The 50,628-nt window shown below is 73.7% G+C and carries 44 protein-coding genes and 2 pseudogenes; 25 read left to right on the plus strand and 21 right to left on the minus strand.

The window, feature by feature from the left end; translation table 11 throughout:
* The 3 genes from ACFXGI_RS33840 to ACFXGI_RS33850 all read left to right on the plus strand — a co-directional run.
* The coding region (locus ACFXGI_RS33840; RefSeq protein WP_384715247.1) for a peptidase C39 family protein at positions 1-1,331 on the plus strand (1,331 nt) is incomplete at its 5' end.
* 96 nt (positions 1,332-1,427) lie between these two features.
* On the plus strand, positions 1,428-1,850 hold the full coding sequence (locus ACFXGI_RS33845) for an SPW repeat protein (protein WP_384715250.1): 423 nt from the start codon (positions 1,428-1,430) through the stop codon (positions 1,848-1,850).
* A 146-nt stretch (positions 1,851-1,996) separates the two neighbouring features.
* On the plus strand, positions 1,997-2,149 hold the full coding sequence (locus ACFXGI_RS33850) for an SCO1431 family membrane protein (protein ID WP_384715253.1): 153 nt from the start codon (positions 1,997-1,999) through the stop codon (positions 2,147-2,149).
* A 55-nt stretch (positions 2,150-2,204) separates the two neighbouring features.
* On the opposite strand, the gene ACFXGI_RS33855 is transcribed toward ACFXGI_RS33850, so the two are convergent.
* From ACFXGI_RS33855 to ACFXGI_RS33870, 4 genes and pseudogenes are all read right to left on the minus strand, one after another.
* Entirely contained in the window at positions 2,205-2,498 is a 294-nt protein-coding gene (locus ACFXGI_RS33855) for a hypothetical protein (protein ID WP_384715256.1), read from the minus strand.
* Between the two features lie 355 nt (positions 2,499-2,853).
* Positions 2,854-3,156, minus strand: a pseudogene (locus ACFXGI_RS33860) (DUF6114 domain-containing protein); the annotation flags it as partial.
* Positions 3,147-3,560: a DUF6230 family protein gene (locus ACFXGI_RS33865; RefSeq protein WP_384715348.1), complete on the minus strand. Its 414-nt coding sequence runs from the start codon at positions 3,558-3,560 to the stop codon at positions 3,147-3,149. The gene ACFXGI_RS33865 and the pseudogene ACFXGI_RS33860, both read right to left, overlap by 10 nt.
* 1 nt (position 3,561) lies before the next feature.
* Positions 3,562-3,798, minus strand: a complete 237-nt coding sequence (locus tag ACFXGI_RS33870) for a hypothetical protein (protein WP_384715259.1) — start codon at positions 3,796-3,798, stop codon at positions 3,562-3,564.
* 100 nt (positions 3,799-3,898) lie between these two features.
* Between ACFXGI_RS33870 and ACFXGI_RS33875 the strand changes: the two genes are divergently transcribed.
* From ACFXGI_RS33875 to ACFXGI_RS33885, 3 genes are all read left to right on the plus strand, one after another.
* Positions 3,899-4,633, plus strand: coding sequence for a TetR/AcrR family transcriptional regulator (locus ACFXGI_RS33875; protein ID WP_384715262.1), 735 nt, complete (start codon positions 3,899-3,901; stop codon positions 4,631-4,633).
* A 149-nt stretch (positions 4,634-4,782) separates the two neighbouring features.
* A complete protein-coding gene (locus ACFXGI_RS33880) occupies positions 4,783-5,955 on the plus strand; it encodes an acyl-CoA dehydrogenase family protein (protein ID WP_384715265.1) in 1,173 nt (390 codons plus the stop codon).
* Positions 5,952-6,377: a GNAT family N-acetyltransferase gene (locus ACFXGI_RS33885; RefSeq protein ID WP_384715268.1), complete on the plus strand. Its 426-nt coding sequence runs from the start codon at positions 5,952-5,954 to the stop codon at positions 6,375-6,377. Before ACFXGI_RS33880 ends, ACFXGI_RS33885 begins: the two co-directional genes overlap by 4 nt.
* A 9-nt stretch (positions 6,378-6,386) precedes the next feature.
* On the opposite strand, the gene ACFXGI_RS33890 is transcribed toward ACFXGI_RS33885, so the two are convergent.
* Entirely contained in the window at positions 6,387-7,247 is an 861-nt protein-coding gene (locus tag ACFXGI_RS33890; RefSeq protein WP_384715271.1) for a phytanoyl-CoA dioxygenase family protein, read from the minus strand.
* 603 nt (positions 7,248-7,850) lie between these two features.
* Between ACFXGI_RS33890 and ACFXGI_RS33895 the strand changes: the two genes are divergently transcribed.
* The gene (locus tag ACFXGI_RS33895) at positions 7,851-8,984 is read left to right on the plus strand and encodes a hypothetical protein (protein WP_384715273.1); all 1,134 of its coding nucleotides are present in this window, start codon (positions 7,851-7,853) and stop codon (positions 8,982-8,984) included.
* 88 nt (positions 8,985-9,072) lie between these two features.
* On the plus strand, positions 9,073-10,173 hold the full coding sequence (locus ACFXGI_RS33900) for a phosphotransferase family protein (protein ID WP_384715276.1): 1,101 nt from the start codon (positions 9,073-9,075) through the stop codon (positions 10,171-10,173).
* Positions 10,174-10,200: 27 nt separating this feature from the next.
* Here the strand turns inward: ACFXGI_RS33900 and ACFXGI_RS33905 are convergent.
* Positions 10,201-10,643, minus strand: a pseudogene (locus ACFXGI_RS33905) (hypothetical protein).
* A gap of 217 nt (positions 10,644-10,860) precedes the next feature.
* Between ACFXGI_RS33905 and ACFXGI_RS33910 the strand changes: the two are divergent.
* From ACFXGI_RS33910 to fxsA, 4 genes are all read left to right on the plus strand, one after another.
* A complete protein-coding gene (locus ACFXGI_RS33910) occupies positions 10,861-11,301 on the plus strand; it encodes an Lrp/AsnC family transcriptional regulator (RefSeq protein ID WP_030162595.1) in 441 nt (146 codons plus the stop codon).
* A gap of 66 nt (positions 11,302-11,367) precedes the next feature.
* The gene (locus ACFXGI_RS33915; protein ID WP_384715279.1) at positions 11,368-13,002 is read left to right on the plus strand and encodes an amidohydrolase; all 1,635 of its coding nucleotides are present in this window, start codon (positions 11,368-11,370) and stop codon (positions 13,000-13,002) included.
* Between the two features lie 325 nt (positions 13,003-13,327).
* Complete coding sequence (locus ACFXGI_RS33920) at positions 13,328-14,137, plus strand: polyprenol monophosphomannose synthase (RefSeq protein WP_384715282.1); 810 nt, start codon at positions 13,328-13,330, stop codon at positions 14,135-14,137.
* Between the two features lie 60 nt (positions 14,138-14,197).
* Complete coding sequence (fxsA, locus tag ACFXGI_RS33925) at positions 14,198-14,785, plus strand: FxsA family membrane protein (RefSeq protein WP_384715285.1); 588 nt, start codon at positions 14,198-14,200, stop codon at positions 14,783-14,785.
* 80 nt (positions 14,786-14,865) lie between these two features.
* Here the strand turns inward: fxsA and ACFXGI_RS33930 are convergent, their stop codons facing one another.
* The 3 genes from ACFXGI_RS33930 to ACFXGI_RS33940 all read right to left on the minus strand — a co-directional run bounded on the left by ACFXGI_RS33930 (position 14,866) and on the right by ACFXGI_RS33940 (position 17,783).
* Positions 14,866-15,240, minus strand: a complete 375-nt coding sequence (locus ACFXGI_RS33930; RefSeq protein WP_007262928.1) for an RNA polymerase-binding protein RbpA — start codon at positions 15,238-15,240, stop codon at positions 14,866-14,868.
* Between the two features lie 335 nt (positions 15,241-15,575).
* Positions 15,576-16,955, minus strand: a complete 1,380-nt coding sequence (locus ACFXGI_RS33935; RefSeq protein ID WP_384715288.1) for an MFS transporter — start codon at positions 16,953-16,955, stop codon at positions 15,576-15,578.
* A gap of 57 nt (positions 16,956-17,012) precedes the next feature.
* A complete protein-coding gene (locus tag ACFXGI_RS33940) occupies positions 17,013-17,783 on the minus strand; it encodes a glycerophosphodiester phosphodiesterase family protein (protein WP_384715291.1) in 771 nt (256 codons plus the stop codon).
* Between the two features lie 194 nt (positions 17,784-17,977).
* Here ACFXGI_RS33940 and ACFXGI_RS33945 point away from each other — a divergent pair, with 194 nt between their 5' ends.
* Positions 17,978-19,480, plus strand: coding sequence for a PLP-dependent aminotransferase family protein (locus tag ACFXGI_RS33945; RefSeq protein WP_384715294.1), 1,503 nt, complete (start codon positions 17,978-17,980; stop codon positions 19,478-19,480).
* Between the two features lie 3 nt (positions 19,481-19,483).
* On the opposite strand, the gene ACFXGI_RS33950 is transcribed toward ACFXGI_RS33945, so the two are convergent.
* Both ACFXGI_RS33950 and ACFXGI_RS33955 read right to left on the minus strand, forming a co-directional pair.
* A complete protein-coding gene (locus ACFXGI_RS33950; protein WP_384715297.1) occupies positions 19,484-21,178 on the minus strand; it encodes a hypothetical protein in 1,695 nt (564 codons plus the stop codon).
* 131 nt (positions 21,179-21,309) lie between these two features.
* The gene (locus ACFXGI_RS33955) at positions 21,310-21,504 is read right to left on the minus strand and encodes a hypothetical protein (protein ID WP_030162614.1); all 195 of its coding nucleotides are present in this window, start codon (positions 21,502-21,504) and stop codon (positions 21,310-21,312) included.
* A 304-nt stretch (positions 21,505-21,808) separates the two neighbouring features.
* Here ACFXGI_RS33955 and ACFXGI_RS33960 point away from each other — a divergent pair, with 304 nt between their 5' ends.
* Both ACFXGI_RS33960 and ACFXGI_RS33965 read left to right on the plus strand, forming a co-directional pair.
* The gene (locus tag ACFXGI_RS33960) at positions 21,809-22,231 is read left to right on the plus strand and encodes an ankyrin repeat domain-containing protein (protein WP_384715300.1); all 423 of its coding nucleotides are present in this window, start codon (positions 21,809-21,811) and stop codon (positions 22,229-22,231) included.
* Between the two features lie 344 nt (positions 22,232-22,575).
* On the plus strand, positions 22,576-23,973 hold the full coding sequence (locus ACFXGI_RS33965) for a HEAT repeat domain-containing protein (protein ID WP_384715303.1): 1,398 nt from the start codon (positions 22,576-22,578) through the stop codon (positions 23,971-23,973).
* A gap of 173 nt (positions 23,974-24,146) precedes the next feature.
* On the opposite strand, the gene ACFXGI_RS33970 is transcribed toward ACFXGI_RS33965, so the two are convergent.
* Genes ACFXGI_RS33970 through ACFXGI_RS33980 form a run of 3 tightly spaced genes read right to left on the minus strand, consistent with a single transcriptional unit; the run spans position 24,147 to position 26,388 of the window.
* Complete coding sequence (locus ACFXGI_RS33970) at positions 24,147-25,019, minus strand: biotin-dependent carboxyltransferase family protein (RefSeq protein WP_384715306.1); 873 nt, start codon at positions 25,017-25,019, stop codon at positions 24,147-24,149.
* A complete protein-coding gene (locus ACFXGI_RS33975; RefSeq protein WP_384715309.1) occupies positions 25,016-25,633 on the minus strand; it encodes an allophanate hydrolase subunit 1 in 618 nt (205 codons plus the stop codon). Before ACFXGI_RS33975 ends, ACFXGI_RS33970 begins: the two co-directional genes overlap by 4 nt.
* Positions 25,630-26,388, minus strand: coding sequence for a LamB/YcsF family protein (locus ACFXGI_RS33980; RefSeq protein WP_384715351.1), 759 nt, complete (start codon positions 26,386-26,388; stop codon positions 25,630-25,632). Before ACFXGI_RS33980 ends, ACFXGI_RS33975 begins: the two co-directional genes overlap by 4 nt.
* Positions 26,389-26,537: 149 nt before the next feature.
* Here ACFXGI_RS33980 and ACFXGI_RS33985 point away from each other — a divergent pair, with 149 nt between their 5' ends.
* The 3 genes from ACFXGI_RS33985 to ACFXGI_RS33995 all read left to right on the plus strand — a co-directional run bounded on the left by ACFXGI_RS33985 (position 26,538) and on the right by ACFXGI_RS33995 (position 33,879).
* Positions 26,538-28,043, plus strand: a complete 1,506-nt coding sequence (locus ACFXGI_RS33985) for a hypothetical protein (RefSeq protein WP_384715312.1) — start codon at positions 26,538-26,540, stop codon at positions 28,041-28,043.
* 133 nt (positions 28,044-28,176) lie between these two features.
* Positions 28,177-29,094, plus strand: a complete 918-nt coding sequence (locus ACFXGI_RS33990; RefSeq protein WP_384715315.1) for a hypothetical protein — start codon at positions 28,177-28,179, stop codon at positions 29,092-29,094.
* 63 nt (positions 29,095-29,157) lie between these two features.
* Positions 29,158-33,879: a hypothetical protein gene (locus tag ACFXGI_RS33995; RefSeq protein WP_384715318.1), complete on the plus strand. Its 4,722-nt coding sequence runs from the start codon at positions 29,158-29,160 to the stop codon at positions 33,877-33,879.
* A 79-nt stretch (positions 33,880-33,958) separates the two neighbouring features.
* On the opposite strand, the gene ACFXGI_RS34000 is transcribed toward ACFXGI_RS33995, so the two are convergent.
* Entirely contained in the window at positions 33,959-34,450 is a 492-nt protein-coding gene (locus ACFXGI_RS34000) for a hypothetical protein (protein WP_384715321.1), read from the minus strand.
* Positions 34,451-34,833: 383 nt separating this feature from the next.
* On the opposite strand from ACFXGI_RS34000, the gene ACFXGI_RS34005 reads away from it, so the two are divergent.
* The 4 genes from ACFXGI_RS34005 to ACFXGI_RS34020 are packed head-to-tail and all read left to right on the plus strand — an operon-like array spanning position 34,834 to position 39,046.
* Positions 34,834-37,557, plus strand: a complete 2,724-nt coding sequence (locus tag ACFXGI_RS34005) for a nitrate- and nitrite sensing domain-containing protein (protein ID WP_384715324.1) — start codon at positions 34,834-34,836, stop codon at positions 37,555-37,557.
* Positions 37,554-37,991, plus strand: coding sequence for a roadblock/LC7 domain-containing protein (locus tag ACFXGI_RS34010; RefSeq protein WP_384715327.1), 438 nt, complete (start codon positions 37,554-37,556; stop codon positions 37,989-37,991). Before ACFXGI_RS34005 ends, ACFXGI_RS34010 begins: the two co-directional genes overlap by 4 nt.
* Before the next feature lie 10 nt (positions 37,992-38,001).
* A complete protein-coding gene (locus ACFXGI_RS34015; protein WP_030871927.1) occupies positions 38,002-38,439 on the plus strand; it encodes a DUF742 domain-containing protein in 438 nt (145 codons plus the stop codon).
* A complete protein-coding gene (locus ACFXGI_RS34020; RefSeq protein WP_030871931.1) occupies positions 38,420-39,046 on the plus strand; it encodes an ATP/GTP-binding protein in 627 nt (208 codons plus the stop codon). Before ACFXGI_RS34015 ends, ACFXGI_RS34020 begins: the two co-directional genes overlap by 20 nt.
* A gap of 244 nt (positions 39,047-39,290) precedes the next feature.
* On the opposite strand, the gene ACFXGI_RS34025 is transcribed toward ACFXGI_RS34020, so the two are convergent.
* The 3 genes from ACFXGI_RS34025 to ACFXGI_RS34035 are packed head-to-tail and all read right to left on the minus strand — an operon-like array spanning position 39,291 to position 41,351.
* Positions 39,291-40,481: a lipid-transfer protein gene (locus tag ACFXGI_RS34025; protein WP_384715330.1), complete on the minus strand. Its 1,191-nt coding sequence runs from the start codon at positions 40,479-40,481 to the stop codon at positions 39,291-39,293.
* Entirely contained in the window at positions 40,478-40,942 is a 465-nt protein-coding gene (locus ACFXGI_RS34030) for a Zn-ribbon domain-containing OB-fold protein (RefSeq protein ID WP_384715332.1), read from the minus strand. Before ACFXGI_RS34030 ends, ACFXGI_RS34025 begins: the two co-directional genes overlap by 4 nt.
* A gap of 40 nt (positions 40,943-40,982) precedes the next feature.
* Positions 40,983-41,351, minus strand: coding sequence for an Mpo1-like protein (locus tag ACFXGI_RS34035; protein WP_384715334.1), 369 nt, complete (start codon positions 41,349-41,351; stop codon positions 40,983-40,985).
* Between the two features lie 106 nt (positions 41,352-41,457).
* On the opposite strand from ACFXGI_RS34035, the gene ACFXGI_RS34040 reads away from it, so the two are divergent.
* The gene (locus ACFXGI_RS34040) at positions 41,458-41,970 is read left to right on the plus strand and encodes an NUDIX domain-containing protein (protein WP_384715336.1); all 513 of its coding nucleotides are present in this window, start codon (positions 41,458-41,460) and stop codon (positions 41,968-41,970) included.
* Positions 41,971-42,054: 84 nt separating this feature from the next.
* Here the strand turns inward: ACFXGI_RS34040 and ACFXGI_RS34045 are convergent, their stop codons facing one another.
* Entirely contained in the window at positions 42,055-44,472 is a 2,418-nt protein-coding gene (locus ACFXGI_RS34045; protein WP_384715338.1) for a glycoside hydrolase family 31 protein, read from the minus strand.
* Positions 44,473-44,680: 208 nt separating this feature from the next.
* Between ACFXGI_RS34045 and ACFXGI_RS34050 the strand changes: the two genes are divergently transcribed.
* Both ACFXGI_RS34050 and ACFXGI_RS34055 read left to right on the plus strand, forming a co-directional pair.
* Positions 44,681-46,663 carry an acetoacetate--CoA ligase gene (locus tag ACFXGI_RS34050; protein WP_384715340.1) on the plus strand — a complete coding sequence of 661 codons (1,983 nt, stop codon included), beginning with the start codon at positions 44,681-44,683 and terminating at the stop codon, positions 46,661-46,663.
* Positions 46,664-46,726: 63 nt separating this feature from the next.
* Positions 46,727-47,659: a hypothetical protein gene (locus ACFXGI_RS34055; RefSeq protein ID WP_384715342.1), complete on the plus strand. Its 933-nt coding sequence runs from the start codon at positions 46,727-46,729 to the stop codon at positions 47,657-47,659.
* Positions 47,660-47,754: 95 nt separating this feature from the next.
* Here ACFXGI_RS34055 and ptsP read toward each other — a convergent pair whose 3' ends face one another.
* Positions 47,755-49,425, minus strand: coding sequence for a phosphoenolpyruvate--protein phosphotransferase (ptsP, locus tag ACFXGI_RS34060; RefSeq protein WP_384715344.1), 1,671 nt, complete (start codon positions 49,423-49,425; stop codon positions 47,755-47,757).
* 75 nt (positions 49,426-49,500) lie between these two features.
* Complete coding sequence (locus ACFXGI_RS34065) at positions 49,501-49,950, minus strand: PTS glucose transporter subunit IIA (protein WP_384715346.1); 450 nt, start codon at positions 49,948-49,950, stop codon at positions 49,501-49,503.
* Positions 49,951-50,628 lie beyond the last annotated feature (678 nt).

Raw genomic sequence — 50,628 nt, forward strand, 5'->3', positions numbered from 1 at the left:
GCCGCGCCTCGGCCGCGGGCGCGACGCCCCCGGCCCGCCCCGGCCCGGCCGGGGCGCGGGAAGCGGAAGCCGCGGCGGCGGCGGCCGCTGCCCGGACCATCGACAACCGGTTCTGGTACTCGTACGGGCACTGGCGGGCCGGCACCCACCAAGGCACCGCCGCCCTCGCCGGCGCCCGCCCCGGTCTGGTGATCGACACGCCGGCCGGCCACACCGAGTACACCGACCCGCACACCGCGAAGAAGGGCACCTGGGAGTACGCGGTCTGGACCTCCCCGGTGCACCGCTCCGGCGTGCCCGGCACCGAGGCCATCGCTTCCTGGAACGCTCACACCCCGGCCGGCACCTGGATCCAGATCGAGCTGCGCGCCACGTACGGCGGCGGCGCCACCACCCCCTGGTACGTGATGGGCCGCTGGGCCTCCGGCGACGGCGACATCCGCCGCACCTCCGTGGACGGCCAGACCGACGGCAGTACCACCGTGTGGACCGACACCCTGGCCGTCGACGCCCCCGCGAAGGCGAACGGGGTGCGGATCGCGCAGTGGCAGCTGCGCCTGACCCTCCACCGCAAGCCCGGCGCCGCCCAGGGCCCGACGGTGTGGCTGGCCGGAGCCATGGTCTCCGACGTCCCGGACCGGTTCACCGTTCCCGCGTCCGTCCCCTCGCGCACGGCCCACGAGCTGACGGTCCCCCGCTACTCGCAGGAGGTCCACAAGGGCCGCTACCCCCAGTACGACAACGGCGGCGAGGCCTGGTGCAGCCCCACCTCCTCCCAGATGGCCATCGAGTACTGGGGCCGCAAACCCGCCGCCGGGGACCTGGCCTGGGTCGATTCCCGCTACCCCGACCCGCAGGTCTGCCACGCGGCCCGGTCCACCTACGACAGCGCGTACAAGGGCTGTGGCAACTGGCCCTTCAACGCCGCGTACGCCGCCACGTACGCCGGCCTCGCCGGGGTCGTGACCCGGCTCCGCTCCCTCGCCGACCTGGAGGCCCTGGTCCGTTCGGGCATCCCGGTGATCACCTCGCAGTCCTTCCGGACGGAGGAACTGACGGGTGCGGGCTACGGCACCGCGGGCCACCTGATGATCGTCGTCGGCTTCACCGCCGCCGGGGACGTGGTCGCCAACGACCCGAACTCGCCCGACAACACGGCGGTCCGCCGCGTGTACAAGCGCCGGGAGTGGGAGAACGCCTGGCTGCGGACGAAGCGCCACAACTCTGCCGCCAAGGTGGTGTCCGGCTCCGGGGGCGTCTGCTACCTGTACGCTCCGGCCCGCCCGAGCGCCATCCAGCTCGCGGCCCTGCGGGCGGTCGGGGTGCTGTGAGCGGATTGCCGGAAATTTCCGTTGACCGCTGAGGTAGATAAGCGCAACATAAGGTCGTAAAGGGCACATAAAGGCTTCTACAGGAGGCGGCCCGCCATGACCACCCACAGCATCGAACACCACCCCGACCTCGCCGAGATGCGCTCCCGGTTCGAGCGGGTCACCAGCACCCCCGCCGCCCAGGCCGTCGAGGCGCTGGCCCTCATCACGGGCCTGTACCTGGCGGCTTCGCCCTGGATCGCCGGGTTCAGCGGACTCGGCTCGCTGGCGATCAACAACCTGATCGCCGGCGTGGCGTACTGCCTGTGCATGAGCGGACTCGGCTCCGCTTACGAGCGCACCCACGCGATGGCCTGGACGGCGGTCGCCATCGGAGCCTGGACGATCGTGGCTCCGTGGGTCATCGCCGGTGACGTCAGCACCACCCGCAGCGTGGTCAGCAACGTCATCACCGGCGGCGTCGCCCTGTTGCTCGCGCTCTCCATGGCGGGCATGGCGGGCCGCGACCGCGCCACCTGACCCCCGTACGCGCCGGGCCCCGACCGCGAGCCGGCCGGGGCCCGGCGGCATGCCGGGGTACGGAGGCATGCCGGGGCGCGTGATGCGTGCCACGCGTGACGATCGTCTCTGCCGCGAAAGCCGCGAACGCTGTCACATTGGATGGCATGACCGAATACAGCCCCTCCCTCACCGCCCGCGCCCGGAACCTCGTCCGGACCGGTGGCCCCAAGGACCACTCCAAGTGGCTTGAGCACGTGCTCGGCTGGACGCTGGTGGTCGTCGTCGCCATGTTCGTCACGCAGGTGGGCTGGCTCTGACCTGCGGGTCCGCGCACTTTCAGGCCTGCGGGCGGGGATGCGGGCGTGCCCGCGCCTACGAGGCCTCCAGCCGCAGGCCGTCCGTGACGATCAGGTCCGAGGTGACCAGCGCCTGCTCCGCGCTGACCCGGGTCATGAAGACGAACGGCGGGATCACCGGGGGAGCGGGCAGCCCGTCGGGGCTGAAGGTGACGCACAGCAGCCCTTCGATGCAGCCGCTGAACTTCGTCAGGTACAAGGTCACATTGCCCCGTAGTTCGAGGGACGTGGCGGCCAGCCCGTACTCCTCGCGCCCGTCGCGGGTGCGCAGCCGGTAGTCGGCCAGCGAGGCCGCGCGCATCCTCAGCACCAGTACCCTCAGCGGCCCGTCGGCCGTTGCGACCTCGGCGACCCCCGCGAAGGCGAAGCCCTGCGGGGCGAACAGCGAGGTGGTGACGGTCGGGGGGGGTCCGGGTGGCCGTCGGCGGCCCGTCGGGCCGCCCCGCCGCCCTGGCCGGCGGGGCCCCGGTCGCCAGTGCGGCCGCCAGCAGGACCGGCAGTACGGCGGCGAGCGCCCGCGGACCGGTGCCGTGCGGCTTGCGTTCGCACGGGTCCTGCGCGCCGGCGGCCCCGGGTGCCGCGTCGTACGGGAGCGGCGTCCTCCCGAAGGCCGGCGCGCTCCCGGCGATCCCGAGCAGCATGCCGACCAGGAACCCGCCCAGGTTGGTCGCCAGGAACGACAGCACCGACAGCAGGAGGGCGTGGACGGAGACGTACGCCCGGGCCTGCGGCAGGAACCACAGGAACAGGCCCGCCACGACGAGCGCGGCCCCGATCCCGATCGCCGCGATCCCGCCGAGGCCCAGGCTCACCAGCACGGTCAGCGGGGAGAGCGGGACCAGCAGCAGCTCGGCCCCGCCCAGGACGACCAGCAGCCCGCCCCAGAAGGGCCGGGTCCGGCGCCAGGTGCGCAGCCGCCGTCGCTGCCGCGGCAGTGGCAGCGGCAGCCGAGGGGGCTTCAGAAGCACTTCTCGCCGTCCATGGCGACGCTCACCCGCATGCCCTTGAGGCGGAAGTTCCCGCCGGTCGCGGACCAGGCGTGCGATTTCACCCCGACGACCTCGATGTCCCCGGCCTGGAGGCCGAACTTCCCGGGCTTCCCCTTGACCCCGTCCACCCGGTCGGGGGTCGAGGCGTCCCGGCCGATCTGCGCCGTGCCGAAGGTCGCGTCGCCGTCGAGGTCCTCGCCGTCGATGACGAGGTTGCTCGCCGTGACCTCACCCGCCGGACCGCCGGCGGTCAGCTTGAAGACCACCGTGCCCAGAGGGGTGTCCACCTCGGCGGCCTGGCAGATGCCGGTGAGCGTGGCCTCGCCGATGCCGAGCAGCGCGACCGGATGCCCCTTGCCGTCGACGGAGCGGTCCGTCTGCAGGTTACGAGGCCAGGACCTTGCTGCTCAGCTTCGAGGAGGAGACCTGGAAACTCGTCCCCGAGACGGCGAACGACGCGGCGAGCGCGCCCTGCGCCACGACCACGGCCATCGCCCCGACCGCGAGGACCGCGGGCACCGCCACGGCGGCCGACCTCCGCCGGCGGACCCGCCCTTCGCGCTCGCGGGCCGCGTCCGTGACGCCGCCCGTACCTTCGTCCGTGCCCCTGTCCGTGCTCATGGAAGTGCCTCCCGTACGTCGTCCGTGCGCAGGGGAAGTGCAGTGAGACAGGTCTGCCATACTGCGGGCATCCTGTGGCAGTTCGAGGCTGGGGCCGAAATTGAATAATAGTCAACAGCGGGGTGCGAGCGGGCGTTCGCAGGTCCGCAGGGCCGAACTCATCGCGACCGGGCGCAAGTTGTTCGCCGACACCTCGTACGACGCGCTCTCCATGGACGACATCGCCAAACAGGCCGGCGTCGCCAAGGGATTGATCTACTACTACTTCAAGAGCAAGCGCGGCTACTACCTCGCCATCGTCGAGGACTCGGTGGCCGAGCTCGTCGTCCGCGCCGCCGGGGAACCGGACCTGCCCAAGGTCGAGCGGGTGCGCCGCACCATCGACGGCTACCTCCACTACGCCGAGCACCACCAGGCCGCCTACCGCACCATCGTCACCGGGGGAGTGGGATCGGACGCCGAGGTGCTCGCCATCCGCGACGCGGTGCGCGAGGAGCTGGTGGCCACCATCGCCGAGGGCGCGTACGGGCGCCGTGCCGTCCCCCCGCTCGCCCGGCTCGCGCTGGTGGGCTGGCTGTCCGGGGTCGAGGGGACCACGCTGGAGTGGATCGGCGCCCGGGCGGCAGACGCCGAGGCGGGGACGGGTGCGGACGGCGATGCGGAATCCGCCGCGCGACAGCCCGACCGGGACCGGCTCGGCGCCCTCCTCGTACGCCAGCTGCGCGCCACGCTGACCGTGATCGGGGAGTTCGTCCCCGAGTGTCCGCCCCCACCGCTGCCCGAAGACGCGTTCGAGATAACGGGTGATCTTGCCCCAGTGACGGGACGACCCTGATCGGGCATACTCAAGCCGCCCGCAGCCACTGATCTGCCGCTTCCGTGATCCGGGAGGGCAGTATCGGCTGTGAGAAGCACCGAGACCCGGCGGCCCGTCCCACACCTCACGTGCCGCCGCCGTGCCCGATGAGGGAGGAGAGCGCCGCCATGACCGACCGCGCCCCGCAGCCGGTGGACCGTCAGCTGCCCACCGAGGAGTCCCGGGATCTCCTCGCGCTCGTACGAGAGATCGCCCAGCGTGAGATCCGCCCCGTGGCCGCCGACGAGGAGGACGCCGGCACGTTCCCGCGCGCGATCTTCACCCTCCTGTCCGAAGCCGGCCTGCTCGGTCTCCCGTACGCCGGCGAGTACGGCGGCGGCGAGCAGCCGTACGAGGTCTACCTCCAGGTCCTGGAGGAGCTCGCGGCGGCCCGCCTGACCGTCGGGCTGGGCGTCAGCGTGCACTCCCTGTCCTGCCACGGGCTGGCCGGATACGGCACCGAGGAGCAGCAGAAGGCCCACCTGCCCGCCATGCTCGGCGGCGGCCTGCTCGGCGCGTACTGCCTCTCCGAGCCCGCCTCGGGCTCCGACGCCGCCTCGCTGACCACCAAGGCCGTGCGCGACGGCGACGACTGGGTCATCACCGGCACCAAGGCCTGGATCACCCACGGCGGGGTCGCCGACTTCTACACCGTCCTCGCGCGCACCGGCGGCGAGGGCCCCAAGGGCATCACCGCCTTCCTGGTGCCCGGCGACGCGGAGGGCCTGACGGCCGCCGTCCCCGAGAAGAAGATGGGCATGAAGGGCTCGCCCACCGCCCAGCTGCACTTCGACGGGGTCCGCGTCCCGGACACCCGCCGCATCGGGGAGGAGGGCCAGGGCTTCACCATCGCGCTGGCCGCCCTGGACGCGGGCCGCCTGGGCATCGCCGCCTGCGCCATCGGCGTCGCGCAGGCCGCCCTGGACGAGGCCCTCACGTACGCCTTGGACCGCAAGCAGTTCGGGCACCCCATCGCGGACTTCCAGGGCCTGCGCTTCATGCTCGCCGACATGGCGACCAAGATCGAGGCCGGCCGGGCGCTGTACCTGGCGGCGGCGCGGCTGCGCGACGCGGGCAAGCCGTTCTCCCGCCAGGCGGCGATGGCGAAGCTGTTCTGCACGGACGCCGCGATGGCCGTCACCACGGACGCGGTCCAGGTCCTCGGCGGCTACGGCTACACCGCGGACTTCCCGGTGGAGCGCCTGATGCGCGAGGCGAAGGTCCTCCAGATCGTCGAGGGCACCAACCAGATCCAGCGCATGGTCATCGCCCGCCACCTGGCCGGCCCCGAGTCGCGTTGACGGAGCCCCTGGTCCTGGAGGTGCGCCCGGCCCTGGCCGACGCCGAACTGAACGAGCTGTTCGGCGCGGCCTGGCCGGGCCACCGGACGGCCTCGTTCGGGCCGGTCCTGGAGCGCAGCACCACCTGGATCACCGCCCGCCGCGGCGGACGCCTGGTCGGCTACGTCAACGTCGCGGGCGACGGCGGCGCGCACGCCTTCATCCTGGACACCACCGTCCACCCGGACGAACGCCGCCACGGACTCGGGGTCCGGCTGGTCCGGGCCGCCGCCGACGCGGCCCGCGCGTCCGGGGCGCAGTGGCTGCACGTGGACTACGAGCCGCACCTGGAGCCCTTCTACGCCCGCTGCGGCTTCCGCCCGACCTCGGCCGGACTCCTCCCGCTCCAGGGAGTGCCGGGCGCGGGCCGGACGGGACTTTGACGACACGTCCTAGGGAGCGCCGGGCGCGGGGCGGGCGCTACTTTGCGGACACCCCTGGTACCGGTCGTCCCCGACGGGCAGGGGCTTCGCGTCGTGGTTGACGAAGAGGTCCTGGCGTGCGGCCGGGTGGTCGGCCGGCGGGGCGTTGGACACCGCGTTGTAGCTGATCAGGGCGAGGGTGCGGGCGCGCGAGGAGCGGTTCGGGCCCGAGCTGTGCACCAGGTTGCCGTGGAAGAAGACCACCGTGCCGGCCGGGCCGGTGGCCTCGTGCACGGCCCGGGTGCGGGCGAGCTCCTCGGCCGAGGGGTCCGGGAGGGCGTAGGCGTTCCGGTTCGACGTGATCCAGGCCCAGTCACCCGCCCCGCCACCGCTGCTCCCGTCGTTTCCGGAGGGCGCGGCCGTCGCCGGCCGGTCGGTGTGCGTGCCCGGGATGAGGCGCAGCGGCCCGTTCTCCTCGGTGACCTCGTCGAGGAAGACTGCGGCGGTGAGCGCCGCCGGGCGCCGCATCCCGTCGGCGGCCCGCCAGAAGTCGAAGTCCCGGTGCCACTGCCAGCGGTCGCCGTGCCGGGCCGCCTTCGGATTGACCTTCCACTGGTACACGTACATGTCCTCGCCGAGGAGCAGCCGGGCCAGCGCGGTCAGTGGTGACGCTTCGGCCAGCGCCTGCCAGGGACCGCCTCTGCGGTGGAGTCCGTAGACGGCGCGCACGGTCGTTCCGTCCTCCTCGAAGAACCGCTGCGGTCCCTCCTCGGCTAGTACGGAGGGCAGTTCCCCGGTCAGGGGAGCCCATATCCCGTGCGGAGTCATCGGGGGTACGACGACAAAGCCGTCGCGCAGGTATTCGGCCAGGAGCAACTTCGGGTCCGTCATGCGCCCAGGGTGCGGCCGGGCCCGCGCCCGGGCGAGGCGGCACAGGGAGTGCACCGGGTCATTTCCGGCCGCGCCCGGCGGGCCGCTCCCTGCGGCAGGCACCCCCTCCGAGCCGCTGCCTACCGGTCGCCTCCGCAGAGGGGTCCCGACGGCCAGATCGGGGAGGTGGCGACCCCGGACCACTCCGGATCGCGGCGGCCCGGAAGGGTGCGCCCGTCGGCGGCCCAACGGGCCAGCAGCGCATGGTAGATCGGCGGGTCCGGCTGACGCTGCGGAACCGATTCTTCGTGGCGCGGAACCGATTCTTCGTAGCCGGGCGGCACCGAACGCCGCCGACGTCCCGTTCTTGTCCCAGGGGTCTCGAGCGTGGTCATACCGGGCCAACGCGTCACCCGATGGACGGGTAACCGCCCCCGCCCTCCGGGTATCCGTTCGAGATGTCCCCGCCGCCGTTCTCCGGGGCGCTCCGGAGCACCCCGGAGCGCCGCGTTCCCGCGTGGCCAGACGTGCCGGACTGTCAGGGAGTGCCAGAACTCTGGCCCCGGAGCCGATATCTGACGTACCGTCATATCCGCCGGAGCCCGCCGCCCCAGGAGGTTTGCCATGCCCGCGGACCGACCCGTACCCCTCGACGAATACCCCGTCCACCAGGCCCCGCTGTCGATGAAGCACCTCGTCACCGGCGACCGGAACGCCTACGACCGCTGCATCTTCCACGTCTTCGACCACGCCGGGCGCGCCGTCCTGATCCTCGGCCTCGGCGTCTACCCCAACGCCGGGGTCATCGACGCCTACGCCACCCTGCGCACCGGCGACGAACTCCTCGCCGTCCGCGCCTCCGACGCCCTCACCGACGACCGCATGAACCTCTGCGTCGGCCCGCTGCGGATCACCGTCGACGAACCCCTGAAGCGGATCACCCTCCGGTGCGATCCCGACCCCGCCGACCCCGACGGGCTCTCGTACGACATCACCTGGACCGCCGAGTTCCCCGCCGTCTGGGAGCCCCACCACGTGCAGCGGCGCGGCGACCGGCTCATGCTCGAAGGCCGCCGCTTCGTCCAGGCCGGCCAGGTCACCGGCACCATCCGCGCCAAGGGCGAGGAACACGCCCTCACCCCCGGTGAGTGGACCGGCACCCGCGACCGCAGCTGGGGCGTGCGGCCCATCCCCGGCGAGGAGGGCGGCCGCGCCGCCGAGGAGCACCGGCCCGAGGGCTTCCACTGGCTCTGGATCCCCGTCCGCTTCGAGGACCGCTTCCTCATGGTCATCGCCCAGGAGGAAGCCGACGGCCACCGCACCCTCAGCGAGGCCCTCCAGGTCTTCCCCGAGGACAGCGGCCGGGGCGACGTACAACTCGGCTGGCCCCAGACGGAGATCCGCTACCGCCCCGGCACCCGCCACCCCGAGAGCGCCGTCGTCCACCTCTGCGACCCGGCCCGCAAACCCCTCGAACTCGGCGTCGAGATCCTGAACTCCTCCCCGCTCGCCGTCGGCGCCGGCTACCCGCCCGCCGGCGACTGGCAGCACGGAACCTGGCAGGGCCGCGGCTGGACCGACCGCCGCGTCTACGACCTCTCCGACCCCGCCGCCCACCCCATGGCCGCCTTCGGCGTCACCGACCACTCCGCACGCTTCACCCTCGACGGCCGCACCGGCTTCGGCATCTTCGAACACGGCAGCTTCGGCCGCCACGACCCGAGCGGCTTCGCCGACTACGGCTCCGTCGCCCCTTAGGGGGTGTCAGTGAAGTCCCGCCTGCCCCGCGGCGCCGGCACGCGCTCTCGGCGCCCCGTACCCGAGCCAGCAGAAGGAAGGGGAAGTCATGGCAGCACCGGCACCACGCCCGCGCACCTCCACCCGCGAACCCGAGGAACTCGGCCGCCGCCTCGCCGCCTGGCTCCACACCGAGCTCCCCGGCGCCGAGGTCACGGGGATCCGCGTCCCCGCGTCCAACGGCATGTCCAGCGAGACCCTGCTCTTCGACATAGAGCACCCCGACACCCCGGTCCGCGCCTGCGCCCTGCGCCTCGCCGCCGACCCGGCCGCCTACACGGTGTTCCCCACGTACGACATGCCCCGCCAGCACCGCGTGATGAGCCTGGTCGGCGCCCACACCGACCTGCCCGTCCCGCGCGTGCTGTGGCTGGAGCAGGACCCCGGGCCGCTCGGCGCGCCGTTCTTCGTCATGGCCCGCGCCGAGGGCCGGGTCCCGCCCGACGTCATGCCCTACACGTACGAGGGGAACTGGCTGCACTCCGCGAGCGACTCCGAACGCGCCGCACTCCAGGAGGCGAGCATCTCGCTGCTGGCCCGGCTGCACGACCAGTTCCCCGCCAAGGAGGCCGAGTTCCTCCTCCCCGAGGGCGCCGGCAGCCCGCTGCGCCGCCACGTGGACGCCCAACGCGCCTACTACGCCTGGGTGGTCGACGGACTCGCGCCGTCCCCGCTGCTGGAGCGGGCCTTCGCACGCCTGGAGGAGCTGTGGCCCGCGGACGAGGGCCCGGCCGTCCTCAACTGGGGCGACGCACGCATCGGCAACGTCGTCTACGAGGCCGGCGGGTTCGAGCCCGTGGCCGTCCTGGACTGGGAGATGGCCGCGTACGCCCCGCGCGAGGTCGACCTCGGCTGGACCGTGTACCTCCACCGCTTCTTCCAGGACCTGACCGTCGGCTTCGGCCAGAGCGGCCTGCCGGACTTCCTGCGCCGCGACGACCTGGAGCGCCGGTACGCCGAACTCACCGGGCGCGCCCCGCGCGACATGGAGTTCCACACCCTGTACGCGGCCCTGCGGCACGGGATCGTGATGCTGCGCATCGCCTACCGGCAGGCGCACTTCGGCGAGGTCGAGATCCCCGCGGATCCGGACGGCCTGATCCTGCACCACGCCAGCCTCCGGGCGATGGTGCAGGGGACGTACTGGTAGATCCGGCGGGCGCGGCCGGGAAGGCCGTCAGGCGGCCTGCGCGTGCTGCCGCATCTGCGGCAGCAGCGCCGGCTCCGGCATCTGCACGGGACGCGAACCGGGGCCGCCGACGTGCGAGAAGGGCTGCGTCCGCCAGTCCAGACCCTGCGGCAGGTCCAGCAGTACGACCTCCAGCTCCGGGGGCTCGACCTGGCCCATGCCCACCGTCGGCAGCGCGTCCGAGGCCGGGCGGCCCGTACCCGCGCACACCGTGAGCCCGAACGGGTTCCACGGGGTCAGGCACAGAGCGTGCTCCGGCAGGTACTCCTCGTCCGCGACGAGGGCGATCGACTGGCCGCAGTCGGGGCAGATCGCGTGGTGGATCTCGAAGCCGTCGAACCCGTCGGCGTCTTCGAGGTACTCACCGTCCTCGGCGTCGACGAAATCCAGGGCTCCGGTTCGGTGCGACCGGCGCGCTTGGTGTTCAGCATGGATGTACTCCCCCTTGGGTGGGCCGGGCGGGCAGTTTCCACGGCCTCGGCCACAGCAAGCACTTCCCGCCGCGCGGCACGAGTAACCACAACATCCCGCCGTACGCCTGCATACCCTTGTGGCCTTGGTCACATGCCCGCCGCAGGTGCCACTTGTGGGCGGACAGCACTGTGCCTGGAGCGCCCTTGGGCCTTAGGTTGAGCGGCTATGAGCGCAATGGAGGAGCTGGACCGCCAGATCGTGGATCTGCTCGTACGGGACGGGCGGATGAGCTACACGGATCTGGGCAAGGCCACGGGACTGTCCACATCGGCCGTCCACCAGCGAGTACGCCGTCTGGAACAGCGCGGAGTGATCCGCGGGTACGCGGCCGTCGTCGACCCCGAAGCCGTCGGCCTGCCCCTGACGGCCTTCATCTCGGTGAAGCCCTTCGACCCGAGCGCGCCGGACGACATCGCCGACCGGCTGGCCGGAGTACCGGAGATCGAGGCCTGCCACAGCGTCGCCGGCGACGAGAACTACATCCTGAAGGTCCGGGTCGCGACCCCGCTGGAGCTCGAGGACCTGCTGAGCCGCCTGCGCGCCCTGGCCCACGTCTCGACCCGCACCACGGTGGTCCTCTCCACCCCGTACGAGGCCCGCCCGCCCCGGGTGTGACGCCTTTTCCGCCGGGTATCCGGGGGCGCGGTCGAGGCCGGGCCGCGGACCCGCGAAACTGACTGCATGACCGACCGCACCGCCAGTTCCGCCGACGCCGCCGGAGCCCCCGCATCCGAACGGACCGTACTCCTGCGCGGGGGCGAGGTACACAGCCCCGCCGACCCCTTCGCCACCGCGATGGTCGTCGAGCGCGGACACATCGCCTGGGTGGGCTCCGAAGGCGCCGCCGACGCCTTCGCGCAGGGCGTCGACGAGGTCGTCGACCTCGGCGGGGCGCTCGTCACCCCCGCCTTCACCGACGCGCACGTCCACACCACCTCCGCCGGCCTCGCCCTCACCGGCCTGGACCTCACCGCCGCCGCCTCCCTCGCCGACGCCCTGCGCCTCGTCCGCGCGTACGCCGGGCGCCGCCCCGCCGACCGGGTGCTCCTCGGCCACGGCTGGGACGCCTCCCGCTGGCCCGAGCGCCGCGCGCCCCGCCGCGAGGAGCTCGACGAGGCCGCCGGCGGCCGACCGCTCTACCTCAGCCGCATCGACGTCCACTCCGCCGTGGTCACCACCGCCCTGCTCGACCTCGTACCGGCCGTCTCCGTCCGCGGTGACGAGCCGTTGACCCGCGAGGACCACCACGCCGTCCGAAGGGCCGCGCTCGCCGCCGTCACCCCCGCCCAGCGCGCCGAGGCCCAGCGGGCCGCCCTCGACCGGGCGGCCTCCCTCGGCATCGGCTCCGTCCACGAGTGCGGCGGCCCCGACATCTCCTCCGCCGAGGACTTCGCGGACCTCCTGAACCTCGCCCGCGAGCGCCCCGGACCCCGCGTCTTCGGCTACTGGGCGGACCGGGACCTCGAACAGGCCAAGGCGCTCGGCGCCATCGGCGCCGCCGGCGACCTCTTCGTGGACGGCGCCCTCGGCTCCCACACCGCCTGCCTGCACGCCCCGTACGCCGACGCGGGCCACACCGGCACCGGCTACCTCGACGCCGCCGAGGTGGCCGAGCACGTCGCCGCCTGCACCGAGGCGGGCCTGCAGGCCGGCTTCCACGCCATCGGCGACGCCGCCCTCACCGCAGTCGTGGAGGGCATGCGCGCCGCCGCCGAGAAGGTCGGCCTCGCCCGCGTCCGCGCCGCCCGGCACCGCGTCGAGCACGCCGAGATGATGACCCCGGCCACCATCGCCGCCTTCGCGGACCTCGGCCTCACCGCCTCCGTGCAGCCCGCCTTCGACGCGGCCTGGGGCGGCGAGGAGGGAATGTACGCCGACCGGCTGGGCGCGGAGCGCGCCCGTACGCTCAACCCCTTCGCCGCCCTGCTCAAGGCCGGCGTACCCCTCGCCTTCGGCTCCGACGCCCCCGTGACCCCCTTCGACCCCTGGGGCACCGTCCGGGCGGCCGCCTTCCACCGCACCCCCGAGCACCGGATCTCCGTACGGGCCGCCTTCACGGCCCACACCCGGGGCGGCTGGCGGGCCCTCGGCCGCGACGGCGCGGGCGTGCTGGTGCCCGGCGCCCCGGCCGACTACGCGCTGTGGGAGACCGCCGAACTGGTGGTCCAGGCCCCCGACGACCGGGTCGCCCGCTGGTCCACGGACCCGCGTTCCGGGACCCCCGGACTGCCCGACCTGACCCCCGGCGGCGATCTGCCGGTGTGCCTCGCCACGGTCGTCGGCGGGCGGGAGGTATTCGTACGGCCACAGGGGTGATCCTGTCGGCCTCGGTTCGGTGCGGGCGCTCGGACCCGGATAGGTTCGGCCGGGTCCACCACCGGACGTCCGTACCGGGCGGCGCCGTCTGCTCAGCGCGCCCGCGCCTCGGGGGCGAGGGAAGGTTTCGCCGGGACGGGGGTCCCCCCTGCTCCGCAGGAGCTCGGGGGAAGGTGGCCAGGCCGGGGCCCGCGGTCCAGTAGACAACGGTCACGGCGACCCGCCGCCAGCGGGAGTCCGACCGGCCCGAAGGACCGCGGGCCCCGGCCACTGTTCTAAAGTCATCCTCTGAGACAGGACGTACAAGAACACGAAGGCGGACCCAGTGAGCGACGGCGGACAGCGAGGGCACGGACCGCTCGGCACGGCCTTGGTGATCATTCCGACCTTCAACGAGGCCGAGAACATCGGACCGATCGTCGGCCGCGTGCGCGCGGCGGTGCCCGAGGCGCACATCCTGGTCGCGGACGACAACAGCCCCGACGGCACCGGCAAGCTCGCCGACGAGCTGGCGGCCGCCGACGACCACGTGCACGTTCTGCACCGCAAGGGCAAGGAGGGGCTCGGCGCCGCCTACCTGGCGGGCTTCGCCTGGGGCCTGGAGCGCGACTACGGCGTCCTCGTCGAGATGGACGCCGACGGCTCCCACCAGCCGGAGGAGCTGCCCCGGCTGCTCACCGCGCTGGCCGGGGCCGACCTGGTCCTGGGCTCGCGCTGGGTGCCGGGCGGCCGGGTGGTCAACTGGCCCAAGAGCCGCGAGTTCCTCTCCCGCGGCGGCTCGGTGTACTCCCGGCTGATGCTGGACGTCCCGATCCGCGACGTGACGGGCGGCTACCGGGCCTTCCGGCGCGAGACCCTGGAGGGGCTGGGCCTGGACCAGGTGGCCTCCGCCGGCTACTGCTTCCAGGTCGACCTGGCCCGCCGGGCCGTGCGCCAGGGATTCCGCGTCGTCGAGGTGCCCATCACCTTCGTCGAGCGTGAGTTCGGCGACAGCAAGATGAGCAAGGACATCGTGGTGGAGGCCCTGTGGCGGGTCACCCAGTGGGGGCTCAAGACCCACGCGGCGAAGCTGACCGGCCAGGACAAGCCCAAGGGCGCGGACGCCGGCCCGGCCAAGACCCCGGACACCCCCTAAGGGATGTCCGGTACCTCCGGCTGAGGCCGCTTTTACGCCGCCCCAGGCACACTGGATGGCATGACGACCGGCGTTCCCCTTTCGACGGCCCCCCGGCGGCGCTCGCGCGGCCGCACCTTCCTTCCGCTGGCGGTCGCCGCCTGGCTGATCCTGGAGATCTGGCTGCTGAGCCTGGTCGCCGGCGCGGCCGGCGGACTGACCGTCGCCGCGCTGCTCCTGGGCGGGATCGTGCTCGGTGCCGTGGTCATCAAGCGGGCCGGGCGGCGGGCCTTCAAGAACCTCGCGGACACCTTCCAGCAGGGGCAGCAGCCCGCGCCCCAGGCGGCGAAACAGCAGCGGGGCAGCGGCAACGGCCTCACGATGCTGGCCGGCCTGCTCCTGATGCTGCCGGGCCTGCTGTCCGATGTGGCCGGCCTGCTCCTCCTGCTCCCGCCCGTCCGGGCATGGACGGGCCGCCGCGTGGCCGGCTCCCTGGAGCGCCAGATGGCGGCCGCCCCGGCGGGCAGCTTCGGCGATGCCTTCCAGCAGGCCCGCATCCACCAACCCGACGGCAAGGTCGTCCAGGGCGAGGTCATCCGCGAGGACGGGCAGCAGCAGCCGCAGCAGCCGGGACCCGAAGCCGGGTACCGGCCGCCGTTGGCCCCCTGAGCCACGTACGGAACAAGCCGAGGGCCCCCGCCACAGTTCGTGGCGGGGGCCCTCGGCTTGTTCTACTGGACGTCCGGCTGTCAGGCGGACTTGCGGCTGTCCCGCGGATGCACGGCAATGTTCATGGCGCCGGAACGCAGGACCGCCAGCCTCTCGGCCAGCACTTCCTCCAGTTCCTCGCGGGTGCGCCGCTCCATGAGCATGTCCCAGTGCGTTCGCGCAGGCTTGCCCTTCTTCTCTTCGGGCCCGTCCCCGTCAACCAGGAGTGCCATGGCGCCGCACGCCTTGCACTCCCACTCCGGCGGAATCTCTGCCTCAACCGAGAACGGCATCTCAAATCGATGTCCGTTCTGGCATGCGTACTCCACCGCCTGGCGCGGGGCCAGATCGATGCCGCGGTCCGTCTCGTAGCTGGTAACCACGAGCCGCGTACCGCGGAGAGCTCGCTCACTCATGAATCGTGCCTCCCGGGCTTGTCGCCCACAGGACAGGTGTCGCTGTCGTCGTCATCCGGTCAACGTCCGGTCGGCGGTATAGATTCCCGCTCCGGGTGATGCGTCGCCCGTCGTGCCGCCCCTTGTTGTACCCACCAGTGCCCGTTTTGTCACATCTGGCAGCAGATGTCACCCAACGTCTTCAGTTCTTTAGCGCGCAGTAACGGTCCGGCTGGCAGGTCAAAGGCGTACACTACCGGCCCTTCGCTTCAACGTCGAAATCCGTTCGGAATTCGTATGAAGATCCGGGTCGCGTCCGCCTCCGAACCTCCTGCCGGCCCGTCCGGCGGATCCGCTCAGATCCGCTCGGGAACAGGATTCCCCGCCGCCTCCACCGCGCGCCGCACCGGCACTCGCGCCAGCAGCACGAAACCCAGTGCGAAGAAGGCCACCAACGAGATGATCGCGTCCCGGTAGCTGCCCGTGACCTGGTACGTGATCCCGAACACCAGGGGTCCGACCCAGCTCACGCCGCGGTCGCTCATCTCGTAGGCCGAGAAGTACTCCGCCTCCTTGCCGGCCGGCACCAGGTGCGAGAACAGCGAGCGCGACAGCGCCTGGCTGCCGCCCAGCACCAGTCCGATCATCGATGCCAGGGCGAAGAACCACACCGGCGCGCCCGCCGGCAGGAAGTAGCCGGCGGCCAGGGTCACGGTCCAGGCCACCAGCGACCCGAGGATGGTCCTCTTCGCGCCGTACGACACGGCGAGCCGGCCCATCGCCATCGCGCCCGCCACCGCGAGGATCTGGACGAGCAGCACCGCCGTGATCAGCGTCGAGTCCTCCAGCCCCAGCTCCTGCTTGCCGTACACGGAGGCCTGCGAGATCACGGTCTGGATCCCGTCGTTGTAGACCAGGTACGCCAGCAGGAACGACAGCGTCAGCGGGTGGCGCCGCATGTCCTTCAGCGTGGCGACGAGCTGCTTCCACCCCGACCCCGCGGCCGCGTGGGCGGCGCCCGACCGGACCACGGCCCGGTCCCGCAGCCGGCGCAGCGGGATGATCGCGAACGCCCCCCACCACAGGCCCGCCGAGGCCAGGCAGATCCGAACCGCCGCGTCCTTGGAGATCCCGAACGACTCGTGCGACTGGAACAGGACCAGGTTCAGGATCAGGACGAACGCACCCGCCGTGTAGCCGAAGGCCCAGCCGCGCGAGGAGACGGTGTCCCGCTCGTGCGGCTCCGCGATCTGCGGCAGGTAGGAGTTGTAGAGCACCATCGACACCGACATCGCGGCGTTCGCCACGATCAGCAGGACGCCGCCGAGCAGGTAGCGGTCGCCGCCCAGCAGGAACATCGCGGTGGTCGCCGCCGCGCCGGTGTACGCCGCCGCCGCGAGCAGCGGCTTCTTGCGGCCCGTACGGTCCGCGGCCGCGCCCACCAGTGGCATCACCAGCACCGCGACGATCACCGACATCGAGACGGCGTACGCGAAGAACGAGCCGGACCGCACCGGAATGCCCAGCGGGTGGACGTAGCCCTGCGCGTCCTGGGCGGCCTCGGCCATCGCCGTCAGGTACGGGCCGATGAACACCGTCAGCACGGTCGAGGAGTAGACCGAGCACGCGAAGTCGTAGAAGTACCAGCCGTGCTGCTGGCGCTTTCGTTCGGCCGCGCTCGGCGCCGGCTCCTCCGGCGCGGTCCCCGCGCCCTGTTCAGTGGTCTCCGCACTCACCGGTGCCCCCTCGTTCCCGTCCGGCAGGTGAAGGGCGGACGCGGCGGTCCCGGCAGCTCAGGCCCAGGCTCCGCGCTGGTCCAGCACCGTGCGCAAGATGTCGATCCGGTCGGTCATGATGCCATCCACACCCAGGTCGAGGAGAGCCTCCATACGTTGCGGTTCGTTCACGGTCCACACGTGGACCTGCAGGCCCCGCTCGTGGGCCGTCTTCACGAACCGGCGGTCGACCACGCGGATGCCCGCCTGGGTCTCCGGGACCTGAGCCGCCACCGCCCCGACCCGCAGCGCGGCCGGGATCGCGTAGGAGCGCAGTCGCAGGCCGAGCACGCCGCGGACCCCGTACGAAGTCGCCAGCCGCGGACCGGCGATCTTCTGGGCCCTGGCCACCCGGCTCTCCGAGAACGAGCCCACGCACACCCGGTCCCAGACGCCCGCCCGCGCGATCAGGTTGACCAGCGGGTGCAGGGCCGACTCGGCCTTGATGTCGATGTTCCAGCGGGCCTCGGGGAACTCCTCCAGGAGCTCCTCGAACAGCGGCAGCGGCTCGGTGCCGGCCACCCGCGCCTCGCGGACCTTGCTCCACGTCAGCTCCGCGATGCGGCCCTGCCCGTCGGTGACCCGGTCGAGGGTGGAGTCGTGGAAGGCGACGAGCTTCCCGTCGGCGGTGGCGTGCACATCGGTCTCGAAGTACCGGTAACCCGCTTCGGCCGCCCGCCGGAAGGCGGCGGCGGTGTTCTCCAGCCCGTCCGCGGCACCTCCCCGGTGCGCGAAGGGGATCGGAGCCGGGTGGTCCAGATATGGATGGCGAAGGCGTACGTGCGTCACCCGCCGCAGTATGCACCGTGTGCCCCGTGGGGAGTGAGCGGCCGGGCGGCGGCGCGGTGGCCACACGGTGAACGCCGTGGCACCCCCTGGTCCGGGTGGACCCCGGCATGACAGGCTGTGGGGGCGCAGGCAAGCCAATACCGGCCGCACAGCGGGTCGGACGGGGCCAATTCTACGAAGGTGGACCGGACAGCATGGCAGAGTGGACTTCGGCGGTGGGTGCCGCACAGCTCGCCCGTCTCATCACCTCCCAGCAGGAGCGCCCCAGCGTCCCCGGCACGCGCAAACCGCCCGCGTACCGGACCCTGGCCGACGGCATCCGGCTGCTCGTCCTCGAAGGCCGCGTACCCGTCGCCGCGCGGTTGCCCGCCGAGCGCGAGCTGGCCGTCTCCCTCTCCCTCTCCCGCACCACCGTCGCCGCCGCGTACGAGGCCCTGCGCGGGGAGGGCTTCCTGGAGTCCCGCCGCGGCGCCGGCAGCTGGACCTCCGTACCGGCCGGGAACCCGCTGCCCGCCCGGGGCCTGGAACCGCTGCCGCCCGAGTCCCTCGGTTCGATGATCGACCTTGGCTGCGCCGCGCTCCCGGCCCCCGAGCCGTGGCTCACCAAGGCCGTACAGGGCGCCCTGGAGGAGCTCCCGCCGTACGCGCACACCCACGGGGACTACCCCGCCGGGCTCCCCGCGCTGCGGCGGATGCTCGCCGACCGCTACACCGAGCGCGGCATCCCCACCATGCCCGAGCAGATCATGGTCACCACCGGGGCGATGGGCGCCATCGACGCCATCTGCAGCCTCTTCGCCGGGCGCGGGGAGCGGATCGCCGTCGAATCCCCCTCCTATGCCAACATCCTCCAGCTCATGCGCGCCGCCGGGGTGCGGCTCGTACCCGTCGCGATGGCCGACGGGCTGGCCGGCTGGGACATGACCGTGTGGCGGCAGGTGCTGCGCGACGCCGCGCCGCGCCTCGCGTACGTCGTCGCCGACTTCCACAACCCGACCGGGGCGCTCGCCTCGGACGACCAGCGCCGCGCCATGGTGGAGGCGGCCCGCTCGGCGGGCACCGTGCTCGTCGTCGACGAGACCATGGCCGAGCTCCAGCTGGACCCTGAGCTGGAGATGCCGCGGCCGGTCTGTTCCTTCGACCCGGCCGGGTCCTCCGTGATCACCGTCGGCTCCGCCAGCAAGGCCTTCTGGGCCGGCATGCGGATCGGCTGGGTCCGCGCGGCGCCCGACGTCATCCGGAGCCTGGTCGCGGCCCGCGCGTACGCCGACCTCGGCACGCCGGTGCTGGAGCAGCTCGCGGTGAACTGGCTGATGCGGACCGGAGGCTGGGCGGAGGCCGTGCAGATCCGCCGCGACCAGGCCCGGGAGAACCGGGACGCGCTGGTCGCCGCGGTGCGCCGGGAGCTGCCGGACTGGGAGTTCGAGGTGCCGCGGGGCGGTCTGACCCTGTGGGCCCGCGCGGGCGGGCTGTCCGGCTCCCGGCTGGCCGAAGTGGGGGAGCGCGTCGGCGTACGGGTCCCCTCGGGGCCGCGGTTCGGCGTCGACGGGGCCTTCGAGGGCTACGTCCGGCTGCCGTTCACCGTGGGCGGGCCGGTGGCCGAGGAGGCCGCGGTCCGCCTCGCGGCCGCCGCCCGCCTGGTCGGCACGGGCGCGGCGGGCAGCGCCGCGGAACCCCCGCGCACGTTCGTGGCGTAGGCCTCAGGGGCCCACCGGCCAGGGGCCGCGGGCCGGCGGGGTCTCGGCCGGCGCCTCCTCGGCGTCGTCGAACTGCTCGAACTCCGCGAGCTCCTCGGCGTCGATCGACGGAGCCTGCGCCCGGGCCGGCGGCTGGACGATGTGCAGCGTCTTGGCCGGCGCCGTCCGCCCCGGCCCGCCCGGGCCCGGCAACTGCCGCCCCGGCAGCAGCTCCAGCACCGCCTGGCGGTGTCCCGAGGGTGTGGCGTCGTCGTACGGGTCCGGCGTGGCGGGCACCTGCAGCCGGTGCACGGGACCCGTGCCGAGCCGCGCGTACCCGCGCCCCGGCGGCACCTGCGCCGTCGGCGTGGTGTGCGGGGGCAGCCCCAGTACGTCGGTGATCTGCTGGATCGCGGCCGGGCCGAGCACGATCCGGGCCCGGGTGTGCTGCCAGACGGCGTCGTTCAGCAGCTCCAGGTGGTCGAACAGCTCGGCCACCACGACCGTGACGTGCGCGGCCCGCCCGTGCCGCAGCGGTACCTGGAGCCGGGAGAGGGGGTCCGGGCTCCCCTCGGCCGTCGCGAGGTGCGCGAGCACGCTGGGCCGGTCCAGCAGGATCCACAGCGGCCGCCGGGTGTCCTCGGGCGCCGGCCTGCCCGCCTCGCGGGCCCGGTGCGCGGCGGTCAGCCGCCGCTCGGTCTCGAGGGCGGCCCATTCCAGCGTGGCCAGAGCCCCGGCCGGACCGCACTCGACGGCCAGCACGCCCGTACGCCCGGTCAGGCAGGAGAACTCCCCGCTGCCGCCGCCCTCCACGATCAGTACGTCGCCCCCGTGGTGCAGCGCCTGCAGGGCGATCGAGCGCAGCAGGGAGGAGGTGCCGCTGCCGGGCCGGCCGACGGCCAGCAGGTGCGGCTCGGTGGAGCGGGGTCCGGTGCGCCAGATGACCGGCGGCACGTCGCGCGTCTCGTCGCCCTCCAGGACCGGCAGGGTGCGCTGCACGGTGCCGGCGTCGGTGAAGCCGAGCACGGTCTCGCCGGGAGAGGTGACGAACGGCTGCGCGGCGATGCCGGTCGACAGCGGTGCGAGCACCGTCAGGTCGAGCTGGTTGCCCTCCTCGTCCCAGTCGAACAGGTACTCCCTGCCCCGCCCGGACTTGGCGTGGAGCAGGGTCTCGATCCGGGCCCGCGAGGCGGCCTCGCCGTCGGTGAAGTAGGCGGGATAGCGGATCCGGAGCCGGGTGACGCGGCCCGCCCCGTCGAAGGCGTAGCCGCTGAAGGCCTTGTCCCACTCCCCGCCGTGGGCGAAGAGCGGGTTGGGGTCCTCGGGGATGGAGAAGTACGGCACGAGCGCCTCGTAGAGGGCGCCGAGCCGCTCGGTCTCGGCCTCGCTGGGCCCGGTCTTCACCGGGGTCCGGCCGCGTCCCCGCCAGGCCGCCGCCGCCATCAGGGTGATCAGCGCGAGCAGCGGGCCGTACGGGACGAGGGCGACCACGAGGACGCAGGCTGCGCCCAGGAAGAGCGCGGGACCACGCTTGTCCTTGGGGGTTTCGGCCCATTTGTGCCGCCCGGCCGCGGCCAGGATGCGCAGGCCGCGCCCGATGACGAGGAGCGGATGGAGGACGTCCGTGGCGCTGTCGGCGGCCGTGCGAGCAAGGTCGCGGCCCCGTGCCAGCGACGTGGTGCCGTTGCCGAGGATGCGGGGGAGTGGGCGCCGGGCCACGGGCGTCTCCTGGAGTTGTGTTGTGCGGACGGGTTCGCGGGGCGGTGCTAGGGAGTGTCGTCGAAGTGGCGTCGGTCGCCCGAGCGTGCGTGCCAGGCCCCGCCGGCCAGACGGGACTTGGACGACACGACCTAGAGCTTGATCCCGCCGAGGAGGCTCGCGAGGCTCGCCGTGCTCGCCGTGATGCTGGGGGCGATGGCGGAGCCGGCGAGGAAGAAACCGAACAGCGCGCAGACGAACGCGTGTGACAGCTTCATCCCGTCCTTCTTGAAGAAGAGGAAGGCGATGATGCCGAGCAGGACGACGCCTGAGATGGACAGGATCATGAGAGGTTCTCCTGGTGGGTGGGGACGGTCACCATCAGCTGTTCCAGGCTCACAGGAAGTATCAATGCGATAAAAGGTGCATACGGGTGAATCCCGGATTTTTTCACTTGCCCGGCGCAGTCCGGCTGGCGCGTCCGCCGCGAGCCGGGGCCGACCGTGATCCTTGCCTCGGCCTGGCCCCCGTATGTGCAGGTCCGGGCGCTACTCTGGCGATTCACCCGTACGGTCGCAGTTCCCGTACACCCCCCTGCCCGCCCGGCCCGGGGGATCTCACGTCAACAGCGAGTGGAAGGCGGTACGACAGATGAGCGAGCACGAGCCCACCCAGGGCGGCTCCCAGGGCGCTCCCGACGAGGACGTCATCGAGCTGGCCACCAAGATCTTCGACCTCGCCCGGCAGGGCGAGACCGAGACGCTCACCGCGTACCTGGACGCCGGAGTCCCGGCCAACCTGACGAACGACCGCGGCGACACCCTCGTCATGCTGGCCGCCTACCACGGCCACGCCGCCACCGTCACGGCCCTGCTCGCCCGCGGCGCCGAGGCCGACCGTGCCAACGACCGCGGCCAGACCCCGCTCGCCGGCGCCGTCTTCAAGGGCGAGCAGACCGTCATCCGCGCGCTGCTGGCCGGCGGCGCGGATCCGACCGCCGGAACCCCCTCCGCCGTGGACACCGCCCGCATGTTCGCCAAGGCCGACCTGCTGGAACTCTTCGGAGCCGAGTAGTCCGTTTTTGCCCGTGACCTGGCAGGGTCCGATCGGTCCGCCACCTCACGGAATGGTTACGGCGGCCGTAAATGTGGTCGCGGTGCACAAACCGGCTGGGTCATCATGGCGACGGATTCGATTCGCGGACACGGCGGACGGGCAGGAGCGGGCAGGACACGTCGGGTGTCCGGACCCACCCCCTGCACAAACCCGGCCGACGTGGTCGCGGAGCACCGACGAGAGTGAGAAGGCAATGGTCTACATCGAGCGGAACATGACGGCGGACGTCCTCACATGCTGTTACGCGGCCCTGTGAATCCCGATTCCCGGTTGCGTCCCCAGCTTGATTTGAGGCCATTCCCATGTTCGAACCAGTCATAGCGCCAAGCGGCACCCTGCTCGGGCTCCTCCAGCGGGGTCGCGGCGACGGCACGCTGCACGCCCTCGCGGCGCCCCGGGCGGAGGCCCTCACGGCCCTCAACCAGTGCGTGGTCAGCGACCCGCGCCAGGACTGGCAGGTCGAGAACCGCTCGCTGTACTACGCGCGCCTGTACTTGGATCTCGACGGCCCCCTCGGCACGATCGAGAGCCACCTCTTCAGCGCCGACGACCTCGTCGACGACACGGACCACCGGACCGGCCTCGCTCTGTCCGTCCTCGGCCACCTGGCCTCGTACGGCCGCGACGACGCGCTCATGCTGCTGCGCCGCTACGCCGCCTCGGGGGCCAACTGGGCCTGGGCCCTCGACGAGCTCGCCCTGCGCGACGACGACGAGGGGCTGCGCGGCCTCGCGGCGCCCGTGCTCGCCGGATTCCCGGCCGACGCCGAGGGCGAGGCGCGGCTGGCCGCCGCCGTCCGCGACGCCTACGAGCCCCGGCCCTGGTGTCTGTGGGAAGAGTCACCCGAGCACGGAGACCGCCTGCGCGCGGCCCGCCAGCAGGGCTCCTTCGACCGCTGGCAGCGTCAGCTCACCCCGAACGGGCCCCGCCCCGGCTGGGGGGTCCAGGCCGTCTTCGACTGGGCCGCCGACGGCCTGCGCCGCGGTACCCCGCTGCACGTGCCCGCCGCCCGCTGCCTCGCCGCCGTCGCGGCGCCCGAGGACCGCTCCGCGATCCTCGCGGCCGCCGCCGGAGCGGGCGGCGAGGCCGCCCGGGCCACCGCCCTGCACCACCTGGTCCTCGCCGAGCCGGAGAACCCGGCCGTGCTGGACCTCATCGAAGCCGCCGGGGACGAGCCCGCCGTGGCCGCCTACGAGCGCATGTGCGGCCCCGCGGCCGTCGACCGGGCCCGGCAGTGGGTCCACCGCCCCGACGCCCTGGGCGCGGCCGCCGCCGCCCTCCTGGCCGCCCGGGGCGGAGCCGAGGACACCGGACTCGTACTGGGCGCCCTGCGCTCGACGGTCCGCGGCTCCGGGCCGGACGCCCAGCGGCTGTTCGCCCTGGTCGACGGGGCCGGCCGGCTGTCCATCGGCTGCGCGGCACCGGTGCTGCGCCACATCTACCGCGAGACGGCCTCCTCCCACCTGCGCGGGCGCGCGGCGCGCGCCCTGGCCAGCACGGACCCCTCCTTCGCGGCCGGCTTCGCCGTGGAATGCCTCTGGGACTGCGAGGAGACCACCCGCGAGGTGGCGGCCCACCACGCGGAGACGGCGGACGCCCGAGTCGCCCCCCGCCTGCGCCGCCTGGCGACCGACCCCGCCGAGGAAGAGGACGTCCAGTCGGCGGTACGCAGCCGGATCACCCCGGAATCGGCCGTGTAGCCGACCGTCGGACACACACCCGGCCCGGCCCCCTGACGAGAGGGGGCCGGGCCGGGGTCTGTCCGGCCGTGTCGCGGCTCCCCGGCCCGGGCCGGGCACCGGGGTCCCTCCCCCTGCGCCGACGACCCGGTCGGCCCCTCACCCGGTGCTTGGCCGCAGCCCCCGCGAACGTTTCACCGGGCCCTCACGAACCTCACCGGCACCCCCGGCCGGGCCTGGGCCGCCGCGTCGAGGGCCGGGCCCGCGGGGACCACGCCCACCACCGGATAGCCGCCCGTCACCGGGTGGTCGGCCAGGAAGACCACCGGGAGGCCGTCCGGGGGGACCTGGACCGCGCCGAGGACCATGCCCTCGCTCGGGAGTTCACCGCCGCGGGCGCGGATCAGCCGGGTCCCGGCCTCGGTGCGCAGGCCGATGCGGTTCGACGCCGGCGAGACCCGGAACTCCGCACGCCACAGGGCCGCGATCGAAGCCGGTTCGAACCAGTCCGCCCGCGGCCCCGTGCGCAGCGGCAGCACCAGCTCGCCCGGTGTCCCCGGCAGAGCCGGCACATCGACCCCGCGGACCGGATCCGGACCGGCCGGGCCCACCGGCAGCACCGTCCCGGCCGACAGGACGGGCGGTCCCAGCCCCGACAGCAGGTCCGTCGAGCGGCTGCCCAGGACCGGCGGTACGCAGAACCCTCCCCGCACCGCGACGTAGCCGCGCACACCCGACTCCGCCCGGCCCACCTCCAGCTCCGCCCCGGCCCGAAGCCGTACCGGCGCTCCCCAGGCCACCGCGCGACCCGACACCCGTACGGCACACGGCGCGCCCGTGACCGCCACGGTCACCGGGGCCAGCGCGCGCAGGGCGACCCCGTCCAGGGTGGTCTCCAGGGCGGCCGCGTCCGCCGGGTTGCCCAGCAGGCGGTTGGCCAGCGCGTGCGCCCCCGTGTCCAGCGCGCCCGACCTCGGCACCCCCAGGTGCGCGTACCCGGGCCGCCCCAGGTCCTGGACGGTCGTCAGCGCCCCCGCCCGGAGCACCCGCAGCGCCGCGCCGCTCACCCCGCCACCTCCTCGAACCGCACCCGTACCCCCGGCGCGAACAGCGCCGCAGGCTCCCGCTCCGGATCCCACAGCACCGCGTCCGTCGTCCCCACCAGCTGCCAGCCGCCGGGGGAGGAGCGCGGGTACACCCCCGCGTACTCGCCGGCGAGGGCCAGCGAGCCCGCCGGGACGGCCGTACGGGGCGTGGCCCGCCGGGGCAGGTGGAAGCGCTCCGGCAGCCCGGTCAGGTAGCCGAATCCCGGCGCGAACCCGCAGAAGGCCACCCGGAACACGGTTTCCCCCACGATCTCGGCCACCTCCCGCTCCGCGACCCCCCACAGCCGGGCCACCTCCGCCAGGTCCGGCCCGTCGTACCGCACCGGGACGGTGACCAGCGGCCCCTCGGTCTCCGGGAGCGGCGGCACCTCCCAGCGCGCGATCCGCTCCGCCAGCGCGCCCGGCTCGCGCACACCGTCCAGCAGCACGGTCCGCGCGGCCGGCACGAGGTCCCGTACGGCGCCCAGCTCGCCCGCGTCCCGCCGCCGGAGCAGCTCCGCGTGGAGCGCCGCGACCTCCGCCGCCGAGTCCAGCTCGATCAGCAGCGCCTCGCCGCCCACCACCAGCGGCCTCACGCGAAGGCCTCCACCCGCACCCCGGCGGCGCCCAGCGCCTCGCGGACGCGCAGCGCGAGCCCGGCCGCCCCCGGGGTGTCCCCGTGCAGGCACAGCGAGCGCGCCCGCAGCGCCACCGGGGAGCCGTCGGCGGCCGTCACCACGCCCTCGGCCGCCATCCCGACCGCCCGGGCGACCACGGCGTCCGGGTCGTGCAGCACCGCCCCCGGCTCGCCGCGCGGCACCAGCGTCCCGGCCGGTGTGTATGCCCGGTCGGCGAAGGCCTCCGGCACGGCCGTGAGCCCCGCCGCCCCGGCGGCGGCCAGCAGCAGCGAGCCCGGCAGGCCCAGGACGGGCAGGCCGCCGGCCCCGGCCGCCAGCCGGACACCGGCGATCACCGCGCCCGCCTGGTCGGCGTCGTGGACCGTGCGGTTGTAGAGCGCACCGTGCGGTTTCACGTACGACACCTTGGAGCCTGCCGCCCGGGCGAAGACCTCCAGCGCCCCGATCTGGTACGCCACCTCGTCGGCCAGCTCGCCCGCCGGCACGTCCATCGAGCGCCGCCCGAAGCCCGCCAGATCCCGGTACGAGACCTGCGCGCCGATCCGTACGCCCCGCTCCGCGGCCAGCTCGCAGACCCGGCGCATGATGGACGGGTCCCCGGCGTGGAAGCCGCAGGCCACGTTGGCGCTCGTGACCACGGACAGCAGGGCCTCGTCGTCGGTCAGGGTCCAGCGCCCGAAGCCCTCGCCCAGATCGGCGTTGAGGTCGATCAAAGGTGCGATCATGGAAACCATGCCGTGAGCGTAGAACGTGGCGGCGCGGAACAGTGCGCGTCCGGCGGAACCGGCGGCGCCTGCCGGGACCGATCCGGCCGAACCATGCCGTTTGGGATGTTGTCGGTGTCAGCGCCTAGTCTTTGTCCGTGACTCTCCCCGCCCCGGCGAAGCCCCTTCCCTCCCCGGCGCCGGGCCCGGCCGCCGACGAGGGCCTGGCACGGCGGCTGCGCGCGCTCGCCTGCACCGCCCCGCTGCACGACCTCGACGTACGCAAGGCCAATCTCGCCGGCGAGTACGGGATCTACGCGATGGCGGAGGTCGCGCTCGCCGCGATCGACCTCGTCACGCTCAACATGGACTTCGACACCGGCGCGGACCACGAGCAGATAGTGGCCCGGCTGCTGCCGCGCGTCGCCGCGCAGGCACCGGACCGCCCGGCGGCCGAGCACGAGCGGGTGGCCCGCTGGGTGCTGGAGAACCTGATCAACGTCGGCAGCGTCGACCGGGGCTTCCGCGCAATCTACGGAACCTTCGGCCCGGACGGGGTGTACGTCCGCCGGGACTACGACTTCAAGCTGATCGAAGAGGTCCCCGGCTACGGCGGGGCGGTCTACCTCCGTACGACGGACGAGGCCGTCAACGTACTGGTCGGCGCCCTCGACACGGACGTCACCAGCGCGCAGATCGCCGCCGAGGTGAAGCTGGAGGTCCTCATCAGCCGCGGCAGGCTGGCCGACGCCCAGCTCGCCGCCGAGCAGGCCCGGTACCGCACGGTGCAGTACGCGGAGACCCTGCGCCGCACGCTGGACGCGACCCGGCGCAACGTCCGGGCGGTGGACTGGCTCGAGTCCGTGCCGGACATGATCGAGGAGGCCCTCGACCACGTCGCCGACCGCTACCGGCACGAGAACGCGATCCTGACGAACATCCGCCGGGCCCGGGACGAGGCCGAAGAGCCCGACAACAAGCGGCGCGCCGCCGAGCTCGTCGACATCGTCAAGGACTGCATCCGCCGCCACACCCAGCTCCAGTCGAGGCTGCTCGACGCGGGTCCGCTGTTCCGCGCGGAGCAGGACCGGCAGGCCTTCGCGGCCCCTGCGCCGCGCTCCGGGATCGACCTGTACGGGCAGCTCGTGGCGCCCGTGCTGCCGCTGCCGCTCGCCCAGGCCTCCCGGGTCACGGACGCCTTCTTCGCAACGGCGGTCGGACTGCGTACCCCGGTCTCGGTGCGCGTCGCCGACCTGGTCGAGATATTGCTGACCCCGCCGGTGGAGCGCGAGCACCTCGGCGCGGAGATGCCGGAGCCGGACCTCATCGCCACCCCGGACGACAGCCGGTTCAGCGAGGAGCAGCTCGCCGCCGCGATGGAGCTCCTGGACCTGCCGCACGACGCCCCGCGCCGGCTGTCGGGCCTGCTCGCCGAGGCCCGGCGCAGCGACCCCGACCTGCCGTACCTGGTGGCCCTGCTGGCCGTCCACGCGGCGAGCCCGGCCGTCGGCACGGCGTACCGCCAGGGCGAGGAGCGGCTGCTCTTCGCCGTGGACGACGGCACACAGCTCGAAGACCCGGAGTTCGGCGGCGCGGACCTGATCGTCGGCACGGCCCTCCTGGACGCGGCCGCGATGACCGCGGACCGCACGGAGGCGGCATGAGCCCCGCCCGGGCGCAGGAGCCCGCCCACGCCGCGCGGCCGAGCCGCATGATCCAGCACAGCGGGAAGGGGCGGGGCGGGCGAGCGAATCCGCCCGCCGCCGCAACCACCGCACACCACGAGAGGCAGTACCCGTGAGCGACCACCACGCCGAACACCCCGCGTGGAGCGAGGCCGACGCGCCGGCGGCCCCCGTCGCGCCCGCCCCCGTCGCGCAGACCCCCGCAGGGGCCGTCACGCCCGCCGACGCCTCGGACGCGGCCCGGCTCGTCGCGTTCGGGCTCCAGCCCAAGCTGCTCCCGGCCCGCGACGCCGAGTACGCCGAACTGCTGCGCCGCTACCGGGAGGAGCCCGCCTTCGGCCGTCTCGCCGACGCCGTCGCCACCGGCCTCGGCCTCGTCGTCCTGGAGGTGTCCCCGCGCGCCGGCATGGCCGTCGCCGCCGGCGAGGACTCCGTGTTCGCCGTCCGGATGGGCGACTACGCCCGCCGTACGACCGCCGACTCCGCCGACCGGTTCCTGCACGGCCTCGCCCACCTCGCCGTCGCCGCCCTCGCCTACCCCCGCCCCGAGGACCTCGCCGACGACGGCTACATCGGCCGGATCACCGTCAACGGGGTCGACGCCTTCGTCCGGCAGACCTGCCGCCGCCTTGAGGAGCGCGCCGAGGAGCTCGGCGAGAACACCGACCCGGCCACCGACGCCCCCGGCCTCGAAGCCGCCTGGCGGGTCTACGCCCGCCGCAGTGCGACCGGCGCCACCAAGGACGCCCGCCGCCTGGCCGGCTCCACCACCGGCATCGTCGGCAAGGCCGCCGCCTTCCTCACGGACTCCGGGTTCCTGCAGCGCACCGGCGACGACGCCGGCGGTACGTACCGCACCACCCCCCGCTACCAGCTCCAGGTCCGCGACATGGCGGGCAGCGCGGCCATGGCCGAGCTCCTGGAACTCGGCGTGGTCCCCGTCAGCGACGGCTCCGCCAGCCTCCTGCCGCCGCCCGAGGGAGACGACCTGGAGCTCGCCGCCGACGCCGGCCTGCCCTTCCACGCCTGAGTCCCGCCGCCCGACCTGCCCTCCGTACCCCTCCGTACCGAGAATTCACGAGAGTCCGCCGCCATGTACGAGCTGTCCCGGATCCGCCTCTACTCCATCGGGCCCGCCGGTGCGCGCTACGCCGACACCGTGCTCGACCTGCGCGGAGTCGGCGAGCCGGTGCCCCACCCGGCGCCCGCGCAGGCGGAGTTCTTCGCGGACGAGCCCACGGGCCCGCCGCGCCGCCCGGCGCCCGCGGGCGTGCTCTTCCTGGAGAACGGCGGCGGCAAGTCCGTCCTGCTCAAGCTGATCTTCTCGGTGATGCTCCCCGGCCACCGCAACACCCTCGGCGGCGCCAGCTCCGGCGTCCTGCGCAAGTTCCTGCTCGCCGACGACTGCGGCCACGTGGCCCTGGAGTGGCAGCACACCCGGACCGGCGAGTGCGTGGTCGTCGGCAAGGTCAGCGAATGGCGCGGCCGCCAGGTCTCCAACGACCCGCGCAAGTTCGCCGAGGCCTGGTACTCCTTCCGCCCCGGCCCGGGCCTGAGCCTGGACAACCTCCCCGTCGCCGAGGCCACCGCCGTCCGCCCGCCCGTCGAAGGCGCCTCCGGCGCCCGGGGCCGGCGCCGCACGATGAAGGGCTTCCGTGACGCCCTCACCGAGGCCGGCAAGGCGTACCCGCACCTGGAGGTGTACTTCGAGGAGATCCACGACCGCTGGAACGAGCACCTCACCGAGCTCGGCCTCGACCCCGAACTCTTCCGCTACCAGCGTGAGATGAACGCCGACGAGGGTGAGGCCGCCGGCCTCTTCGCGGTCAAGAAGGACTCCGACTTCACCGACCTGCTGCTGCGCGCCGTCACCGACACCCGTGACACCGACGGCCTCGCCGACCTGGTCCACGGCTTCGGCAACAAGCTCGGCCGCCGTGCCGAGCTGATGGCCGAACGGGACTTCACGGCCGGCTCGGTGGACCTGCTGACCAAGATCGTCGAGGCCGCCGAGACCCGCTCCCGGCTCCGCGACGTCCACGCGGGCGCCGAGCGCCGTACGCGCACCCTCGCCCGGCGGCTGTCGGCCCGCGCCGCCGAGGAGCGCGGCCGCGCCGCCGACCTCGCGCAGCGGGTCACCGGCGCCGCCCACGCAGTCACCTCCGCCGAGTCCGCGCGGACCCGCAGCGCCGCCGTCTCCGCCGAGCTCGCCTACCGGCACGCCTCGCTGGCGCTGACCGTCGCCGACAAGGCCGCCGCCGCCCAGCGCCGCGAGCTCCTCGAAGCCCGCACCCTGCACTCCGCGTGGCAGGCCGCCGAGATCGTGCTGCGCCACCGCGCCGCGTCCGACCGCTCCGCCCGGGTCGCCGCCGCGATCCTGGAGGCCGAGCGGGACGCCGCCCCGGCGCTCGCCGCCCGCGCGACGGCCGCCGCCGGGCTCGTGCGGGCCCTGCACACGGCCGCCGAGAACGGGGAGCGCGTCGCCAACGAGGAGGAGGAGCGGTCCGCCGCCCTCCAGGAGGCGGGCGAGGCCGCGCACCGCGATGCCACCGCCGCCGCGACGGCGGCCCAGCGGGCCCGCAGCGAGGCCGAGCACCTGCGGGCCCGGCTCGCGGAGGTCCAGCAGGAGACCGCCGAGGCCGTACGGGCCGGCTGGCTCGACGACTCGGCGCCCGACGCGGACCCGGCGCGGGCGGCCCTGGCCGCGAGCGACGCCGAGAAGACCACCGTCGCCGCCTGGGACGAGTCCCGCGCCGCCGCCCGCACCACCGCCGACGCCGCCCGCGAGGCCGCCGCCGCGGAGTCCCGCGCCGAACTCACCGCCGCCCGCGCGGCGGACGCCGCCGACGCGGCCGAGGCCGCGCACGACGCCGAGCACCGGGCGGCCGCCTCCCTGGCCGCCTCCCCCCGCCTGGCGGAGCTCCTGGGCCTCCCGCCGGTCCCCGAAACCTTCCTTCCCCACCCGCGTACGGGCACCCCGGCCGAACCGGGCACGCCCGCGGGCCCGTCCGCTTCGACGGGCTCGCCCGCGGCCGGGGCCGCCCTCGCGCCGGCGCACGACCCGGCCGGCTCCCGTACCGCCGCGGGCGGCGGGCTCACCGTCGCGGACCTCGACCGGAACGCGGACGAGCTGCGCGAGATGCTCACCCGCGGAGTCGGGGCGGCCGAGCGGCAGCTGTTCGAGCTGCGCACCGCCGCCGCCGACGACGCCCGCATCCTCGGCGCGCTCGGCGACGGCGGGTTGCTGCCGCCCGGCCCCGACGTCCTCGCCACCGTCGAGTACCTCGGCGAACACGGCATCCCGGCCCTGCCCGGCTGGCGCTACCTCGCCCAGTCCGTGGACCCGGCCGACCACACAGCCGTCCTCGCGGCCCGCCCCGAGCTCGTCGACGGCGTGGTCATCACCGACCCCGACACCCACGCCCGGGCCCGCGAGGTCCTCTCCGCGGCCGCCCTGCTGCCCCGCTCCACCGTCGCCGTCGGCACGGCCGCCGCCCTGCTCGCCCCCGTGCCGCCCGCCGATCAGTCCGACGCCGGGGTGTTCCTCGTACCGCCGAACCCGGCCATGCACGACGAGCACGCCGCCGACGAGGAGCGCCAGGCGCTGCGCACCCGCGCCACCGCCCGCGACACCGAGATCCGGGACCTGGCCGCCCGCCTCGCCGGAGACCGCGAACTCGCCGCCCGCCTCGCCTCCTGGCGCACCGGCTGCCCGCCCGGCCGCCTCGCCGAGCTCGCGCAGCAGGCCGAGGCCGCCCGCGCGTTCGCCGAGGAGGCGGACGCCGAGCTCGCGGAGGCCCGTACCGTACGCGCCGAGGCCGACGAGACCGCCGCCGACGCCGCCCGCGTCCGCGACGAGCGCCAGGACGCCGCCCAGCGGGCCCGCCGCGCCGCCGACGCCCTCGCCGGCCTCGCCTTCCGCCTGCGCGAGCGCGCCGGCTGGCAGGCGAAGGTCCGCGAACTCGCCGACGAAGCCGCCGAGTCCGAGGCCCGCGCCGAGGTCTGCCTGGACCGGGCCCGCGCCGCCGACGAGGACCGCCGCGCCGCCCAGCGCGCCGCCGACGACGCCCGCCGCACCGCCCGCGCGCTGCGCGCCGAGCGCGCCGAGATCGCCGGCGCCCCCGAGCCGCTGCCCGAGGAAGACGGCGCCGCCAAGGCGCCCCTGCCCGACCTGCGCGAGGCCTACCGGGCCGCCTCCCGGCTCTACGAGAAGGTCGGCGTCGGCGCCGACCTGCGCGCCGAACAGGCCCGCGCCGAGAGCGACGAGAGCGCCGCCCTCGCCGAACTCGACCGGCTCACCAACAAGGTCCGCACCCGCGCCGCCCAGCTCCTCGAAGGCACCGACGGCGCCGACGGGCCCTCCCGGCAGGCGGCCGCCGCCCGCGCCGAGTCCCTCGTACAGATGCTGGAGACCCGCGCGCAGGTCGCCAGCGAGCAGCTCGGCCGGCTCCGCGGCGAGGCCGAACGGCACGCCCCCACCGAGGGTGAAGCCCACACCGACCTGCCCGAGGACCTGATCCCCGGGGACGTGGAACAGGCGCAGGCCCTCCTGCGCACCGCCACCGCCCAGCTCGCCGCGCACACCGCGGCCGTGGAGACCGCCCGGGCCGCCCACGCCGACCTGCTGCGCGCCCACCGCACCGCCGAGGACGGCGCCGGGGGCTTCGACGAGACCGCGGCGATGCTGCGGGACCTGCTGCGCGACCACACCCACCCCGACGACGAGCAGGAACCGGCGGCCCACCCGGGCACGCTGGAGGAGGCCCGCCAGTCCGCCGCCGAGGCCCGCCGCTCCCTGCGCGGCTGCGCCGCCGACCTCTCGGCCGCCGAGGCGGCGGTGCGCGAGGCGAGCGACATCCTGGTCCGCCACGCCAACTCCAACCGCTACGAGCAGGTACGCACCCCCGCACGCCAGCAGATCCGCGAACTGCCCGCCTCCGCCCTGCCCGAGCACGCCGCGGCCTGGGCGGCGGCCTTCGCGCCGCGGCTGCGCGTCCTCACCGACGAGCTGGCCCAGCTGGAGCGCAACCGCGACAGCATCGTCGACCGGCTGCGCGGACTGGTGGAGTCCGCCCTGGCCACCCTGCGCTCCGCCCAGCGGCTCTCCCAGCTCCCCGAGGGCCTGGGGGAGTGGTCGGGCCAGGAGTTCCTGCGCATCCGCTTCGAGGAGCCGGACCAGGCCACCCTCACGGAACGCCTCGGCGAGGTCATCGACGAGGCGACCCGCGCGGCCGTGAAGAAGAACAGCAGCGCCTCCTTCGGCGAGGGCCGCCGCGACGGCATGTCCCTGCTGCTCCGCGGAGTGCAGGCGGCCCTGGAGCCCAAGGGCATCTCGGTCGAGATCCTGAAGCCGGACGCGGTGCTGCGCGCGGAGCGCGTCCCTGTGGGCCAGATGGGCGACGTGTTCTCCGGCGGCCAGCTGCTCACCGCCGCGATCGCGCTGTACTGCACGATGGCGGCGCTGCGCAGCAACGACCGCGGCCGCGACAAGCACCGCCACGCGGGCACGCTGTTCCTCGACAACCCGATCGGGCGCGCGAACGCCACGTACCTGCTGGAACTCCAGCGGGCCGTCTCGGACGCGCTCGGCGTGCAACTCCTTTACACCACGGGTCTGTTCGACACCACGGCCCTCGCCGAGTTCCCGCTGGTCATCCGGCTGCGCAATGACGCGGACCTGCGGGCGGGCCTGAAGTACATCAGCGTGGAAGAGCACCTGCGCCCGGGCCTGCCCCAGCAGTCCCCTGAGGAGGAGACCATCCACGGCGAGATCACGGCCACCCGCATGTTCCGCCGTTCCGCGACCGTCTCCTGAGCGAGGTCCCGGTGCTCCCGGTACGGGGCGTCCCGCCGGGCCCCCGACCGGGCGTCCCGTACGGGCGTCAGCCCGGGTTTCAGCTCGCCCGGTAGCGCCGGTCCGCACCCGGCGGCGGCCACGCGGCAGGCCGGGGGCCCGCTGCCTCGCCGCCGCCCCGCGGTATTCGGCCCGCTCCGCCGCCCGCTCCGCCGTGCGGGTCGGGGCGGGCCTCCTGGCGGGCCCGGCGCCGCTCGCGCCGCCGCCCGCGGGCCGTACTGCTCGGCTCGGACACCACCCCGTACCGCTGGTTCCACATCTGCTGGGTGATCAGCACGTCCAGCACGCCCCAGGTGGCCACCACAGTCCCCGCTATCGCGCAGAGCGCCATCGGGAGGGCCAGCCAGGAGCCGGTCACCACCAGGAAGAAGGTGACCGTCGCCCCCGTCAGCGTGACGGCCACGATCAGCACCGCCCGCACCGCCGAATCCCGCACCGGGTCCGGCATCCGGCGCCTGCGGGCCGGTTCCTCCTCCCACAGCGGCCGCCCCCGCGCGCCCGCCATGACCCCGTCGTCCTCGTACATCCCCATCGCACGCTCCCCCTGCCCCGTCCCCTCAACCAGCTAGACGTTCGAAACCGCCCGGAGATTCCCGTATCCACCAGACTTCTCCCCAGCACCTGCCCATCCCGGAACGAAGAATTCCAGCCATCCATTCGATTGCGGGAACTGACACCCCACCAAGTGTCATCTGCCACATAACGGGCTGCACTTGACCGGATGTGTCGGACAACTGGTGATCTACGCCCTGACACCCGGCCGAAAACGTCCGGACACGCCTTCGAAGCCGCTCCCCGGCAGTAGTAGGCTCACGCCGTTTAAATGACGGAACACCGACCCCCGACAACGGGGTTGAGCTGGGGGAGGCTGGGGAGGCCATGCGCTTTCGCGGGAAGTCCATCCGCCGGAAGATCGTGGCGTTGCTCCTTGTGCCGCTCGTCTCCCTCACCGCCCTCTGGGGCTTCGCGACCGTGCTGACCGGCCGTCAGGCCCTCGAACTCCTCGACGTCGCCTACGTCATCGACAAGGTCGGATACCCCGTCGAGGACGTCGTCCGCGTCATCCAGAAGGAACGCCGCCAGACCCTCGTCGTCCTCGGCGACCCCCGCGCCTCCACCGCCACCGTCGAACTCGCCAAGCGCCGCGCCGCCACCGACGAGCTCGTCGACCGCATCAGCAAGAACGCCAAGGACCCCGAGGTCTCCGACGAGCTCGCCCCGGAAGCCGCCCAGCGCCTCGACTCCATCCTCGACGCCTTCCACGGCATCGGCGCACTGCGCCGCTCCGTCGACCAGAACACCCTCGACCCGAACCAGGCGCTCGAGCTCTACAGCCGACTCGTCGACCCCTGCTACGACTTCCTCCTGAACCTCCACGCCCTCGAGAACGTCGAGATGGACAAGCAGGGCCGCGCCCTCGTCGGCGTCACCCGCGCCCGCGAGACGCTCTCCCGCGAGGACGCCGTCGTCGCCGCCGCCCTCGCCGCGCGCAACGTCACCCCCGCGGACGTCCGGCACGTCTCCGACTTCGCCGCCAACCGCACCCTGCTCTACGACTTCAACCTGGCGATCCTCCCGGCCGACGACCGCGAGCAGTTCGAGCAGTACTGGGGCGGCGCCGATACCAAGCCGCTGCGCGACGCCGAAGAGCGGTTCATCACCGGCGGCTCCGGCAAGAACCCGCGCATCACCGCCGCGCAGTGGGACGAGGCCGCGAACAAGGTCCTCGACGACCTCGCCGCCATGGGCACCGCCGCCGGCGACCGCTACCAGAAGCGCGTCGAACCCGTCGCCATGGACGTCCTCGTCCAGGCGGCCATCGCCGGTGTCCTCGGCTTCATCGCCCTCGTCTTCTCCGTCGTCCTCTCCGTGCGCATCGGCCGCGACCTGGTCCGCGACCTGTCCCGGCTGCGCAAGGAGGCCCACGAGGTCTCCGGCGTCCGGCTGCCCGCCGTCATGCGCCGTCTCGCCGCCGGCGAGCACGTGGACATCGAGACCGAGGCCCCGCGCCTGGAGTACGAGAAGGACGAGGTCGGCCAGGTCGGCCAGGCCCTCAACACCCTCCAGCGCGCCGCCGTCGAGGCCGCCGTCAAACAGGCGGAGCTGCGTCGCGGCGTTTCCGAGGTGTTCGTCAATCTGGCCCGCCGCAACCAGGTCCTGCTGCACCGACAGCTGACCCTGCTCGACACCATGGAGAGGCGCACCGAGGACGCCGAGGAGCTTGCCGACCTCTTCCGCCTCGACCACATGACCACCCGCATGCGCCGCCACGCCGAAGGCCTCGTGATCCTCTCCGGCGCGGCCCCCTCCCGCCAGTGGCGCAAGCCCGTCCAGCTCATGGACGTCGTACGGGCCGCCGTCGCCGAGGTCGAGGACTACGAGCGCATCGAGGTACGGAGGCTGCCGCGGCTCGGCATAGCCGGCCCCGCCGTCGCCGACGTCACCCACCTCGTCGCCGAACTCCTGGAGAACGCCACCGTGTTCTCCCCGCCGCACACCGCCGTCCAGGTGCTCGGCGAACGCGTCGCCAACGGCTTCACCCTCGAAATCCACGACCGCGGCCTCGGCATGAACCCGGAGGCGCTGCTCGACGCGAACCTCCGGCTCGCCGACACCCCCGAGTTCGAGCTCTCCGACACCGACCGCCTCGGCCTGTTCGTCGTCAGCCGCCTCGCCCAGCGCCACGGCGTCAAGGTCGTCCTCCAGCCCAGCCCGTACGGGGGCACCACCGCCGTGGTGTTCCTCCCGGCGGCCCTGCTCACCGAGGCACCCGAGACCAACGGCACCGGCCTGCGCCTCGGTGACGGCAAGGGCGGCCGGGCAGCAGGCCAGGGCGCCAAGAACGGGCGCGGCCCCGCCCGGCCCGCCCCGGCAGCGGTGGAGCGCGCCCCGGCCGGCCGTTCGCTGGCCGCCCCGGAACTGCGCGGCCCGGTCGAACTGGAGGCCCCGCTCGGCGTGCTCGGGCTGGACGGCCTCGACGACCCGGCCGCCCTCGACGAGATCACCACCGGGATCGCCGGGCTCACCGGCATCGGCAGCCGACCCGCCATGGCCACCCTGGACGACGAGACCCCGCCGAACGGCACCCCGCGCAGCGCCCTGCTGGGCCTGCGTCCGGCCGACCGCACGCACACCGACCGCAAGGGCGGCCCGGAGCGGGAGCCGCTGGCCCCCACCGGCCCGGTCCGGCTGGACAGCCACCGGGCCGACCCGGTCCGCGGCGCCCGCCCCGACGGGCCCCGGTCCGTGGGCGCCGTGCCGCTGCCGCGCCGCAGGCCCGCCCCCACGCTGGTCGCCGAGCACGGCCGCCGCGTGGAGCCCCGCCCGGTCACCGCGGTCCCGCAGCCCGCGGCGGAGCCCGAGCCGCCCGCCCAGGGGCCGGGCGGGCTGCCCAAGCGCGTCCGCCAGGCCAACCTGGCGCCCCAACTGAAGAACGCCCAGGCCTCCGCGCCCGCCGAAGCCGCCGCGGACCAGATGGTCCACCGCGACGCGGACGAGGTACGTACGCGCATGTCCGCACTCCAGCGCGGCTGGACGGCGGGCCGCACCCAGCAGGCACAGCAGCAGCAGTCCGGAGCCGGGGAAGGCACTTCCGCCGCCACAGGTCCCGGATACGAGAACGAGGGGGACGGTCGATGACCGCACCGCAGACCGGCAACGACACCCGGGGCCGCGGCTCCGGTACGCTCAACTGGCTCCTCGACGAGCTCGTCGACCGGGTCGGCAGCATCCGCAAGGCCGTGGTCCTCTCCGGCGACGGCCTGCCCACCGGCAGCTCGAAGGACCTGACCCGCGAGGACAGCGAGCACCTGGCCGCCGTGGCCTCCGGCTTCCACAGCCTGGCCAAGGGCGTCGGCCGCCACTTCGAGTCCGGCAGCGTCCGCCAGACCGTGGTCGAGCTGGACGAGGCCTTCCTCTTCGTCATGGCCGCCGGCGACGGCAGCTGCCTGGCCGTGCTCTCCGACGCCGACTCCGACGTCGGGCAGGTCGCGTACGAGATGACCCTCATGGTCAAGCGGGTAGGCGACCACCTGGCGACCGCTCCCCGCTCCGGGCTGCCAGCCGGAGGGTGAGGCGGACGGCATGAGCGATCCAGGCCAGAACGATCCGGCCGAGAACGATCCAGGCCGGTCGCACGACCCCGCCCACCCGCACTGGTTCGACGACGAGGCCGGCCCCGTCGTACGCCCGTACGCCATGACCCGCGGCCGGACGAGCCACGCCGGCCAGCACCGGCTGGACCTGATCGCGCTCGTCGTCGCCGAACCGGCGGCCGACGATCCGGTCTGGGACCTGACCCTGTCCCCCGAGCACTCCCACATCCTCGGGCTGTGCCGGGAGCGGCCGCAGTCGGTCGCCGAACTCGCGGCCGAACTCGACCTCGCGGTCGGGGTCGTACGTGTCCTGATCGGCGACCTGGCCGACGAGGAACTGATCCATGTGAACCGGCCGGTACCCCCGGCCGAACTGCCCGATGAATCCATTCTGCGTGAGGTGATCGATGGCCTTCGGGCGCTCTAGCCGCACCGGTGCCATGCATGCCGTGTCACCGGTCGAGCCGCTGACCCTGAAGATCCTGGTCGCGGGCGGCTTCGGGGTGGGCAAGACCACCCTGGTCAGTGCGGTGAGCGAGATCAGACCGCTGCGGACCGAGGAAGTGCTGTCGGAGCCCGGCATCGGCATCGACGACACCGGGGGAGTCGAGGGCAAGAGCACCACCACCGTGGCGATGGACTTCGGTCGCATCACGCTGCGCGAGGACCTGGTGCTGTACCTCTTCGGCACGCCCGGACAGGACCGCTTCTGGTTCCTGTGGGACGAGCTGGCCCAGGGCGCGCTCGGCGCCGTGGTCCTCGCCGACACCCGCCGCCTCGCCGACTGCTTCGCCGCCGTCGACTACTTCGAGCGGCGGGGGATCCCCTTCACGGTCGCCGTCAACTGCTTCGACGGCGCCGAACGCCATCCGGTGGTGACCGTGCGGGAGGCGCTGGACCTCGACCCCGAGGTACCGGTGCTGCTGTGCGACGCCCGGGACCGGGAGTCCGTCAAGGACGTGCTGGTGGGGGTCGTGGAACACGCGATGTCGCTGGCGCGGGCCCGCCGCCGGAGCCTGACCGCGGGGACCTGAGGCCCCCGCGCACAGGAGGCGGCCCGTACCCCCGCCGACTGGGGTACGGGCCGCGGCTCTCATGGGGGGCTGGAGGGCCTCCGGGGCGTCGTACGCGGCGGGAGGCTGTGGAGCGAGTGTGAACCTGCCTCCGGGGGCCGTCAAGCGTTCCGACAACAGCACCTGTTCAGGGTCGCCGCCCGGCGCCGGCCGTGACCCCGGCGTGGCCGCCGGCGTCACGGGACGGCCCCGCCGCCGGCTCCCGTCACCGCACCGCGACGACGGCCGATCCGTGCCCGAACAGCCCCTGGTTCGCGGTGATCCCCGCCCGGGCCCCCGGTACCTGCCGGTCCCCGGCCGTGCCGCGCAGCTGCCAGGTCAGCTCGCACACCTGGGCGATGGCCTGTGCCGGCACCGCCTCGCCGAACGAGGCCAGGCCACCGCTGGCGTTGACCGGGACCCGCCCGCCGAGCGCCGTCGCTCCTTCCCGTACGAGCTTGGCCCCCTCGCCCTCGGCGCACAGGCCGATGTCCTCGTACCACTCCAGCTCCAGGGCGGTGGAGAGGTCGTACACCTCGGCGAGCGAGAGGTCCCCCGGCCCGAGCCCGGCCTCCTCGTACGCGGCCCGCGCGATCGACGCGCGGAACGAGCCCGGCGCCGGCCGTACGGCGGTCACCGAGTCCGTGGCGATGTCCGGGAGGTCGAGGACCGTACGCGGATACGTCGGCGTCACCGTCGACACCGCCCGGATCCGCACCGGATCGCCGACCCCGCGCGAGCGCGCGAAGTCCATGCTGCTCAGGACCAGCGCCGCGCCCCCGTCCGAGGTGGCGCAGATGTCGAGCAGCCGCAGCGGATCGGCGACGACCGCCGACTGCGCGACCTCCTCGGCCGTGACCGGCTTGCGGTACCGGGCGAGCGGGTTCAGGGCGCCGGCCGCGGCGTTCTTCACCTTCACCTGCGCGAAGTCCTCCGGCGTGTCCCCGTACACGGCCATCCGGCGCCGCGCGTAGAGGGCGAAGTACGCCGGGTTCGTGGCGCCCAGCACGCGGAAGCGCAGCCAGTCAGGATCGTCCGGCCGGTCCCCGCCCGCCGGGGCGAAGAACCCCTTGGGCGCCGCGTCCGCGCCGACCACCAGGACGACGTCGGCCAGCCCGGCCAGGATCTGCGCCCGCGCCGCGCCGATGGCCTGGGCGCCGGAGGCGCAGGCCGCGTACACGCTGGTCACCCGCGCGCCCTGCCAGCCGAGGGCCCGGGCGAAGGTCGCGCCGGCCACGTAGCCGGGGTAGCCGGAGCGCACGGTGTCGGCGCCGACGATCGACTGGACGTCGGCCCATTCCAGCCCGGCGTCGGCCAGTGCGGTCCGGGCCGCGGCCCGCCCGTACTCGACGAAGCTGCGGCCCCATTTGCCCCAGGGGTGCATTCCGGCCCCGAGGACGGCGATGTCGGCGCTCACGCGGCGCCTCCCGTCGGCCTGAACCGCCAGGTGGTCCACACGGTCCCGGTGTCCGCGTCCTCGTTCAGCACGCCGCCGACCACCTCGACCTCCATCCCGACCGCCAGATCGGCGACCGTGACCCCCGGAGCCGTCTGCCCGAGCACCACCATCCCCTCGGCCTCCAGCTCCACCGCGACCAGGGTGTACGGCTCCCAGGGCGCGTCCGGGTCGGACGCGTACGGCGCGGGCGGCCGGTACCGCCCGTCGGTGTACGACCACACCCGGCCGCGCGGGGACAGCGGCACCTCGGCGAGCGATCCGCCGCCGGGGCAGTGCGGATTGCGGCAGTACGCGTCCTCGCGCGGGAAGAACACCGCGGTGCAGGCGGAACACCGGGTGCCGAGCAGCCGGAAGCCGCCGCCCTCCGGTCCGTCCTCGGTGAACCACCCGCTCACGACGGGTGTACGTGTACGTCCCAAGGGAACCCCTCCCCAGCCGGCCCAGCCATCTGACGGATCGTCAGAAGTCTGTCACGGGCGGGCAGTCCTGGCACGGGTTCTCGGCAAGCCACTTCTGCGCGATCTCCCCCAGCTCCGCGTCGCGCCCGGCCAGCATCATCCGGATCATCTGCACGTCCCCGCGCAGCGACCACGCCGGGTGTCCGAAGGTGGCCGGGTTGTTCCCCTCGATCAGGAAATGGGCCGGCCAGGCCGTCCCGTACCCGATCAGGGGCAGCGCGGCGAGGAACCGCTTCCGGCCCCGCGCCAGGCCGTACGCGGTCAGGGCGAGCCCGGTCAGGGTTCCGGTGAGGTGGATCCAGCGGGTGGCGGCGCGGGAGTGCTGGGCGACGTAGTAGGGCCAGAACTCCTCGTACGAAGCGAAAGTCATGCGGGCACGGTACTCACGGCGGGCCGGGGGCGACAGGGACCGGGAAGCCCGAGGACGTGCGCTGCAACTGCGCTCACCCGCAGACCCCTTGGCATACGATCGCCGTATGCCGGCACAGCAGAGGGACTCGCACTGCTCCACCTGCGGAGCACCGTTCGACACGACCGCCTGGCCCCGTACGTGCGCCTCCTGCGGGGCCGTCACCTACCGCAACCCGCTCCCGGTGGCCGTCACGCTGCTCCCGGTCGAGGACGAGGCGGGCACCGGACTGGTGGTGATCACCCGCACCATCGAGCCGGCCCTCGGGGGCATCGCCCTGCCCGGCGGCTTCATGGACTTCGGCGAGGACTGGCGCGACGCGGTCGTCCGCGAGCTGCGCGAGGAGACGGGCATCCACGCCCCGGCCTCCGAGGTCACCCTGGCCGACGCCATGAGCTCCCCGGCGGGCCACCTGCTGCTCTTCGGCCTGCTGCCGTCCCGCCCGAAGGCCTCCCTCCCGCCCTCGGCCCCGACGGACGAGACCTCGGGCTGGCACGTCCTGCGCACCCCGGCGGAACTGGCCTTCCCCCTCCACACCCGAGCCACGGCGTCCTGGTTCGCCGGCCGCTACACCGCTTGATCCGAACGACCCCCTGAGGGCGCTCCGGCCGCGGCCGGAGCCGCCGCGCCCGCGGCCCTGCGGCCCTGGTCCGCCGGACACCCCCTAAGGCCACACCCCCTGAGGCCGCCCCGGAACGCCTTCCCCCGACCCCTGCCCGGCCCCCGGCCCGAGCCCCCGTACCTCCACCCCCTCCACCGGCTCCCCGGCCTCGGTCTCCACCACCACCGCGTCCCCCGCCCACCGCACCGCGTACCGCTCGACCCCGCCCGCCTCGAACCCCGGCCCCGGATCCCGGATCACCACCCCGCCGCCCGTGCGCCCCCGCGCCGGAGCCCACGCCTCCAACCCGACCCCACCGCCGGCGGAGCGCACCGGAAGCACCGCCCCGGCCCGGGCCAGCACCGGGATCCGGCCCTGCGGCGCGTCCAGCAGGACCTGCCCGGGGCCCTCGTACGCCCTCCCCGTCGCGGTGTCGTACCAGCGCCCCCGCGGCAGCCGCACCGCCCGCCGGTCCGCCCCGCACTCCAGCACCGGCGCCACCAGCAGCGCGTCGCCGAGCAGGAACGCGTCCTCGCAGTCCCGCAGCGCCCGGTCCTCCGGCGCCCCCCACCACAGCGGCCGCACGTACGGGGCGCCCGTCCGCCGCGCCAGCTGGGCCAGCGTCAGGAAGTACGGCCGCAACCGCTCCCGCTCCGCCAGCACCTCCCGGGCCCGCTCCTCCACTTCCGGCCCGAACTCCCACGGCTCCCGCCGCCCGGCCCAGATCGCCGAGTGGGTCCGGAACAGCGGCAGGTACGAGCCCAGCTGAAGCCACCGCAGATACAGCTCCGGCGAGGGCGAGCCCCCGAAACCGCCGACGTCCGGCCCCGAGTACGGCACCCCGCACAGGCCGAGCCCCAGGACCAGCGCCAGCGAGGCCCGCAGCCCCTCCCAGCCCGTCTCCACATCCCCCGACCAGGTGCCCCCGTACCTCTGCATGCCCGCCCACCCCGACCGGGAGAACAGGAACGGCCGCTCGTCCGGCCGCAGCCGGACCAGCCCCTCCCAGCCCGCCCGCGCCATCCCGAGCGCGTACACGTTGTGCGCGGACCGGTGGTCCCCGCCCGCCCCGTCCATCGCGTGCCGCGCCGAACGGGGCAGCGTCATGTCCCCGAACGGAGCAAAGGACACCGGCTCGTTCATGTCGTGCCACACCCCGGCGAAGCCCTGCTCCAGCCGCTCCCGGTACAGCCCGCCCCACCAGGTGCGCACCGCCGGATCCGTGAAGTCCGGGTACGCGCACTCGCCGGGCCAGACCTCGCCCCGCACCTCCTGCCCCCGGGCGTCCCGTACGAAGGCCCCGCCCGCCCCCACCGCCAGGCCCGACGCGTGGACGGCGTCGCCCGCCTTCACCGCCGGGTCGACGATCGACACCAGCCGTACACCCTGGTCCGCAAGCTCCCGCGCCAGCCCCGGCAGGTCAGGGAACCGCTCCTTGTCCACCGTGAACACACGGTGCTCGTCGTAGTGGTCGATGTCCAGGTGCACGGCCGACAGCGGGAGCCCGCGCGCCGTGTAGCCCGACACCACCCGCCGCACCTCCTGCGCACTCCCGAACCCCCAGCGCGCGTGCTGGTACCCGAGCGCCCACTCGGGCGGTACGGCGGCCCCGCCGGTCAGCCCCGACCAGCCCTGCAGCACCCGGGCCGGCGTCCCCACCAGCACCCAGCACCGCAGCGGCCCGCCCTCCATGCGCAGCTCGCTCGCCCCCGGCCGGTCCGCGCCCGAGCCGGCGCCCTCCTCGCCCTCGCGCAGCGCCACCCGCCCGTCCCAAGGGTTGTCGTGGAACACCAGGTGGGTCCCCGCGTCCGCGACCACCATCTGCACCGGCATCGTGATGTACAGCGGGTCGTCGCCCGGCCCGAAGCCGCCCTTGGGGTCCGTGTTCCACAGCCGGTACACCCCGTCGCGCAGCCGCGGCCCGCCGGCCCGCCCGCCCAGCCCGAAGAACCGGGCGTCCGCCGGCACCTCCGACCGCTGGAGCCAGCGCGACTCCGCCGGCTCCCCGGCGACCGGCTCCACCGGCTCCCACCAGCGCGGCGGCAGCTCCCTGCGCAGCACCGTCCCGCCGGGCGTGCGGACCTCGATCGCCCCGTGCCGGGACACCGCCACCGTCACCCGCTCGGAGACCACCCGCCAGCCGCCGCCGGTGTCCGGTTCCAGGGCGGCCCGCGGATCGGGCTCGGGGCCACTGCCGACCAGCGCGTACGAGGGTGTCGGCCCGGCCCCGTCCCAGCCCCAGAACACCGCGCCGCCGGCCGTGACCCGTACGAGCAGCTCCGAGCGGGCGAACCGCAGCACCCCACCGCCCGGCCGCGGCTCGGTACCGGTCAGCAGACCCGGCACGCGGGCCCGCTCCGCGCCCCGGCGCGGGAGCCCCAGCGCGTCCGCGCGCCGGTGGCGCCAGGCCGAGCGCCACGCACGCCGTCCGCGCTCCGTACCGATTTCCTTCACCGCACGCACCAGATCGCGACCGTTCATGCTGCTCACCCTGTCACCGGCCGCCCGGCGAGCGGGCGGCGTTCAACTTCCGTTCACTCGTCCAAGAGGCCCCTGGTGCGGAGGTGGATCACATGGCATCGTCCCTGTGGGCCGTCGCGCACACCCACCGCACGACGGCGCCGAACGCACGCCCCGCACACATCACGCACACGACGCGCGAGCCGCAGACTTGACCGGGAGCCGACCCATGACCTCAGCCACCCCGCCGGAAGCCCTCTGGTCCCCGGGCCCCGACCGGATCGCCGCGGCCCGCATCACCGCCTTCCAGGCCTGGGCCGCGGACCGGTTCGGAGCCCCCGCGGACGGCGGCTACCCCGCCCTGCACAGCTGGTCCGTCGACGAGCTCGACACCTTCTGGCAGGCCGTCGCCGAGTGGTTCGACGTCCGGTTCACCACCCCGTACGAATCCGTCCTCGCGGACCGCTCCATGCCGGGCGCGCACTGGTTCGCGGGCGCCACCCTCAACTACGCCGAGCACGCCCTGCGCGCCGCCGAGGACCCGGCGCGCGCGGACGACGCCGCGCTCCTCCACGTGGACGAGACCCACGAGGCGACCCCCGTCACCTGGGCAGAGCTCCGCCGCCAGGTCGGCGCACTCGCCGCCGAGCTGCGCGCCCTCGGCGTACGCCCCGGCGACCGGGTGAGCGGCTACCTCCCCAACATCCCCGAGGCCGTCGCCGCGCTCCTCGCCACCGCCGCCGTGGGTGCCGTGTGGACCTCCTGCGCCCCCGACTTCGGCGCCCGCAGCGTCCTCGACCGCTTCCAGCAGGTCGATCCCGTGGTCCTGTTCACCGTGGACGGATACCGCTACGGCGGCAAGGAGCACGACCGGCGCGACACCGTCGCCGAACTGCGCGCCGAGCTCCCCACGCTGCGCGCCGTCGTGCACATCCCGCTGCTCGGCACGCCGGCCCCCGAAGGCGCCCTCGCCTGGTCGGACCTGGTCGCCGGCACCGCCGAGCCCGTCTTCGAGCCGGTCCCGTTCGATCACCCGCTCTGGGTGCTGTACTCCTCCGGTACGACGGGCCTGCCCAAGGCCATCGTGCAGTCCCAGGGCGGCATCCTGCTGGAGCACCTGAAGCAGCTCGGCCTGCACTGTGACCTCGGCCCCGAGGACCGGTTCTTCTGGTACACCTCCACCGGCTGGATGATGTGGAACTTCCTCGTCTCCGGCCTGCTCACCGGGACGACGGTCGTCCTGTACGACGGCAGCCCCGGCTACCCCGACACCGGGGCCCAGTGGCGGATCGCCGAGCGGACCGGGGCCACCCTGTACGGGACCTCCGCCGCGTACGTGATGGCCTGCCGCAAGGCGGAGGTGCACCCCGGACGGGACTTCGACCTCTCCGCAGTGAAGTGCGTGGCCACCACGGGCTCGCCGCTCCCGCCCGACGGGTTCCGCTGGCTGCACGACGAGGTGGCGGAAGACCTCTGGATCGCCTCCGTCAGCGGCGGCACCGACGTCTGCAGCTGCTTCGCCGGCGCCGTCCCCACCCTCCCCGTCCACATCGGCGAGCTCCAGGCCGCCTGCCTCGGCACCGACCTCCAGTCCTGGGACCCGTCCGGCAAGCCGCTGATCGGTGAGGTCGGCGAGCTCGTCGTCACCAACCCGATGCCCTCCATGCCGATCCACTTCTGGAACGACCCGGACGGCAGCCGCTACCGCGACAGCTACTTCGAGATGTTCCCCGGCGTCTGGCGCCACGGGGACTGGATCACGATCACCGACCGCGGTTCCGTCGTCATCCACGGCCGCTCCGACTCCACGCTGAACCGGCAGGGCGTCCGGATGGGGTCCGCCGACATCTACGAGGCCGTCGAACGCCTCCCCGAGATCAAGGAGTCCCTGGTCATCGGCCTGGAGGAGCCGAACGGGGGCTACTGGATGCCGCTGTTCGTCCACCTCGCGCCCGGCGCGACGCTCGACGACGACCTCCGCGGCCGCATCAAGGCGACGATCCGCGAGGAGCTCTCCCCGCGCCACGTCCCCGACGAGGTCATCGAGGTTCCGGGCATCCCGCACACCCTGACGGGCAAGCGCATCGAGGTCCCGGTCAAGCGCCTCCTCCAGGGCACGCCGATGGCGAAGGCGGTCAACCCGGGCTCGGTCGACAACCTCGAACTCCTGCACTTCTACGAGGAGCTGGCCCGCACCCGCACCCGCGGCTGAGGTCACTGTCAGTGGTCATGGTTACCGTGAGTGAGCAATCGAATGCGCCACTCAGGGGGAGCCATGCCACGGACACGCCACGACACCAGTCAGACCACCGCCCGGACCGCACGGGCCGGCGGCCGCACCACCCGGCGCCGCATGCTGCGCCGCGAAGTCCCCAGCACCGTCGGCCTCCTGGCCGACGCCGGGGACTTCGCGGCCATGCGCGGCTACCGCAGCTTCACCTTCGGCGACCACGACGACTACCTCCGCCACGTCGACGGCCTGCTCCGGTCCCTCGCGGCCCAGGGCATCCACACCACCGTCGCCCTCTTCGACCCCGACGAGTACGCCGAGTTCTGCAGGGAACACGGCATCGACCCGGACACCGCCCGAGCCCGTACCCGCTTCACGGCCGAGCTGGCCGGCGCCGGCACCGTACTGCCCTACACCGGGCAGCCCATCGACGAGCTCGTCCCGCTCCTCGTCGACGAGGCCGTCCGCCAGGCCACCTGGGAGTACGCCACCACCCTGCTCGCCGGCGTCGGCAGCTGCGCCGACTGCGGCGAGGACATCGGCCACGCCTCCTTCACCCGGGCCACCGAAACCCTCACCCGCCTCGTCGAGGGAGCCGGGCCGGGACACCACCACCTCGTCTGCAGCGTCCCGGCCCAGGACGAACAGCTCGTCGCCGTCCTGCACGCGGAGGCCGTCGCGGACCGGGACGGCCCACCACGCATCGAGGGCCGCGAAAGCCTCGACTTCGTGACCGTCCTGGCCGCGGGCCTCGCCCTCGGCGGTCCCGGAGGACTGGTGCTGCGCAGCACCACCGAGGGATTCGGCGACCGGGTCCACGGCTGGCGCCTGGACCGCGGCCGCCTGGTCCCGCTCTCCGCGGCGGCCGTGTTCAACGCCTACTGCACCGATGCCGACACCGGGGACCCCGTCGCCCCCGAATCCGGAGTCGAATACTGCCCCGGCTACGAGGTGGACGACCCCACCCCGCACCACTAGCCCTCAAGGAGGGGACGGGGACAAGCAAGGAGAGGAGACGACCGAGGGGCCCCCGCCACCGGCGAAGGCCCCTCGATCGACACCACCTGTCCCGGCTACTCGCCGGACAGCACCGCCTGGGCGGCCACGCGGGCCTCCTCGGCACTGTCCGCCGCACGCGCCGCGGCCGCGGCACGCTCGCACTGGGCCAGCGTGTACTTGGCGAGCGTCGCCCGCACGTAGGGAATCGAAGCGGCACCCATCGACAGAGAGGTGACACCCAGACCCGTCAGCACACAGGCCAGCAGCGGGTCGGAAGCGGCCTCACCACAGACACCACAGCTCTTGCCCTCCGCCTTGGCCGCGTCGGCCGACATGGCGATCAGGTCGAGCAGCGCCGGCTGCCACGGGTCCTGGAGCCTCGACACCGCACCGACCTGACGGTCCGCGGCGAAGGTGTACTGCGCCAGGTCATTGGTGCCCAGCGACAGGAACTCGACCTCCTGGAGGATCGAGCGCGCCCGGAGCGCGGCGGAGGGGATCTCCACCATCGCGCCGAACTTCGCCTGCAGCCCGGCCTCACGGCACGCGTCCGCGAACGCCTTCGCGTCGATCCGGTCGGCCACCATCGGAGCCATGACCTCGAGGTGGACCGGCAGTCCCTCGGCCGCCTTGGCCAGCGCGGTCAGCTGCGTCCGCAGCACGTCCGGGTGGTCCAGCAGCGAACGCAGACCGCGCACGCCCAGAGCCGGGTTCGGCTCGTCGGCCGGCGTCAGGAAGTCCAGCGGCTTGTCGGCGCCGGCGTCCAGGACACGTACGACGACACGGCCCTCGGGGAAGGCCTCGAGCACCTTGCGGTACGACTCGATCTGCTTCTCCTCGGACGGCGCCTTCCTGCTGTCGTCCAGGAACAGGAACTCGGTGCGGAACAGACCCACACCCTCGGCCCCGGCCTCCACGGCCGCCGGCACGTCCGCCGGACCGCCCACGTTGGCCAGCAGCGGCACCTTGTGACCGTCGGAGGTCGCTCCCGGACCGGACGAGGCCGCGAGAGAGGACTTGCGCTCGGCGGCCGCGGCCTCCAGCTCGGCCCGCTTCTCCGCGGTCGGCTCGACGAACAGGTCACCGGTGCTGCCGTCGACGGCGATGACCGTGCCCTCGGCGATCTCGCCCGCACCCGGCAGCGCCACGATCGCCGGCACGCCCAGCGCCCGCGCGAGGATCGCGCTGTGGCTGGTCGGGCCGCCTTCCTCGGTGACGAAGCCGAGGACGAGCGTCGGGTCGAGCAGCGCGGTGTCGGCGGGAGCCAGGTCCCGCGCGATCAGCACGTACGGCTCGTCGCTGTCCGGCACACCCGGCATCGGCACGCCCAGCAGCCGCGCCACGATGCGGTTCCGTACGTCGTCCAGGTCGGCCACCCGGCCGGCCATGTACTCCCCGGCCCCCGCGAGCAGGTCGCGGTACGAGGCGAACGCGTCGTACACCCCGCGCTCGGCCGTGCTGCCGACGGCGATGCGCCGGTCGACGTCCGCCATCAGCTCGGGGTCCGTGGCGATCATCGCCTGGGCCTCCAGCACGTGCTGGGCCTCGCCGCCTGCCAGCTGGCCGCGCGCGATCAGGTCGGCGGACACAGCCTCCACGGCCTTGCGGGCGCGCCCCTGTTCGCGCTCCGCCTCGTCCGCGGTGATCTGCTTGGCCGGCGGCTCGAGAACCGCCGTGCCCATGTGCCGGACCTCGCCGATCGCCACACCGTGGCTCACGCCGACGCCTCGCAGCGTTGTCTCCATTTCACCCGTCTCCGATTGAGCGGCGGGCCCAGCCGCCGCGGTGGATGTCCGACCCGCCCGTGCAGGCGGACGAGGTCACTGCCAGCTGAACAGGGCGTCGTCGGTCTTCACGTCACCGGACTCGACGAGGGCGGACAGGGAGTCCGCGGTCGCCTCGAGTGCCACGACGGGGCAGATCGGCGACTTGCCGGCGTCCTCGACGGCCTGCGGGTTCCAACGGATGACGGCCTGGCCACGGGTCACGGTGTCGCCCTTGTTGACGAGCAGCTCGAAGCCCTCGCCGTTGAGCTGGACCGTGTCGATCCCGAGGTGGGTGAGCACACCGTGCCCTTCGCCGTCGACGACGACGTACGCGTGCGGGTGCAGGGAGACGACCACACCGTCGACGGGGGCCACCGCCTCCGACGGCTCGCGTACGGGGTCAATAGCGGTGCCCGGACCCACCATTGCGCCGGAGAACACCGGATCGGGCACTGCCGCGAGTCCGATGGCGCGCCCGGCGAGTGGGGACGTCACGCTGGTCATGGGGGGCCTCCCAGGGGTGGGGCTTCAACGTGTCGTCGTCACAATCTGTGCTGCGACGACGTACTTTCAGAAGGGTATGTCATGACACGTCCCGGTTCGCCCGATGTGCACCCCCCTGCGGGAGGGCACGCCATGCGACCGCAACGACGTAGTGGACTAGACCATACGCCTGAATCGATTTGCTTGGGCACCACGGGCCCTGTACTGTCGTGACTCCCGCCAGGACGTGCCGCGTGAACTTCTCGCGAACATCCGATGGACGGGATTCCTCCTCTTCAGTGCAGATCTTGATCCGTGCTGCTCTTCGTATTGCCTTCCCGGTAAATCGAGTGAGTGGTCAGGGAGCCGGAAAAGCCCTGATAGAGTCGGAACCGCCGGAAAGGGAAAACGCGAAAGCGAAGACCCCGGAAAGCAAGCGGAACTGACTCTGATAGAGTCGGAAACGCAAGAACGAAAGCCCGGAGGAAAGCCCCAGTAAGTGTTACTGAGGGTGAGTACAAAGGAAGCGTCCGTTCCTTGAGAACTCAACAGCGTGCCAAAAATCAACGCCAAAAGTTGATACCCCGTCCATTTCGGTGGATGGGGTTCCTTTGAAAAAGACCTGTGAGGTCGCCTTCGGGTGATGCTTGCAGGCAATTACACAGCGAGGACGCAGTGGTCAGTCGGTCATATTCCGAC

Origin of the sequence: Streptomyces sp. NPDC059355 (genome assembly GCF_042752335.1) — a bacterium.
Lineage (GTDB): Bacteria > Actinomycetota > Actinomycetes > Streptomycetales > Streptomycetaceae > Streptomyces.

Bases quoted from the DNA above. Each gene is read 5' to 3' on its own strand.
- ACFXGI_RS34055 (WP_384715342.1), top strand. From the start codon at position 46,727: ATGCCACGGACACGCCACGACACCAGTCAGACCACCGCCCGGACCGCA.
- ACFXGI_RS34010 (WP_384715327.1), top strand. From the start codon at position 37,554: ATGACCGCACCGCAGACCGGCAACGACACCCGGGGCCGCGGCTCCGGT.
- ptsP (WP_384715344.1), bottom strand. From the start codon at position 49,425: ATGGAGACAACGCTGCGAGGCGTCGGCGTGAGCCACGGTGTGGCGATC.
- ACFXGI_RS34040 (WP_384715336.1), top strand. From the start codon at position 41,458: ATGCCGGCACAGCAGAGGGACTCGCACTGCTCCACCTGCGGAGCACCG.
- ACFXGI_RS33845 (WP_384715250.1), top strand. From the start codon at position 1,428: ATGACCACCCACAGCATCGAACACCACCCCGACCTCGCCGAGATGCGC.
- ACFXGI_RS33895 (WP_384715273.1), top strand. From the start codon at position 7,851: ATGCCCGCGGACCGACCCGTACCCCTCGACGAATACCCCGTCCACCAG.
- ACFXGI_RS34000 (WP_384715321.1), bottom strand. From the start codon at position 34,450: ATGGGGATGTACGAGGACGACGGGGTCATGGCGGGCGCGCGGGGGCGG.
- ACFXGI_RS33955 (WP_030162614.1), bottom strand. From the start codon at position 21,504: ATGATCCTGTCCATCTCAGGCGTCGTCCTGCTCGGCATCATCGCCTTC.
- fxsA (WP_384715285.1), top strand. From the start codon at position 14,198: ATGACGACCGGCGTTCCCCTTTCGACGGCCCCCCGGCGGCGCTCGCGC.
- ACFXGI_RS33915 (WP_384715279.1), top strand. From the start codon at position 11,368: ATGACCGACCGCACCGCCAGTTCCGCCGACGCCGCCGGAGCCCCCGCA.
- ACFXGI_RS34015 (WP_030871927.1), top strand. From the start codon at position 38,002: ATGAGCGATCCAGGCCAGAACGATCCGGCCGAGAACGATCCAGGCCGG.
- ACFXGI_RS33910 (WP_030162595.1), top strand. From the start codon at position 10,861: ATGGAGGAGCTGGACCGCCAGATCGTGGATCTGCTCGTACGGGACGGG.
- ACFXGI_RS33900 (WP_384715276.1), top strand. From the start codon at position 9,073: ATGGCAGCACCGGCACCACGCCCGCGCACCTCCACCCGCGAACCCGAG.
- ACFXGI_RS34065 (WP_384715346.1), bottom strand. From the start codon at position 49,950: ATGACCAGCGTGACGTCCCCACTCGCCGGGCGCGCCATCGGACTCGCG.
- ACFXGI_RS33890 (WP_384715271.1), bottom strand. From the start codon at position 7,247: ATGACGGACCCGAAGTTGCTCCTGGCCGAATACCTGCGCGACGGCTTT.
- ACFXGI_RS33850 (WP_384715253.1), top strand. From the start codon at position 1,997: ATGACCGAATACAGCCCCTCCCTCACCGCCCGCGCCCGGAACCTCGTC.
- ACFXGI_RS34020 (WP_030871931.1), top strand. From the start codon at position 38,420: ATGGCCTTCGGGCGCTCTAGCCGCACCGGTGCCATGCATGCCGTGTCA.
- ACFXGI_RS33880 (WP_384715265.1), top strand. From the start codon at position 4,783: ATGACCGACCGCGCCCCGCAGCCGGTGGACCGTCAGCTGCCCACCGAG.
- ACFXGI_RS34035 (WP_384715334.1), bottom strand. From the start codon at position 41,351: ATGACTTTCGCTTCGTACGAGGAGTTCTGGCCCTACTACGTCGCCCAG.
- ACFXGI_RS33945 (WP_384715294.1), top strand. From the start codon at position 17,978: ATGGCAGAGTGGACTTCGGCGGTGGGTGCCGCACAGCTCGCCCGTCTC.
- ACFXGI_RS34045 (WP_384715338.1), bottom strand. From the start codon at position 44,472: ATGAACGGTCGCGATCTGGTGCGTGCGGTGAAGGAAATCGGTACGGAG.
- ACFXGI_RS33995 (WP_384715318.1), top strand. From the start codon at position 29,158: ATGTACGAGCTGTCCCGGATCCGCCTCTACTCCATCGGGCCCGCCGGT.
- ACFXGI_RS33965 (WP_384715303.1), top strand. From the start codon at position 22,576: ATGTTCGAACCAGTCATAGCGCCAAGCGGCACCCTGCTCGGGCTCCTC.
- ACFXGI_RS33960 (WP_384715300.1), top strand. From the start codon at position 21,809: ATGAGCGAGCACGAGCCCACCCAGGGCGGCTCCCAGGGCGCTCCCGAC.
- ACFXGI_RS33870 (WP_384715259.1), bottom strand. From the start codon at position 3,798: ATGAGCACGGACAGGGGCACGGACGAAGGTACGGGCGGCGTCACGGAC.
- ACFXGI_RS34050 (WP_384715340.1), top strand. From the start codon at position 44,681: ATGACCTCAGCCACCCCGCCGGAAGCCCTCTGGTCCCCGGGCCCCGAC.
- ACFXGI_RS33930 (WP_007262928.1), bottom strand. From the start codon at position 15,240: ATGAGTGAGCGAGCTCTCCGCGGTACGCGGCTCGTGGTTACCAGCTAC.